We start from the raw sequence: 47,929 nt of genomic DNA on the forward strand, positions 1-47,929 counted from the left end.
GCGCAGCTCGGCCAGCTCCGGCACCAGGCCCGCGAAGATCCGCGGGGTCGCGGAGACCATGTCGATGCGTTCCGCCGCGATGGCCTCGGCCATGCCGCAGCTGTCCCGGGCGAGCACGACCGTGCCACCGACCGCGAAGGTCGGCAAAAGCTGATCGACACAGCCGCTGGCGTGCGCCAACGGCAGCAGCACCAGATTGCGCAGGCCGTCGGTGGGCAGATCCAGCGCGGCGACCATGGAGCGCACCGCGGAGAGCAGGTTCTCGTTGGTCAGTTCCACGCCCTTGGGCGTGCAGGAGCCGCTCGTGTAACACAGCAGCGCCAGATCACTCAGCGACGCACCGTCATCGATGTACGCTGCGCCGTCGGGCAGCTCTGTCTCGCCCCCTGGACGGCCGAGCACGAAATCCGCACGGCTGTCGATGATCACCCGCTCGGCCACCGCCTCCGGCAAACCGTCGTGCACCAGCACCGGCACCGCACCGCTGAGCAGGGCGCCGAGGAAGGCTTGCACCCAGCGCGCACCCGAGGGCAGGTAGATGGCGACCCGATCGCCGTAGCCGATCCCGTGCTCCTGCAAACCGCCGGCGATCCGGGACGCGGCGTGCCACAGCTCCCGATAGGTCAGGCGCGGGCCGCCGACCTCCACCACCGCCTCACGGGTGGAAAACGCGTGCACCTGCAGATCCAGTAGCTCGGTCAGCGCTGGTGTGAGGTTTCCGTAGCGCAGTACGCCGTCGGCGCCTCGGGCTAGCGGGTTATCCCAGACATGCGGGCCGGTCAGGGGGTATTCGACGAGAAACTGCGACATTCGTCCTCCGCGTGCCTCGAGTGAGCAGGCACCTGCGACTATATGACTCGGGTCACAATCTCGCTGGGATAGGCGACGAACGTGTCCGACCTGTCACCGGCCGGTGTAGCTGGCCTTGCCCGGACCCACCTCGAGAAAACTGCGCACGGCCCCCCGGAGATCGTCGGTCGCGAACAGGGCGCCGGACACCTCCGGTGTCGCCGAATCCGCATGTGCCACACCGCCGGAACGCCACGCCTCGATGATCCGCTTGGTTGCCGCGTGCGCCTTCGTCGGGCCGTCGGCCAGCCGGTGGGTCAGCGCCCTCGCCGCCGCGTCGAGGTCGTCGTGCACCGCGTTCACCACACCCCACTCGGCCATCGTCGCCGCGTCGTAGAGGTCGCCGGTCATCACGAACTCGCGAGCCCGTCCCGACCCGGCGCGCTCGGCCAGACGCTGCGGGCCGCCCATCGACGGGGTCAGCCCGACCACGGTCTCCACCAACCCGAACTTCGCCTTCGGCGCGGCCAGCAGGATGTCGCAGGCGAGTGCGATCTCGAAGGCCGCGGTCAGCGTCAGCCCGTGCGCGGCGAACACCACCGGGCACGGCAGCGCCTCCAGCGGATGGATGATCTGCGCGAACAGCGTCTGCCACAACTCGGCGCCCTGCTCGACGGTCAGGCCGTCGAACACGTGCACGTCCACACCGCCGGACACCACCTTGCCTTCGGCGCGCAGCAGCAGTGCGCGCGGCGGTCGCGCGGACAGCTCGGCGACGTCGGCGATCACCGCGTCCAGCATCGCCCGATCGAACAGGTTGAGCGGCGGATGGGCGAACGTGAGGGTCGCCACCTCGGCGCCGGCGTCGGTGCAGTCGCGTTCCAGGCGGGTGGCCTTCGTTTCACTCATCCGGTCAGCCTAGGCGTACCTCCGCCTCCGCTCCGGCCGTGCGCGGGGCTGAGGACGCACTGCGTCCGACAAGGCCAACGTGCGTACCTCCTGCCTCCGCTCCGGCCCTGCGCGGGGCTGAGGACGCACTGCGTCGACAAGGCCAACGTGCGTAACTCCTGCCTCCGCCGCGGGCACGCGCTTGCTGAAGACCGACTACGTCCGACAGCGCCCATCGGCCCTTCGATCTGCGAAACTGTCCAGGTGACCAAGTCGGCTAGCGAAAGCGGTTCCTACGTCGAGCCCGGCGAGTTCAAGAGGGACACGAACTACATCACCACCCGGATCACGGCCGACGGCCGCGACGGCTATCCGGTCGAGCCGGGGCGCTACCGGCTCGTCGCGGCGCGGGCCTGCCCGTGGGCCAACCGCACCTTGATCGTGCGGCGTCTGCTCGGCCTCGAGCAGGTGCTCTCGCTCGGCCTGTGCGGTCCCACGCACGACAAGCTCAGCTGGACCTTCGACCTGGATCCCGGCGGCGTCGACCCGGTGCTCGGCATCCCCCGGCTGCGCGACGCGTACCTGGCACGATTCCCGGACTATCCGCGCGGCATCACGGTGCCCGCCATCGTGGACGTGCCGAGCGGGCAGGTTGTCACCAACGACTACGCCCAGATCACGGTGGACTTCTCCACCGAGTGGAACGACTATCACCGGCCCGGCGCGCCGCGGCTGTACCCCGAATCGCTGCGCGCGGAGATCGATGAGGTGAACCTCGCGGTGTTCCGCGACGTCAACAACGGCGTCTACCGGTGCGGGTTCGCCGGCGCGCAGGACGCCTACGACGCCGCCTACAACCGGCTCTTCAACCGGCTGGATTGGCTGTCGGAACGCCTTGCCGCACAACGCTATCTGGTCGGCGACACGATAACCGAAGCGGACATACGGCTCTTTACGACACTGGTGCGCTTCGACGCCGTCTATCACGGGCACTTCAAGTGCAACCGGTCCAAACTCACCGAGATGCCGGTGCTGTGGGCGTACGCGCGCGATCTGTACCAGACCCCCGGCTTCGGCGACACCATCGACTTCGGGCAGATCAAGGCGCACTACTACTTGGTGCACCGGGACATCAACCCGACCGGAATCGTCCCGAAGGGTCCCGACCTGGCGAACTGGTTGACCCCGCACGGCAGAGAAGCCCTCGGCGGCAGCCCGTTCGGCGACGGAACCCCGCCGCCCCCGCCACCATTGGCCGAACGCGCACCCGCGGTGCAGGGCCCCGCATAACGTTGCCCGGCCGAGTTCGAGCGAAGGCGAGGCAGCCTGATGGAACCGATCCGCCTGGGTACTTCGTTGTCATGACGAGCTGACGGCAACCGGTGCCATACAGTTCAACCCAGGAGACCGGAAGAGGAGGATGCCGCCGATGCTCAAAGGCGCGTTCGAGAAGACGGTGGTCGAGCTGCTCGATACCGGGTCCCGCCTGCAGGCGCCCGCGGTCGCCAAGTATGTGGACCGGATCCGGCGCTCCCACCCCGACGAAACCCCCGCACAGATCATCGAGCGGTTGGAGAAGCAATACCTGCTCGCGGTGACCGGCAGCGGTGGCGCGGTGGGCGCGACCGCCGCGCTCCCCGGCGTCGGCACCATCGCCGCGGTCGCCGCGGTGAGCGCGGAAACCACCTTCTTCATGGAGGCATCGGCGGTCTTCACCCTCGCGGTGGCCGCGGTGCACGGCATTTCGCCGCAGGATCAAGAGCAGCGCAGGGCGTTGGTGCTGGCCGTTGTGCTGGGCGAGAGCGGCATGGAGATCGTGCAGAAAACCGTCGGCACCTCCGCGAAGAACTGGGGCACGGTATTCGCCAACCGGATTCCCGGGCTGTCGAGCATGAATGATTCGCTGCTGAAGCGGTTCATCATCCGGTTCATCACCAAGCGCGCCGCGCTGATGGCGGGCAAGGTGCTGCCCGCAGGCATCGGCGCCGTGATCGGCGGCGCGGGCAACCGCGCGCTCGGCAAGGCCACGGTCACCAACGCGCGCAACGCATTCGGGCCGCCACCGGTCGTCTGGCCGGCCGACCGGTACCTGATCGTCGACGCCGATCCGCTCACCGCGATCGACCCGTCGAAGCCGCAACCTCCGGCCACGCCACGATGAGCGTGCGCCGCGCGCCCACCGGAGCGCGCCCGGTCGCGTTCGCGGTCCGGGGATTGACCAAGCGGTACGACCTGGCGACCGCCGTGACGGACGTCAGCTTCACCGTGCCCTCCGGCACCACCGCGGCGCTGGTGGGTCCGCGGGGTGCGGGCAAGACCACGATCCTGCGGGCGCTCCTCGGGCTCGTCGCCCCTAGTTCCGGTACCGCCTCCGTGGTCGGACCGGGCTCGGCGCGACCCGACGCCGGCGCTTCGGCTCGGGTGGTCGGCGGCGTGCTCGCGCCCCGCGGACTGCATCCGGCTCGGACAGCGCGACAGCACCTGCTGATCTACGCGGCTGCGGCGGGCCTTCCGGACGCACGGGCGGGCGAGGTGCTCGAGCTCGTAGGACTGGAAGAGCACACCGCGACCAAGATCGGCAACCTGTCGATCGGGCAGCAGACCAGACTCGCGCTGGCCACCGCGCTGCTCGGCGATCCTCCGCTGCTGGTGCTCGACGATCCGATGGACGGACTCGACGGCGCCGAACGCGGCTGGCTGCAGGAGTTCCTGCGCAGGCACACCCGCCGCGGCGGCAGCGCCCTGCTGTCCAGCGAGAGCCTCGCCGCGGTGCTTCCGGGCGCGGACCACCTGATCGTGCTGAACGAGGGCGCGGTGGTGTACCAGGGCAGCCCGGCCCGGCTGCGGCGCGGACATCCGGACCGGCTGGTCGTCGCGGCGTCCCCGCCCATCGCGCTGGCGACCGTGCTCGCCGCACAAGGGTTTACCGACGCGGTGATCCGCCCGGATGGCCGCCTCGCCGTCGCCGAGGCCGACGAGGCGCAGATCCGAGCGGCGGCCACCACGGCCAAAGTGCGGATCGACAGCATCGTCTCCGACCCCATCCACCCCGACCGGGTGCTCGCGTCGCTGACCAAACCCACGGCCGCGCCCGCGCCGCACTATCCCGGCCTCGCCGCGCCCGGCACCCAGCAACCGTCGCCGCTGCCCTACGGAATCCCACGATGATCGCTATCCTCCCCGCGGACTTGGTGCCGACCGTCAACTCCGAGATCCGCAAGGTCGTCACGATGCCGCGCGGCCAGCTGGTCGCGGGCGCCGTACTCGCGATCGCGCTGATCGCGAGCATCGCCTCGGCGGGCCTGGCCGGGCCGCCGGACCCGCGCGGCGAGCCTGCCACCGGCGCGGCGACGATCGGCCTCTATGTCGGTCTCGGCGTGGTCGCGCTCGCGGCCGCCGTCTTCGGCGCGGTGAGCACCGGCGCGGAGTATCGGTACCACACGGTGCCGGTCAGCGTGCTGTTCACCGCCGACCGCGATCGGCTGGCCGCCGCGAAGTTCCTGGTCATCGGTTGTTGCGCGGTGGCGGCGGCCGCGGCCGTCGAACTGGTCTCGCTCGGCGGCCTGCTCGCCGCGGGTCGCGACAAGATCGCCATAACCGCGGAGCTGTTCGCCGTGCTCGGCGGCGGCCTGCTCGCCGCGGTGTGCTGGTCGCTGATCGGCGCGAGCGCGGGCATCCTGGTGCGCTCCTCGTCCAGGGCGGTGGCGCTGCTGCTCGGCTGGATCGGGCTCGCCGAGCCACTGCTGTGGCTGGTCAGCCGCTTTCTCGGCATCCCGGGCGTGGTGACCCTGCTGCCCGTTTCCGCCACCGTCGGCACCGTAGCCGTCGGCTCCTATCCGGAAAGCGATTTCCTCGCCCCCACCCCGGCCGCCATCGTGGTGCTGCTGCTGTGGACCATCGGCCTAGGTGCCGCGAGCTGGTGGAGCCTGCGCACCCGCGACCTGTGACCCCACGCCGGGAACAACGGCCTGTCGGTGGGCGTCGGTACCGTCGATGAAGAACGCGGTACGACGAAGGGGGCGAGCTGGCGTGGTGGACGGGGGCGGCCAACCAGGATGGATACGCAGGCTGTGGGCCGAATGCCGGCCGCACCGCGCGGTGCTTGCCGGGATCACGGCGGCGATTCTCGGCGGCGCGGTCATCGAGACGGCCGGGCCGCTGCTGACCAAAAAGGCCATCGACGCGGCCGGTGTCGGTGATACCGCTGCCATCAGCGCGGTCGCTGGCCTCTTCCTGGTACTGGCCGTCAGCCGCTCCGCGGCCGGATTCGGGCGGAGGTTGCTGGCCGGACGACTGTCACTGGACGTGCAGCACGCGCTGCGCGTGAATCTCCTCGGTTCACTGCAGCGGTTGGACGGCATCGGCCAGGACACCCTGCGCACCGGGCAGGTGGTGTCGCGGTCGATCACCGATCTCCAGCTGGTCCAGGGTCTGATGGCGATGGTGCCGCTGTCGGGTATGGCGCTGCTGGAATTCGTGCTCGCCGCTGTGGTCATGATCTGGCTGTCGCCGCCCCTGGCCGCCGTCGCGCTGCTGGTGGTGCCCGCGATCGGACTGGTGGTCTACCGAATGCGCCCCCGGCTGCACGCGGCGACCTGGTCCGCGCAGCAGCGCGCCGCCGACCTCGCCCAGCACGTCGAGGAGACGGTCACCGGGGTGCGGGTGGTGAAGGGCTTCGGTCAGGAAGCGCGGATGGTCGATCTGCTGGAACGCCACGGCCGCAGACTGTTCGCGGAGCGGATGCGCGCCGCGAAGATCGACGCCCGCTTCGCGCCGACGGTGGCGACGATTCCACAATTCGGCATGGTCGCGGTCATCGCGCTCGGTGGACTGCTGGCCCTGCACGGCAGCATAGGGATCGGCACCTTCGTCGCGTTCGCCGCGTACGTCGCCGTCATGACCGGCACCGCGCGCATCCTGTCGTCGGTGATCGTCATGGCTCAGCTGACCAGGGCGGCGGCCGAACGGGTGTTCCAGGTGATCGACGCCGCGCCGGTCATCGCCGACCCGGATCGTCCGCTGGAGCTGCCGGACGGGCCGCTCGGCATCGAAATCGACGCGCTCACCTTCGGATTCGATCCCGATCAGCCCGTTCTGCGCGAGCTGGACCTGCGCATCCGTCCCGGTGAGACGGTGGCCGTCATAGGCCCGGCGGGGTCGGGCAAGTCCACGCTCGCCCTGCTGCTCCCCCGGTTCTACGCGCCGGACTCCGGCAATATCCGGCTGTTCGCCGAAGCCGCGCCGCTGCGCGCCGACCCGGCCGACGCGTCGGCTGCCGGGCAGAGCGGGCCGAGCATCGACCCCGCGGATGCGTTCACCGTCACCGGGAATGGTGCGCACACCGCGACGCTCACCGCGGAAACCATCGGTGTCGACATCGCCGACCTGCGCGCCGCCGACCTGCGTGCGGCCATCGGCGTCGTCTTCGACGATCCCTTCCTGTTCTCCGACACGATCGCCGCGAATATCGCGCTCGGCCGGCCAGAGGCCACCGACGAGGAGATCAGGCAAGCCGCCGCGCAGGCCGCCGCCGACGAATTCATCGCCGAGCTTCCGGACGGCTACGACACCGTGGTCGGCGAGCGCGGCCTGACCCTCTCCGGCGGCCAGCGGCAGCGGATCGCGCTGGCGAGAGCACTGCTGGCGCGCCCGCGCATCCTGGTGCTCGACGACGCCACCTCGGCCGTGGACGCGGTGACCGAGGCGGCGATCTTCGACGCGCTGCCCGACCGCGGCGGCCGGACCACGCTGATCCTGGCGCATCGGGAATCGACGCTCGCCCATGCCGATCGCGTGATCAGGCTGCCCGCACCCGCCGGGCACGCCGCCCCGGCGCCGGACATCACCCCGTCCGGGGCGGGGAACAGACAGGCACCGAGTCGTTCCGAAGGTGGCCGGTTCGCGGGCGCCGCGGCCGACGTGAGCGAGACCCCCGAACTGCGCCGCACCATCGAGCGCCTGCCACCCGCCATCGAGCAGCCCGGCCTGGACGTAGAGCGTTTCCGCGAGCCCGATCCGCGGTTCGGATTGCGCCGCATGTTGCGCCCCGTGCGCTGGCTCGTGCTGACGGTGATGGCGCTGCTGGCCGCCGACGCGGCGATCGGCGTCGCGTTCCCGCCGCTGGTGCGCTACGCGATCGATGGTGGCGTGCTGGGTGATGATGCCGCGGCGCTGGTTCGCGCGACGCTGTTCGGCGCGGTGCTCGCCGCCGCGGGCTGGGCGGTCGGCGCTGCGACCACCGTGCTGACGGCGCGCACCGGGGAACGGGTGCTGTTCGGCTTGCGGATCCGCAGCTTCGCGCATCTACAGCGGCTCGGACTACTACGAACGCGAACTGTCCGGTCGGATCATGACCCGGATGACCACCGACGTCGACGCACTGTCGACGTTTCTGCAGACCGGGGTGGCCACCACCCTGGTCGGCCTGCTGACGCTGGTCGGCATCACGGTCGCGTTGCTGGTGATCGATGTCTCGCTGGCGCTGGTCGTGCTGGCGACGGTGCCTGCATTGGTGCTGGCGACGGTGCTGTTCCGGCGGGTGTCGTCCGTCGCGTACACCGTGTCACGAGAACATGTGTCGGCGGTCAACGCCGATTTCCAAGAAAACGTGACGGGGTTGCGCGCGGTGCAGGCGAACCGGAACGAGCCGCGTGCGGCCCGTCGTTTCGCGGAGTATTCGCAGCGCTACCGCGACAGCCGCTTGCGAGCCCAGCGGGCGATCGCGCTGTACTTCGCGTTCGTCGTCGGATGGGCCGACGTGGCGCTGGCCGCGGTGGTGTTCTTCGGCGCGCGGGAGGTCGCCTCCGGTTCGACCAGCGCAGGGACGCTGGTCGCGTTCGTGCTGTATCTCCAACTGCTGTTCGGACCGATCCTGCAGCTGTCCCAAGTCTTCGACGGCTACCAGCAGGCCAGGGTCGGGCTGCGGCGGATCGGGGATCTGCTGCGCACGCCGTCCTCGATCACCGCCGATCCGGCCGATCCCGTGCCGATAGCGCGGGGGTTGCGCGGCGATGTCGCCTTCGACAATGTCCGGTTCCGGTACGCGGGCAGCCGGGTTCCGGCCCTGGACGGCGTTTCCCTGCGCATCCCGGAGGGTTCCACCCTGGCGCTGGTCGGGCCGACCGGCGCGGGCAAGTCGACCGTCGTCAAGCTGCTGGCGCGTCTGTACGACCTGTCTCGGGACGAGTCGAACCATTCCGGCGGCGATCCGACGCACGAGAACGGTAACCGCGCCTCTGAACCCGGCTCGATCCGTGTCGACGACGCCGACGTCCGCGATTACCGCTTGGCCGATTACCGCTCGCGGCTCGGCATCGTTCCGCAGGAAGCTCACCTGTTCACCGGCGATGTGGCGAGCAACATTGCATTCGGGAAACCATCCGCGACCGCCGAGGAGATCGCAGCGGCGGTCGCTGCGGTGGGCGCGAGCGACATGATCGCCGCCCTCCCGCTCGGTATGCGCCAGCCGGTCGGCGAACGAGGTCGCGGCCTGTCGTCGGGCCAGCGTCAGCTGATCGCGCTCGCCCGCGCCGAACTGGTCGGTCCGGACTTGCTGCTGCTCGACGAGGCCACCGCGACGCTGGACCCGGACACCGAGGCATCGGTGCTGGCAGCGAGCCGATCGCTGAGCCGCGACCGGACCACGGTGATCGTCGCGCACCGGCTGGGCACGGCCGCGCGCGCCGATCGAATCGCCGTGGTCGACCACGGCCGGATCGTGGAATTCGGCCCCCATTCGGAGCTGCTCGCCGCGGGCGGGCCGTATGCCCGACTGTGGGCAGCGGCCCACGAGTCCGGGGGAATATTCTCGAGTACTGACGAGTCGTCACCTATGAGGTCGGGGGTGTCGGGTGGTCAGTGAATCCGCCGATTTGCTGCTGGGCCTATCCTCAGATAGGGCGCATCGGCGCGCATCCGCTGATCCCCGTGCCGGGCACGTCACAAACGTCGCAGCGCGAAGAACGAAATGAGGCGAACACCTGCTGTGAGCAGCTCAACTTCCCAGTTCGGTCAGAACCAATGGCTGGTCGACGAGATGTATCAGAAGTTCAAGCAAGATCCATCTTCCGTCGACGAGAGCTGGCATGAGTTCCTGGCCGACTACACGCCTGAAGCGAGTGGTGATTCCGGCAACAGCCAGACCGCCCCCGCGCCCGCGCAGGCCGCCGCTCCGGCTCCGGCTCCGGTCACCCCGGCTCCCGCCCCCGCTGCCGCCAAGCCTGCTCCTGCCCCCGCCCCCGCGGCCCCGAAAGCTCCTGCCCCAGCTGCTCCGAAGCCGGCGACGGTGACCGCCCGCACTCCGCAGACCACTCCGGCGCCCACATCGAACGCCGCGCCCACCTCCGGCCCGAAGCAGGCCGACACCGCCACCGACGAGGCCAAGGTGCTGCGCGGCGCCGCCGCGGCGGTGGCGAAGAACATGGCCGCCTCGCTGAGCATCCCCACCGCGACCAGCGTGCGCGCCATCCCGGCCAAGCTGATGATCGACAACCGTCTGGTCATCAACAACCATCTCGCCCGCACCCGGGGCGGCAAGATCTCCTTCACCCACCTGCTCGGCTACGCCATCGTGCAGGCGGTCAAGGCGTTCCCCAACATGAACCGGCACTACGCCGAGGTCGACGGCAAGCCGAATGCGGTCACCCCCGCGCACACCAACCTCGGCCTCGCCATCGACCTGCCGGGCAAGGACGGCAACCGCTCGCTGGTCGTCGCGGCCATCAAGGGTTGCGAGGCAATGACTTTCGGGCAGTTCCACACCGCCTACGAGGACATCGTCCGCCGCGCCCGCGACGGCAAGCTGACCGCCGAGGACTTCTCCGGCGTCACCATCTCGCTGACCAACCCGGGCACCATCGGCACCGTGCATTCGGTGCCCCGCCTGATGCACGGTCAGGGCGCGATCATCGGCGCCGGCGCCATGGAGTACCCCGCCGAATTCCAGGGGATGAGCGATGAGCGCATCGCCGAGCTGGGCGTCGGCAAGCTGATGACGCTGACCTCCACCTACGACCACCGCATCATCCAGGGCGCGGAGTCCGGCGACTTCCTGCGCACCATCCACCAGCTGCTGATCTCCGACGAGTTCTACGACGAGATCTTCCACGGCCTCGGCGTGCCCTACGAGCCGGTCCGCTGGCGCAAGGACATGCGCGAGCGCGGCGTCGACAAGAGCGCCCGCGTGCTGGAGATGATCGCGGCCTACCGCAACCGCGGCCACCTGATGGCCGACACCGACCCGCTGCGGCTGGTCAAGGACAAGTTCCGCAGCCACCCGGACCTGGACGTCACCCAGCACGGCCTGACCTTGTGGGACCTGGACCGCACGTTCAACGTGGCGGGGTTCCACGGCCAGGAGCGGATGAAGCTGCGCGACGTGCTGTCCATCCTGCGCGACGCCTACTGCCGCCACGTCGGCGTCGAGTACACCCACATCCTCGATCCCGCGCAGCTCGAGTGGATCCAGGAGCGCGTCGAGCAGAAGCACGCGAAGCCGAGTGTCGCGCAACAGAAGTACATCCTGAACCGGCTGAACGCGGCGGAGGCCTTCGAGACCTTCCTGCAGACCAAGTACGTCGGGCAGAAGCGCTTCTCGCTGGAGGGCGCCGAGGCGGTCATCCCGATGATGGACGCGGTGATCGACCAGTGCGCCGAGCACAGCCTCGATGAGGTCGTCATCGGCATGCCGCACCGCGGTCGTCTCAACGTGCTCGCCAACATCGTCGGCAAGCCGTACTCGAAGATCTTCACCGAGTTCGAGGGCAACATGAACCCGGCGGGGGCGCACGGCTCCGGCGACGTGAAGTACCACCTCGGCGCGCAGGGCACCTACCTGCAGATGTTCGGCGACAACGAGATCGAGGTCTCGCTCACCGCCAACCCCTCGCACCTGGAGGCGGTCGACCCGGTCCTGGAGGGCTTGGTCCGCGCCAAGCAAGACCTGCTGGACAAGGGCGACGGGCCGGAGGGCTACTCCGTCGTGCCGCTGATGCTGCACGGTGACGCCGCGTTCGCGGGTCAGGGCGTGGTCGCCGAGACGCTGAACCTCTCGGGTCTGCGCGGCTACCGGGTCGGCGGCACCATTCACATCGTGGTGAACAACCAGATCGGCTTCACCACGGCGCCGGAGAACAGCCGCTCCACCGAGTACTCCACCGACATCGCGAAGTTCATCGGCGCGCCGATCTTCCACGTCAACGGCGACGACCCGGAGGCGTGCGACTGGGTCGCGCGCCTGGCGGTCGACTTCAAGCAGAAGTTCCGCAAGGACGTCGTGATCGACATGATCTGCTACCGCCGCCGTGGCCACAACGAGGGCGACGACCCGTCGATGACCCAGCCGTACATGTACGACGTCATCGACACCAAGCGCTCGGTCCGCAAGGCGTACACCGAGAGCCTGATCGGCCGTGGCGACATCTCGCTGAAAGAGGCCGAGGACGCGCTGCGCGACTACCAGGGCCAGCTGGAGCGGGTATTCAACGAGGTCCGCGAGCTGGAGAAGTACTCGCCGGAGCCGAGCGAGTCGGTCGAGGGCGACCAGCCGGTGCCCGCGTCTGTCGTGACGGCCGTGGACAAGGCCGTCCTGCAGCGGATCGGCGACGCGTTCCTCAACGTGCCCGACGGCTTCAACGTGCACCCGCGCGTCAAGCCGGTGCTGGAGAAGCGCCGCGAAATGGCTTACGAGGGCAAGGTCGACTGGGCCTTCGCCGAGCTGCTCGCGTTCGGCACGCTGATCGACGAGGGCCGCGCGGTGCGCCTGACCGGTCAGGACTCCCGCCGCGGCACGTTCACCCAGCGGCACGCGGTGATCATCGACCGCAAGACCGCCGACGAGTACACCCCGCTGCACAACATCGGCAGCGAGAACCCGGGCTGGTTCGCGGTGCACGACTCGGCGCTGAGCGAATTCGCCGCCGTCGGTTTCGAATACGGCTACTCGCTGGGCAACCCCAACGCGCTGGTGCTGTGGGAGGCGCAGTTCGGTGACTTCGTCAACGGCGCGCAGTCGATCATCGACGAGTTCATCTCCTCCGGTGAGGCCAAGTGGGGCCAGCTGTCCGACGTCGTGCTGCTGCTGCCGCACGGCCACGAGGGCCAGGGCCCGGACCACACCTCCGGCCGCATCGAGCGCTTCCTGCAGCTGTGCGCGGAGGGCTCGATGACCGTCGCGGTGCCGTCCACTCCGGCGAACTACTTCCACCTGCTGCGCCGCCACGCACTGGACGGCATCCGCCGCCCGCTGATCGTCTTCACCCCGAAGTCGATGCTGCGCAACAAGGCCGTGGTCTCCGACCTGAAGGACTTCACCGAGTCCAAGTTCCGCTCGGTCTTCGACGAGCCGGCCTACGAGCAGGGCATCGGCGACCGCGGCAAGGTCAAGCGCATCCTGATGACCAGCGGCAAGCTCTACTACGAGCTGGCCGCCGAAAAGGCCAAGCAGAAGCGCGAAGACGTCGCGATCGTCCGCATCGAGCAGCTCTACCCGCTGCCCACCCGCCGCCTGAACGAGGCCCTCGAGGGCTACCCCAACGCCACCGACCTGGCGTGGGTCCAGGAGGAACCGGCCAACCAGGGCGCCTGGCCCTTCTTCGGCCTCAACCTCCCCGAAACCCTCCCGACCCGCTTCACCAAACTCCGCCGCATCTCCCGCCGCGCCATGTCGGCCCCCTCCTCGGGGTCCAGCAAGGTCCACGCGGTGGAACAGGCGGAGATCATCGCGGAGGCGTTCGAGCCGACGGCGTAGTTCCCTGACCCCGAACCGGGCCGAATCGCTTCTTATCCAAGCGATTCGGCCCGGTTCGCGTTTTTCGGAACCCCGGTTCAGCGCGCCGGAACCAAGCCTCGCTGTCATGGCGGATGAGTGCTGTCCATGGCCATTGCCTCGCAAGATTTTACAAAGATCAGGTAGCGCGGGATCTGCTCGCCGGTTCGATGGGGCCGAAACGCGGCGCTTACCAGGCTGCCGACGTCTGCGATCACCACGGCGTCGGGATCGAGCTGCCGGACTCCGGCGGCAAAGCGAGGGGCCGGGCTATACCCTGCCCGGCCCCTCCTGTTAACGAGCGGGATTCGAACCCGCACCCGTCGGATTAACAGTCCGATGCTCTGCCGATTGAGCTATCGCTGCACCATCTGTGACCACTGCGCCCGCGAGTGCGGTTCAGCATGATGTACCCCGCGCGTTGCCATTACGCTACAGCGCCGCGTAGAGGCGCTGCCCGGACTCGAACCGGGATTTCGGGGGTGCGTCGCGTCCACACCCATGAGCTCGAGGTCGATGGTGTTGTTGAGCTTGGAGCAAGAGCTTGAGTCTCATCGGCTGGGCACTGCCCCGCCGTCAGTTTGAGTTTCAATTTCAGCTTGTGCTCCATCCCCCCGAAGGGGGAGTCTTTGGCCCCGGTTACCCGAAGAGATAGCCGAGGATCGCCTCGCCCGGCTCGACGTCGGTCACCGCGGTCGAATTCGCTGCCTCCCGAGCGTACTTCACCGCATCGGTCAGCTTCGCGAGCCGAGCACGCATCTCACCGACCTCCTTGGCCGGCAGCGCCCCCGAGAACTTCGTGGTCGTCCAGCGTCCGACCACCACGTCCTCGTGATAGACCTGCACCTGGGCCGGGTGCTTGTCGGTGGCGGCCGCCAGCACATGGTTGCGCGGCACCTTCTTGGTCCGCACCGTCTGGCTCGGCTCGGTCGCGAAGCAGTCTGCGACCTCGTCGAACGACCACGCCTCAGCCGGGTCGAGCGTCGGCAGCTTGGCGATGAACGACTTCAGTTCACCCAGCTGCTTCTCCAGGAACAGCAGATAGGTCACGGGCAGATCCGTGGCGATGGTGTTTCCGTCCACCACCAGGTCGGCCTTCGCCGAGCAGTTGGCTACGTCCTTCGTGGCGGTGACGTTCAACAGCCTGGTCAGGGTTGCCGTGACATCTGCGATCACCTCACTGACCCGGACCTGCACCCGCTTCGACTCCGGCGGAAGTGCCTCACCTTCGTCGTCCAACGGCCGGTAGGTACGGGAAATGCCAGCCAGCAGCTCGGTCTTGCCCACCCGCTGATACGCGGTGGCCAGGTCGGCGTTCGCCTGAGACTTCACACCCTTCTCGACGGCGATGAGCTGGTTCAGCTTGGTGGTCACGATATTCCTCTCCGTTGCCCGATCCGACAACGGTGCTACCGTAGAACAGCCGACATCGCGTCCGCCAGCGAATTTCCGGTTCTTCTAACACTATTGGGCAGTAACCAGTCGCCGACGACCTCTCGGATATCTACGGTGCGATGGAGTCCGAGGCGGAGGAGGGCGGCGGCACTTCGCTGATCGAATCACGCTCTCTCATACAGTGATTCGGCCAAATTACCGGTTTATCAGGACGCAGCTCCACACTGGAGAGTCGGCGGTGGACACCCTCGAGACTTCCCCGGTACGCTTCGGCATATGAGCGACGGGGGGAATCCGGGACCGGGCCCAAGCTTGTCCGTTGTGCCGGAGAAGGTTCGCGAGGTAGGCCAGTACGTCTACGACGTGGCAGATGCCCTGCGGTCCGCGCTGGATTCCGCGGCCAAAGATGTGGATTCGCTCATCACCGGCTCCTGGACCGGCGACCTGGCAGCCGAATTCGGCCAAGGCTGGACCGAAGTCCGTGACGGCGGCATCCAGATCATCACTGCGCTGACCGCCATGGCCGAAAAACTCGGTGTCACCGCCGACACCTACCAGGCCCGCGACGAGAACACCGCCGCCGCCCTGAACACCTCCAGCCTGGACCTGCCATGAGCTCGGAATTTTCGGTCGACCTCGAACACCTCGATCAAATCGTCGCCCGCCTGTCCGGCCTGGCCGGGTTCATCGCCGACCATCTCGACGAAATCGACGACAAGGTCGCAACCCTGCAGGGCAGTGGCTGGGAAAGCGTTGCCGCCCAAGCCTATGCCGACGCCCATCGCCAGTGGTCGGTCGGCGCAAGAGAATTCGCCGAAGGCATTCGGGACATGAGCGACTCGGCCCGCAAGGCGCACGAAGGTTACACGCACGCCATCGAGCTCAACCGCAAGATGCTGCGAGGCGGCCAACCGTGATCGTCGACTGGCAGGTCTATTACGACGCCGCCAAGAAGTGCCACGATCTTGCCGCCGACCTCCGACGAGCCGACAAACCACTGCATGACGCCGTGAAAGGCGAATGCGCAGGTATGGCCGGTGACGCACCCGGCTGCAAGCAATGGGGCGAAAAATACGATCAGATCGCACGCAGCACGATGCAGACGTGCACGAACCTGGCCGATGCGCTCACCAACTACGGCTACGTCCTCGCCGCAAACGGCTACAACCACGGGATCAGGAACAAGAGCAACCCGCCACCGCCACGCCCGGATGTGCGTGCGATGACCGAATACACGGTCACGATCCCGACATCGGTGCGCGACAACGGAACCGGCGTGAAGCACAGCGGCGGTGTCGATGAATTCTTTGCCATACTCGTAACGAAGATCCTGGAAGAATTCGGCAAACTCCCCAACGGAGACGTGGACAAACTTGCCAAGGCGGCTACCACCTGGGATAACTTCGCCAAGAACGACACCATCACCAGCGCCGCGGGCCGCATCAGCGCGATCGCCGCCATGTTCGACGGTATGGACGACCCGCTGAATCGGCAAATGATCCAGGACCAGTTCAACGTCTTGCGCACCGGCGCCGACCAGATCGCCACGGCATCACTCAACGTCGCCGCACCTGTCACGAGCTACCACACCGGGACACTCGACGTCAGCCGCGGCATCCAATCCGCGATCACCACCGCCGAGTGGGCGATAGGACTCATCGTGGTAGCTGCCGCCGCCACTGCACTGCTCAGCTTCGGCGGCAGCCTCGCCGCAGGCGGAGGAGGCGTCGCCGCCGCCGTCGCCGAAACCATCGCGACCATCCGCAGCCTCTATCAGGCCAGCAACCTCATCAGAGTCGTCGGCCTCACCGCCGCCGCAGCCGGCGCCGTCGGCGTCATCAGCGCCTTCGACAAGGTCCCCGACCTCACCTCGATCTCCACCTCCCTCGCCACCATCATCGCCATGCGGGTGCTGATCGATGGCGATGACGAGGAACGAGCAGTCGGCGGACCCGATGTATCGTCGCAGATCCACAACCCGTCTCTGACCGACAAGGCCGAAGAATACGTCCGATCAAAGCACTTCCCAGGCGGAAGCCAGGTGACCGACAAGAAGAGTATCTTCTACCCCGAAGAGGATATAGATGCACTGGTCGAAGCAGCCGACAACCAACCTGCAACAGGCCCGAACAAGAACGGAAATTACGAGCGGATAGTGGAAGCCGACCACACTATCGGCAACCTGTCGAAGTCAGCCGGTGGTGCGCCGACCAGACGCTACGTGGTTGTCCAGGACAAGTATGGCGGCGTGATCACCATGTACCCGATACCGTAGAAAGAGAATCGTGGCAATCGACATCATTCTTCAGGCGCAAGACCATTCACCCATCGCCAGCGCCGACCCCGACCCCGCCGGGATTCTCGGTGATCTATGTGGCGAAGCTCCCCAAGGTACCTTGCTGCAGGCGATACATCCGCATGCGGACACCATGTTCAATGCATATCAGCTGAAGACGCTGGTCACCGAAATCGATACCATGCTTGCGCGCTCCGAATCCCATCGGCCGGTATGGGAGGGCTTGCGCTCCCTGGCGATCGAAGCGATCCAGTGCCGTGGATATCTCTGGTTCAGCGGCGACTGAACCTCGCTCCCTTCACATTCAGCCATTTCTGGAAACTTTTGGCTGTCTGAAGAATTATCTGGGACTGAACCTCGCACTGACGCTTACGGCTTCCCATCAGGGAATGACTGTCGGGAAACTACCCAGCCGCATAGCCTGTACGAGCCACAACCTGCGGCCCGCCTGTACCGGATGTTCTCACGACACTGCCGTCCACCGCACCTTGCGATCGCCGCTGCGCAGGGACGAGATCCGTACCCTCAGTTGTTGAGCCGCTGCGGGCTTGTCAGATGCCAGCCGGATATACGCGCCAACAAAGTTCAGCTCGGCGATATCACGGAGAAGATGCCAATGCGGCCAAGTCATAAGGTCGTATCCGTAGGCGTCGAGGAACCGGCGCCGGACGTTCTTCGGCTCGTGAAAATGATCTGGTAGGCCACTGACGAGATCCAGTTCCCATGGACCGATGCAGCACTGGTCCCAGTCGATCAGGACGAACCCGTGGTCGGTGTGGACGGTGTTCTCGGAGTGGGCGTCGGCATGGATGAGGCCGCATCCGAAGGGGAATTCGGCGGCGTGATAGGCGTCGACCAGTTCGTCGGCACGCTTGGCGATCCATAGATGGTCATCGACGTTGAGCGTACTCATCGAAGAAGCCGAGAATCGGTTACGCCGCGCCGCCGACGAACATTTCGACCTCCAGGATCTGAAGGACTCGGTAGCCAACCATCAGAAATCCCGGATCAAGGACGCGTATCACCTCACCTTCGGCAACTACGTCTACCTCCTGCGAGACGCCGACCGCTGGCACAAGCTCGGCTGGCGACTCGACCAGGACCAAGTCGTCGATCTAGTGGAGAGAGTCAAGAATGTGCGCAACGACTTGATGCACTTCGCGACCGATCCATTGTCGGAAGACAAGTTCGCCGCGGTCACCGGACTTCTGCAATTGCTGCGCACGGCCGAGCCGAACCCGTAACGGCCAGCCTCCGCACGCCACCGAAGCGATGCCATCGCCGGATGTCGCGGAACTTGAAGTTGGACCATGCGGGGAACAGCGGCGTCTCGTACAGCCCACACCGCTGAAGCCTGCCGACGCGCCAGGCGATTCAACAATCGGAACGGAACGGGAGGCACAGCGGCAGCAGATCGAATCGAGCCGGAGTTTCGGTGAGGGTCGGGGGTGGTGGGACCACCTCGGTGGTCGGCGAGGGCTCGGTGGTCGACAGGGGCAATGGGGTCTGCTGTACTGCGTCGCCGTGTGGGGTGGAGCAGGCGGCGGCCAGCAGCCAGATAGTGCCGATGACGAGCGCTATCAAGGCCACGGCCGCGATCTGCTGGGGACGATGGCGGATCGGACGCGGTTGGTCGGGCGTGCGGGTGCGTGGAGGCACGGTGATCATTTGGCGGAGATCGGGGATGCGCGGTCGGCGTTCGACGAGGCGCGGTGGGGTTGGCCGTCGCGGTGGACGCGCTTCGGTCTCCTCGTCGGACAACCATTGCGGTCGGTTCGGCAGAGGTGGCGGTGTGGGGCGGGGGCGCAATGGCTGGGCGTCGGACTCGATCCACGACGACCACCGGTCCGTGAAAGGTGACGACAATGGGGTTGCTGATTGCGCTGTGAAATCCGGCGTCGCGTCCGACGGCGGGGGTTCCGGTGTTACTGGTCCCGATGCAAAGGGCTCCGGCGCATAGGGGTCCGATTCGGCGCGTTGAGTCTGTGCGTACCTACGGGCGAGCAGGCCGTCGAAGTGATGTGGTCTCGATATCGGCTCTGCCTCATCGTCTTCCGGTTCGTCCAGGGTATCGAACGACTGCCTATCTGCGATCGACGGCGAGTACTGCGTGTGTTGGCGGTCTTGCAGACCGGGATCGCCTGCCGCATCTGACGCCACAAGTCTCGAAGTGTCGGCCCGCGCTCGCATGTGTGTTGCGGTGAGCTGCGATGTTGGCAGGTCCGACGCGACCGCCGCCTCGTTTCCCAGGTCGTCTCTCGCCGATTGCATCGCGCCGGATGCATTGAGTGCCGGTGCTATTGGCACCGTGTCCAGCTGGTCGAGTATGGAATGTGACGACGGCGCGTCCACATCAGTAGCCACGCTGACCGCGTCCGAGTCCTCCACAGAAGACGTGCCCCCGACCGCTGCTGGCACCACGTCCGGCCGGTCGAGCGTGGAATGCGACGACGGCACGTCCACATCAGTAACCACGCCGACCGCGTCCGAGTCCTCCACAGAAGACGTGCCCCCGACCGCTGTCGGCACCACGTCCGGCCGGTCGAGCGTGGAATGCGACGACGGCACGTCCACATCAGTAACCACGCCGACCGCGTCCGAGTCCTCCACAGAAGACGTGCCCCCGACCGCTGTCGGCACCACGTCCGGCTGGTCGAGTGCGGAATGCGACGACCGCGCGTCCGCATCAGTAGGCGCACCTACCGCGTCCGAATTGCCCGCGGACGGCAGCCCCTCGACCGCCGCTGCGTCTTCGAGCACCACCGCACCCGTCTCACCGGGCAGCGTCCGCTCCAGCGGAAAACCGTCCGCCACAAGCTCTTCGATACTGACCTGATCGGCAAGGTTCAAATCGCCGAGCAGGGCATGCACGCGTTCGGCGGTCCAGATGAGCTTCCGGCTCGCCGTGCGATGGAACCACGCACGCAGCTCGACAGGAGTGTTCCCGAGCACCACACCGCAACCCTTGCGCCGCGATTCGATGTTCAGCGTGACGGTCGATTCCCGGGGCGGCACCACGACGATCAGGCCGTCCACGTACGCCTCGGAGTGGTGCTTGCGCACCAGTTCCTTCAGGTTGAAGACATTGTTGGTGACCTGGTCGAACGGGCTGCTGTCGTGGTCGCGGACGTGGACCGGGTCGCCCTCGAATCCGGACAGCCGCCAGCGGCCGTTGGCCTGGACCGAGAGCACGCCGGTCATGGCGTCCGGCACGGTGCCTTTCACCTCGATCACGACCGCGGCCCTGGGCGTGATCACGACCAGATCAGCTTCCTGTGCTTCGCCGGTGCGACAGCGGATGGGTAAGTAGCAGCCCGAGATGGCCAGTCCGACAATGACGTACTGTCCGGTCCAGCTCCGCATCCAGTCGAGCACGCGTTGCTCGGATCGCGGTGCCGTCGTTCGTTCGTTGATGACCAGCATCGGCGGCCACCTCCATCGCGTCGCACACAATCGGCCAACCAACGGTATTCGCCGACACGCTCAGAAAGAAAATCGAAAGGCACTGCAAGAGCACGGCATTGGCGGTAGAAGGGCATGTTCTGTCGGGCGTGTGGGCAGCGGCACACCAAGGCACCCGCCCGGATAGATCACGGGCTGGGCGATGCATCTCGCCCGCAGCCGGCACTCGAGTCCTTGGTGGCCGTGCTCGCCGCGGTCCGACCGGCCGTCCCGCTGGCGGCGGTGAACCTCAGAACTCTGGCGGATCAAAGCTTGGCGCGGGCATGCGCGGATATGCAGCGCACGCATAGCACGGGATGCGGGTCGCTGGACGAGATCGATACATTGCGCGCGAACATCGAACTGGGAAGTATCTGGCCAGAAGCGTTCAGCGATGTCCACGTCTCCATCGCGGCGGAGCGATCGAACTCGCCGCCGACCCCGTCGAGAAGGCCCCTCTCTGGGGTTCCTCAGCTGCGCAACGCATCCGCCAAGGCCGGGTCAACGGAAGACGCTATGGCGATCAGGGATTCGACCAGCAGGTCGATGTGCTGCTCCCGGGAAATCGGTTCCGTCCGCAGCCAAGTGAGGGTGGTTTCCTCGACAAACGCGATCCACCCGCGCATGGCGAGCATCAGTCGCGGGTGGTCGGCGTCTGAGATCGGGACCGGGACTTCGGCGAGGATGATGCCGACTATGGCGTCGCGGGTCAGGTCGACCAGGGCTGCCAGGTCGGGGCTGACGCTGGTGGGGCCGCGCAGCAACGCCAGGTATGCGGTGCGGTTCTCGCTGACGTAGTCGATGTAGCGCTCCATCGAGTCATGCAGCATCGCGGAAACGCCCAGCGTGCGATCGGGGGCGACGCGCTCGAGCAGTTCGGCGTTGGCGTGGCGCACGATCGCCAGCAGGAAGTCGTGCTTGGTCGGGAAGTAGTGGAACAGCAGGCCGCGGGAGATACCGGCCCGCGCGGCGATCTCGCTGATGGAGATGTCCTCGATGGCGCGTTCGCCGAGCATCTTCACACCCAGGGTGAGCAATTGCTCGCGCCGTTCGTCCGGGCTGAGCCGGGTGCGCTTGGCGGTCTCGTCTCGGCTTATGGTCACACCGATCATCCTACTGAACGATGGTCAATACTCTATTGACTCGCGCTCAATAGCACCGTAGTCTGGATTACATGAGTCGCAAGGTCACAGACAAAGCTGTCGCCGACCGGCCCACGCGCCACGCTAGGACGATCATCATCGGCAGCGGGTTCTCGGGTCTGGGTCTGGCCATCCGGCTGACCCAAGAGGGTCGTAACGATTTCCTCGTGTTGGAGCGCGGCAGCGATGTCGGCGGTACTTGGCGGGATAACACCTACCCCGGCGCGGCCTGCGACGTCCCCTCGCACCTGTACTCGTACTCGTTCGCGCTGAATCCGAACTGGTCGCGGTCGTACTCCCGCCAGCGGGAGATCCAGGAGTACATCGTGGGCGTCTCCAGGCGCTACGACGTGCGCGACAAGCACATCTTCGATTGCGACGTGACCAGCGCCCGCTGGAACGACGACACCGCGCTCTGGGAGATCGAGTCGACCAAGGGCAAGTTCACCGCGAACACCGTGGTCTCGGCGGTCGGTGCGCTCTGCGAACCCGCGCTGCCGGACATCAAAGGCATCAGCCAGTTCGAAGGCGAAGTCTTCCACTCCGCACGGTGGAACCACGACGTCGACCTCACCGGCAAGCGGGTCGCCATCATCGGCACCGGCGCGTCGGCCATCCAGATCGTGCCCGCGATCGCTCCGAAAGTCGGCCGCCTGGACGTCTACCAGCGCACCGCACCGTGGCTGCTGCCGCGCTTCGACCGTCCCTACACCAAGGCCGAGCGGTTCGCCTTCAAGCACGTGCCGGGTTTCCAGCGGCTGTCCCGCGCGGCCATCTACGCCTCCCGCGAGACCCAGGTGGTCGGCCTGGCCAAGGCTCCCGCGCTGATGCAGCTGTTCGAGATGATCGCGAAAGCGAAGTTGCGCTATGAGATTCGCGATCCGCGGCTGCGCGCCAAGGTCACCCCGAACTTCCGGATCGGCTGCAAGCGCATGCTGATCTCCAACGACTACTACCCGGCGCTGTCGCGCCCCAACGTCGACGTGATCACCGACGGCATCGCCGAGGTGCGCCGCAACTCGATCGTCACCAAGGACGGCACCGAGCGCGAGGTCGACGCGCTGATCGTCGCGACCGGCTTCCACGTCACCGACTCGCCGACCTACGAGACGATCGCGGGCCGCGATGGCCGCACGCTGTCGGAAGTGTTCGACGAGATCGGCCAGCAGGGCTACAAGGGCGCCTCGGTCGCCAACTTCCCCAATATGTTCTTCCTGCTCGGCCCGAACGTCGGCCTCGGGCACACCTCGATGGTGTACATGATCGAATCGCAGATCAACTACATCGCCGACGCGCTGGCCACCATCGATCGCCTGGACCTGCGTACCGTGGAAGTGCGCCGCGACGTCCAGGATGCCTACAACGCCGACCTGCAGGCCAAGCTCGCCGGCAGCGTCTGGCTGACCGGCGGGTGCTCGAGCTGGTACCTGGACAAGCACGGCAACAACACCACGTTGTGGCCGGACTTCACCTTCGAATTCCGTCGGCAGACCAGGACATTCGACGTATCGGCGTACGACATCTCCATTTCTCGATCCGATCTGAAAGCAGTGGCACGGTGAGCAAGGACGCTTACTTCAAGAACAAGGTGTGTGTGATCACGGGGGCGGGCTCCGGGATCGGCCGCGCATTGGCCGAGAATCTGGCCCGGCGCGGCGCCAAACTGGCGCTGTCCGATATCGACGTCGAAGGGCTGGCCGAGACCGTGCGCCGCTGTGAACAGCTGGGCGCCGAGGTCAAGTCCGACCGGCTGAACGTGGTGGAACGCGAGGCGGTGCTGCTTTACGCCGACGCGGTCAAGGCGCACTTCGGCACGGTGCACCAGGTCTACAACAACGCGGGCATCGCCCACCACGGCGAGGTGATCCGCTCGGAGTTCAAGGACTTCGAGCGCGTCATGGACGTCGATTTCTGGGGCGTGGTCAACGGAACCAAGGCGTTCCTGCCGATGGTCATCGAGTCCGGCGACGGTCACATCGTCAACGTGTCCAGCCTGTTCGGCCTGATCGCGATCCCCGGCCAGAGCGCATACAACGCGGCGAAGTTCGCGGTGCGCGGCTTCACCGAGTCGCTGCGCCAGGAGATGCTGGTCGCGCGGCATCCGGTCAAGGTCACCTGTGTGCATCCCGGCGGCATCAAGACCGCCGTGGCGCGTAACGCCACCTATGCCGAGGGCATCGACAGCAAGTCGGCCGCGTCGATGTTCGACAAGAAGCTGGCCATCCACACCGCCGAGATGGCCGCGCAGACCATCACCGAAGGCGTGCGCAAGGGCCACGGCCGCGTGCTGATCGGCTGGGAGGCCAAGCTGCTGGACCTGTTCGTCCGGGTGACCGCGTCGGGCTACCAGCGCATCGCGGCCAACGTCGAACGCCGCTTCCTGCCCTGATCCGGATTCGAGGAACAATCGTGCGGGACATCAATCTTCCGCTGCCCGTCGCGCGGGCGCTGCTGAATCCCATCTTCCGGGTCACGCTCAACAAACGGCTGCCGTTTCCGGTGCAGCGCAGGCTGCTCGACATAGGTTCGCGGGCGCAGTTGATGCCCGCGGGCAGCATCGTGCAACGGCTCCGCCTGGGTGGCAGGCCCGCCGAGCGGATCAGCTTCGCGGACACCTCCGACCACGGTGCCGTCCTCTACTTGCACGGCGGCGGATACGCGGTCGGCTCCATGGCGACGCATCGCTCGCTGGCGGCCCGGCTGGCACGCGACACCGGCTGCGCGGCCTACGTTCTGGACTACCGCCTGGCGCCGGAACATCCGTACCCGGCGGGCCTGGACGACGCCGAGGCCGCGTTTCTGGAGCTGATGGCGAGCGCGGGCTACCACGCGGGCCAGATCGCGATCTCCGGTGATTCCGCGGGCGGCGGTCTCTCGCTGGCGCTCGCACAACGCCTGATCGCGCGGCACGGCTGCACTCCGGCCGCGCTCGGCTTGATCGCGCCGTGGTCGGATCCTAATCAGATCCCGGATCGCGAGCGCGACTTGGTGATCAGCAAGCCCTGGTCGCGCGCCTGCGCGGCCGCGTATCTCGGCGACGGCGACCCGGCCGACCCCGGATACGCGCCGCTGACCGGCGAGCTGCGCGGTCTGCCGCCGACCTATGTCCAGGTCGACGTCAGCGAGCTGCTGCACAGGCAATGCGTGGATCTGGTCGCCGCGCTGCGTACGGCGGGCGTGCACGTCGAGTTCACCGAGAGCAAGGGCTTGTGGCACGTCGCACAGCTGCAGGCCGCGCTTGCGGCGCCCGCGGCGGCCGCGTTGGGCGAACTCGCCGGATTCCTGCGCGAAGCCATTCAACCGGCGGACCTGCGCGAACTAGGATGAGCAGCGGAGCGGGGTCCGTACCGGGCGGTAATGTGCGGAACCCATTTCGGTGGTCGACCTCACGGCCCTGGCACAGGTGTCGTAGATTACTGGCGAGTAAACCCACGTGGAAGGGCACTGATGCGAGAGTTCGAAGTCCCGGCTTCCTACACCATCCCGGATGACGCGAACAATTCCGACAACGTCTTCCGCCATGCCGAGCAGACGCCGAACGCGGTGCTGTTCAACGTCCCGAACGGCAGTGGCGGCTGGCGGGACGTCACGGCCGCGGAATTCGCGACGACCGTGACCGGCGTGGCGAAAGGCCTGATCGCCTCGGGCATCGACTTCGGCGATCGCGTCGCCATCATGGCCCCCACCCGGTATGAATGGGCCGTCCTCGATTTCGCGATCTGGGCCGCGGGCGGCTGCACCGTCGCGATCTACGACAGCTCCGCCGCCGAGCAGGCCAAGTGGATCCTGCAGGACTCGGCCACCAAACTGCTGATCGTGGACAGCGACAAGCACCGGAAGGTGATCGAGGAGATCGAGGCCGGTTCGCTGCCGGATCTGCGCGAGACCCTGCAGATCGACAAGGGCGCGCTGGACGAGCTGATCACCCGCGGCGCCGGCCTGGAGGACCAAGCCGTGCACGACCGTCGCGCCCAGGTCGGCGCGCAGTCCCCGGCCACCCTGATCTACACCTCGGGCACCACGGGCCGCCCCAAGGGCGTCATGCTCACCCACGCGAACCTCTACGCGGAGTCCAAGTCCGACCGGATCGCGCTGCACAAGTACGTCACCGAGGGCAAGAAGACCCTCATGTTCCTGCCGCTGGCGCACGTCTTCGCCCGCGCCGTCGCGCTGGCCGCGTTCGACGCGAAGGTGATCGTCGCGCACACCGCCGACTGGTCCACCCTGGTCGAGCAGTTCGGCAGCTACCGGCCGCACTTCATCCTCTCGGTGCCCCGTGTGTTCGAGAAGGTGTTCAACAGCGCCAAGCAGAAGGCGCACGACGGGGGCAAGGGCAAGATCTTCGACGCCGCCGCGGCCACCGCGATCGCGTGGAGCGAGGCGATCGACAACGGCGGACCGGGCGTGGTGCTCAAGCTGAAGCACGCGCTGTTCGACAAGCTGGTCTACGCGAAGCTGCGGGCAGCGCTCGGCGGGCAGTGCGAGGCGGCGGTCTCCGGCGGCGGCCCGCTCGGCGCGCGGCTCGGCCACTTCTTCCGCGGCGTCGGCGTGACCATCTACGAGGGCTACGGCCTCACCGAGACCACCGCCGCGATCTCGGTGAACACCCCGGAACAGATCCGGGTCGGCTCGGTCGGACGGCCGATCGAGGGCCACGCCGCCAAGATCGCCGAGGACGGCGAGCTGCTGCTGCGCGGCTCGGTCGTGTTCAGCGGTTACTGGGGCAACGCCGAGGCCACCGAGGATGCCTTCGAGGACGGCTGGTTCAAGACCGGAGACCTCGGCGCCATCGACGCGGACGGCTTCATCACCATCACCGGCCGCAAGAAGGAGATCATCGTCACCGCCGGTGGCAAGAACGTCTCCCCCGCGCTGCTGGAGGACTCGCTGCGGGCGCATCCGCTGATCAGCCAGGTGATGGTGGTCGGCGACGGCCAGCCGTTCATCGGCGCGCTGATCACGCTGGACCCGGAGACGCTGCCCGGCTGGAAGGACCGCCACGACCTGCCCGCCGACACCTCGATCGAGAAGCTCATCGAACACCCGGAGCTGATCGCCGAGGTGGACGCCGCGGTGGCCGAGACCAACAAGAAGGTCTCGCACGCCGAGCAGATCAAGAAGATCCGGCTGCTGACCATCGATTGGACCCAGGAGACCGGCGAGCTCACCCCGAAGATGTCGCTCAAGCGCGCGGTCGTGATGAAGCAGCACGCCGAGGACGTGGCGAAGATCTACCACTGAGCTGGTTCCGGAGAGGCGCTGTTCGCGACCATTGTTCGCGGACAGCGCCTTTCGCGTTTTTCACCAGGGAATGCTCGTCGACCCCGATCGGAGCCGACATCATCGAGGACACCGGAGGTTTGCGATGACGAGATCGGAACGGACACAGCCCGCACGTGCACTGCTCGACCGGATACAGGCAGAGCTGGCGCCATACGACGACGACAACCGGCTCGTCCCCCGAATCGCGGCAGGCACGGCGCCCCGGGCGGTGTTCGCGGCCATCGCGGCCGAGGAACTACGCATCACCGACAGCGACTGGCGCAGCGTCCATACGCTGGCCGCGCGGGCCGACGAGCTACACGCACGCGCTTTCTTCAGCGCACTCGCGCCGGGAGAGCAACAGGCGCACCAATTGCTGGACGGGCTGGTGGCGGCCGCCGGTCCAGACACCGGCGCCGAGCGACCGCGGCCAGGTTGCCAGGCGTATCCGGCCTTCATGGCGTGGTTGGCGCTCAACGGCGCCGCCGCCGCGGTCATCGTCGCGTTGTATTCGAATCTCGCCGCCTTCGGCCGGTATTGCGAGGCGGTCGCCGCCGGGATGCGCAGCCACTATGGCTTCGGCGACGCCGCGTGCGCGTTCTTCGACTTCTATACCGCTGACGTTCCGGAGATCGAAAAGAAAGCCCTCACCGCAGTGCAGGCCGGGCTCGATTCCGGACGGCTCGACCCCGAGGAAGCCCGCACCTTCGCGCGGCTGTTCCAGAGCTACGAGCTGATGTTCTGGAACACCCTCGCCGATGAATTCGCCGGATAGCGACGGACGGTACCCACGTCATCGAATGGTCACCACCGCGCGAACGGTTCGGCAGTAGCCTCGATGCCATGGCCGAGGTGCGATTGCGGGTGGTGGCCGGGATCGTCTCGGCGGGACTGACGCTGGGCGTCGCCGAACTGCTCGCGGCGTTCTTGGGCGCCGGTAGCGCACCGCTCGATGCCCTCGGCTCGGCCGTGGTCGATCACACGCCAGACGGTCTGCGCGAGTGGGCCATCGCCACGTTCGGCACGAACGACAAGGCCGTGCTGTACCTGATCATGTGCGTCTTCGCCTTGGTCGTCGCGGGGCTGGCGGGAGCGCTCGAGCGCGGCACACGCACCGCGGGATCGTGGTTGTTCGCCGGCTTCGGAGTGATCGCCGCGGGCGTAGCCATGGCGCAGACCGGAGTCGGCGGGGCACTGCCGACTGTGATCGGCGTTGCCGTCGGCATCTACACGCTGCGCGTGCTGACCCACCGGATCGACCGAGCGGCGGAACAGCCATCCGCCGACGGGCAGGCCGGTGCGCCGGACTCCGCAACCACATCCGCTTCGCTCCACGAAATCAGCCAGGAAAGAACCGAAGCGCGCACCGAGGAACGTCGCCCGGAGCGGCGGCAGGTCTTGCAAGGGCTGCTGGTTGCCGGCGGGCTGGCCGCGGTGACCGGGATCGGCGGGCGGCTGCTCGGCCTGCGGCGGCGGGACGTGTCGGGTGAGCGAGCGGCGGTGCGATTGCCGGAGCCGACCGCACCCGCTGCGCCCGTGGCGCCCGGGGCGGATCTGCGGATACCCGGACTGACGCCGTACTTGACCTCGAACGACGACTTCTACCGGATCGACACCGCGTTGATCGTCCCGCAAGTGTCCAAGGACGATTGGTCGCTGCGCATCCACGGCATGGTCGATCGCGAAATCCGGCTCGACTGGGCGGATTTGGCCCGTCGGCCGGTGGAGGAACGCCTGATCACCCTGGCCTGCGTGTCGAATCCGGTCGGCGGCGATTTGATCGGCAACGCGCGCTGGCTCGGCTATCGCCTGGACCAGTTGCTCGCCGAGGCGGGCCCGCACCCGGACGCCGACATGGTGCTGTCGCACAGCTCAGATGGCTGGACCGCGGGCACTCCGCTCGCGGTACTCACGGACGGACGCGACGCCCTGCTGGCGGTCGGCATGAACGGCGAACCGCTTCCCGTGCAACACGGTTATCCGGCCCGGCTGGTCGTGCCCGGCCTCTACGGCTACGTCTCGGCCACCAAATGGGTGACCGAACTCGAAGTCACCCGCTTCGACCGCGCCACCGCCTACTGGACCCGTCGCGGCTGGTCGGCGCTCGGCCCGATAAAAACCGGCACCCGCATCGACACCCCGCACGGCCGCAAGCGCCTCGCGCCGGGTCGCATTCCCATCGCGGGAGTCGCATGGGCACAACATCGCGGCATCCGGGCCGTGGAGGTCCAGATAGACGACGGCCCATGGCAACAGGCCCGCCTGTCCGACGAACAATCCATCGACACATGGCGCCAGTGGGTCTTCGGCTGGGACGCCACCGCGGGCCCGCACACCATCCGCGCCCGCGCCACCGACGGCACCGGCGAAACCCAGACCGCCGAACGCCGCGACGTGATCCCCGACGGCGCCACCGGCTACCCCTCGGTCACCGTCAGCGTGGGTTGAGTTGCATTTCAGATGGTCGCGTAGTGGCAGGCAATGAACGCTTTGTCGACCGGATAGGATCGAGCGAGCCCGGTAGTCGTCGGCCGTTCGAGGAGGGGGCCATGTCCGAAGTCTTGGATTGGGCGCGGGAAGAGAACCTGCAGCCGGCGCCGATCACATTGGAGATCTGGAAGAAGCTTCCCGAGGATTTCTGCCGCCTGGTGGAAGTGGTGAATGGGGAAGCCGTTCGGGCGGAGTCGCCTACAAGGCCGCATCAGAAGTCTGCTCGCCGGATAGCCGACTTTGTCGAAACCGCTGCCGAAGCACACGTCAGTCGATACCGCAATGGCTGCTTGGACGTCGATATGGATTTCGATGTGCTGCTCTGGGAGCTACCGCGGGTGACAATTCGGCGGCCGGATATCGCACTGTTCGAATGCGCGCCGCCCGAACTTCGGCCGTTGCCCGCTTCCATGGTCAAGCTAGTGGTCGAAGTCGTCTCACCGGGCACCGAGCGGGTAGATACAGCCGACAAGCTCGCGGAGTATGCGCTGGCCGGGATCCCGTGGTACTGGATTGTCTGGGTGTCTGATAATCGCGTGGATTCGATCGAGGTCTACGTACTCGACCATGTGCTCGGCCACTATCGACCGCATTTGAAGCTGGAGCCGAACGATTCACAGACTGTGGTCGACGTACCTATCGAGATCAAGATCGACTGGACTCGGCTCGGTGTGCTGACACGCTGACGCCCGCCCGGAAAACATTCTCTGGACGGGCATCACCGACGGTTCAACTGCTGAGATCGGCCTTGGTCGTTTCCGGCGGGGCCGGTGCGACGGCGGGCGCGGGCTTGCCGTGGCGGATGAACAGCGCCGAGGCAATGACGCCGATCAAGAGGATGCCCGCGGGGAGCAAGGTGGACTGGCTCAGCGCGGTGCTGAAGGCGTCCTTCACGAACGCCGGGATCGGGCCCTGGCCCGCGCCGCCCTCGGCGACCGGACCGCCGCCCAGGCCGTTCGCCGTCATCCTGGCCGCGACCAGAGCGCTGATCGCGGCACTGCCGAGCACCGAACCCACTTGGCGAGTGGTGTTGTAGACGCCCGCGCCCGCACCGGCCTGCTGCACCGGCAAGTTGTGCGTCGCGGTCGCCGCCAGCGGCGCCCAGATGCAGGCGTTGGCGAACCCGCCCAATGCGGCGGCGGCGAAAAACCAGAACAGCGACGAGTCGGGCTCCATCAGCACAGAGAAGCAGAACACCGACACCGCGAACAGAGCGAAGCCGACCGTGGGTACCGCCCGCGGGTGCAGCTTGTCGGCGAACCTGCCGATCAGCGGAGCCGCGACGCCGGTCACGATCGCCATGGGCGCGAAGACCAAAGCGGACTCGGTCGGCGACATCTCCCGCACGGCTTGCAGATAGAAGTACGCCGGGACCATCAGCGAGGTCACCGCCGCGCCCATCGCGGCGATGGCGATATTGGACAGGGCGAAGTTGCGGTCGCGGAACAGGCTCAGCGGTAGCAGCGGCTCACCGGTGTTGCGCGCCTGATTGACCACGAAGGCCGCGAGCACCAGCAGGCCGGCGCCGATCATCAGCCAGATCCGCGGCGACCAGTCGTAGCTGTTGCCCTCCTGGATGCCGAACACCAGCAGGAACATGCCGACGCCGCTGAGCAGGACGCCGGGAATGTCGAACTTGTGCTCATGCGTCGGCAGCGCGGGAACCAGCCACACCGCCAGCGCGAAGGCGACCACACCGACCGGGACGTTCACGATGAATATCCACTCCCAGCCGAGACCGTCCACCAGCACGCCGCCGAGGATCGGGCCGACCAGCGTGGCCAGTCCCGCGACGCCGCCCCACAGGCCCATGGCCGCGCCGCGCCGGTCCGGCGGGAACGTCCTGGTGATCACGGCCATGGTCTGCGGCGTCATCAGCGCGGCGCCGACGCCCTGCGCGGCGCGGGCCGCGATCAGCATCCCGACGCTGCCGGACAGCCCGCACCACAGCGACGCGGCGGTGAACACCGCGAGACCGATCAGATAGATGTTCTTGGGGCCGAAGCGATCACCCAACCTGCCGGTGACCAGCAGCGGCACCGCGTAGGTGAGCAGGTAGGCGCTGGTCACCCAGATCACCTGGGAGATGTCGGCGTTCAGGTCGCTCATGATCGCGGGATTGGCGACCGCGACGATCGTCATGTCCAGCAGGATCATGAAGAAGCCGACGACCAGCGCGAGCAGCGCCGGCCACGGATTGCGTTGGGTGGACATTATTCAGTTCCTAACTCGGATTATTCGAAAAACTCGGGGCGGAATTGGCCACCGCACCGCCCGGGACGGGTGGCCGCGCGACACCCGCCGACCATGCGTCGCCGGCCTCGTAGCGCACGCCGGTCGCGGGGTCGAAGTCGTCCCATTCGAGTGCGCCGCTGTCCAATTCGGCGACGAACTCTTCGACCCAGGCCGCTTCGGCGGCCAGCGTGGCCCGCAGGAATGGCAGGGCGATCCAATAGCGGCGGGGGACCTCGTGCTCTTCGGCCCACGCGATCAGCATGTCGGCGTCGGCCAGTTCGGTTTCCAGCTCACCGATCCGTTCGCGCAGCAGCGCGAGCACGTCCGGCTTGGGCAGGTTGTGCAGTTCTCCCAGGGCCACGGGGAAGACCGGATACTCCGGGACGGGTCGCCGCACGATCTCGGCGATCCGGTTGCGCAGCGCGTCCCTGCCGCGCGCGGTGATCCGGTAGGTGGTGCGCTCGGGCCGGTTGCCGGCCCGGTCGACACCCTCGGCACGGACCAATTCCTGGTCGGCCAGCCGGGACACGGTGTGGTACAGGGAGCCCGGCCGCACTTTGACCAGCTTGTCTTCCCGCCGGGAGATCAGCGTCTGATACATCTCGTACGGATGCATGGGCCGCTCCTCTAGCAGCGCGAGCACGGCGATCGCCAACGGCGTCACCGGTGGATGCGCCTGCCCCATGCTTCGTTACCTCCTGGTCGTTCGTCCCGACCGCAGCCGAGTCCGCGTCTCGCACGCTAGCTCGGGGAACCGACATGCTCCACGCTAAATATTCCACGTGGAATATACGGCGCGGAACAGTCGGCTAGCAAGATCGGAAGCCGAGTGATCGGCCACACATTTTCCGCCCGACACGACGAGAGGCCACCGAGAACTGTTCTCGATGACCTCTCGATTCGGCCCCGTCGACTCGGCCGACGTCGTTGGCGACCTCTCCAGCGCCTTTGCTGGAGGCGGGACTGCTCATAGTCGTATGCGTCGGGCGGCCCACTGGCCCCCAGATAAGAAGACTAGGTAGAGCGCCCCTGCAGCGGCAGTGTCGGAGGCGACATCTTTCGTCCGATTTCCGACATCTATCTTCAGTCGCGCGGGAGAGGACGGTCGCAAGCGACATCGGAGCGCGGACGTCCCGTCGCCACTACAGCGCGTGCTCGTCCAACCAGCCACGGGCCACGTCGCCCGGCGCAGCGCCCTCGTCCCGGACCCGCCGGATCATGGCGGCCAGCTCGTCGGTCGTCAGTTCACCCGCGACGTAATTCAGCTTCTTGATCTGCCGCTGGTCGAGCAGCCCCTTGCGGAACAGTGGCAGCACGTTCTCGGCGCGCACGGCGTAGTCGTCGTCGGACAGCACGGTCAGCCCATCGGTCGCGCCCGGCGCGAGTTCGGGCGGGCCGGTCAGCAGACCGGCATCGATCTGCCCGTCCAGCAATGCTTTTCGCAACGCACCCGGATCGGAGAAGGGCACGGTGGACGCGAACTCGCACCCGGTGACCCGATCGACCGCGGCCGGGCGCTGCAGCAAGCCCGGCGCCGACGCCACGCCCACGGTCAGCCGCCCGCAACGGGGCGTGAGATCGCCGACGGACTGCAGCTCGTCGCGAGCCGCCGCCTCCGCGTCGACCACCACCCGCGGCCGCAGATCGGCGCCGTCGGCGATGTCGGACACCACCAGCCCCTCGGGCAGCGCGGCGCTCAACGCGTCCGCCACCTTTTTCGGCGGGCGAGCGGTGGCGTGCTCGTCGAGATGGGCCAGTAGCGCGCCGGTGTGCTCACCGACCACTTGGACCCGATCGGCGTCGAGCGCGGCCAGGTAGTCGGCGCGACCGCCAAGACCAGCCGCCACCGTGGTACGTATGCCGGTACGCGCCAGCGCGCCCGCATAAATTTCCGCGAGAACCACCGACTCCGCCGAATCGCCCGCCCCGACGGTGATCGACGGCCCCGATTGGTCGTCCCCGCAGGACACGACCAGTGCGGCGGACGCGAGGACCAGGAATCCAGCCAGCATCCGCTGTGACGCGGCCACCACCATCCGGCGACACCAACTCTCCGACAATTCGACGCAGGCTACGGAAAAACCTGGAAGCGGGCAGTATGGACATCCAGAATGTACCGGCGGCCGCTCGGCACCGAGATCGCGCACCGCCGTCATGCCGGAAGGACTCCCGTGAAAACCACCCGCACCCTCGATGCCGCCGGGCAGCGGCGCCGCGCGTTGCGCGTCGCGCTGCGTGCCACTCGCGTCCTCGCCGCCGCCGCGGCCCTCGCCGCCGCGATGGTGCTGTCCGCGTGTGGCAATTCCGATCCGCTCGCCGCTAGCGGCAGCTGTTCGGGGGACGGGCTGATCGTGGGCTCGGCCAACTTCCCGGAGTCCGAAACTGTCGCCAACGTGTACGCGGAGGTGTTGCGCGTCAACGGCTTTGCCGTCGACACCAAGTTCAACATCGGCAGTCGCGAAGCCTACATCCCGGCGGTACGCCAGTGCGCTATTTCGGTGATTCCCGAGTACACCGGCAATCTGCTGCAGTACCTGGACAAGAACGCCACCGCAACGAGCGCCGCCGACATCGACAGCGCGCTCGGCGCGGCACTCGGCGACGGCCTGGCCATCGGCACGCCCGCGCCCGCGGAGGATTCCGACGCCGTCGTGGTCACCCGTGCCACCGCCGAACGCTGGAACCTGCGCACCATCGGCGATCTGGCCGCGCACTCGGCCGAGGTGAAGTTCGGCGCGCCCGCCGAATTCCAGGAGCGTCCCGGCGGCCTGCCCGGCCTGAAGAAGAACTACAACCTCGACATCGCCGCGAACAACTTCGTGCCGATCGCCGACGGCGGCGGCCCGGCCACGGTGCGCGCGCTGGTCGAGGGGCAGGTGACCGCGGCCAACGTCTTCACCACCTCGCCCGCCATCGCGCAGCACAACCTCGTGGTGCTGGAAGACCCGAAGCACAACTTCCCCGCGCAGAATGTCGTCCCGCTGTTCAACGCGGCGAAGAAGTCGGACAAGGCGCTGGCCGCGCTGAACGCGGTGTCGGCCCAGCTCACCACCGCGGAGCTGCTCGCGCTGAACGAGGCCGTCTCCGGCAGCAGCAAGACCGAGCCGAAGGCCGCCGCCGCGGCCTGGGTCGCCGCCCACGGGCTGAACAAGCCGGTGGGCTAATGGACGCAGCCGGAAGTAGTCCGTCTTCAGCCCGCGCACGGCCGGAGCGAAGGCGGAGGTATCGCCTAGGGAGGGAACACCTGTTGTCCGATATCGAGTTCTCCGGTATCAGCAAGACCTATCCGGACGGCACGCACGCGGTCGCCGACCTCGACCTGCGCATCGAATCCGGTTCGTTCACCGTGTTCGTCGGCCCTTCCGGCTGCGGCAAGACCACCTCGATGCGGATGATCAATCGCATGATCGTGCCCAGCTCCGGCACGATCAGCATTGCCGGAGAGGATATTTCGGCGGTCGACCCGGTGCGTCTGCGCCTCGGCATCGGGTACGTCATCCAGAGCGGCGGCCTGCTGCCGCACCGGACGGTCGTCGACAACGTGGCGACCGTCCCGGTGCTGCGCGGCGACTCGCGCCGCGCCGCCCGCGCCGCCGCGCTCGAGGTGCTGGACCGGGTCGGCCTGGACCGGTCGCTGGCCGGCCGCTACCCGGCGCAGCTGTCCGGCGGGCAGCAGCAGCGCGTCGGGGTGGCCCGCGCGCTGGCCGCGGACCCGCCGATTCTGCTGATGGACGAGCCGTTCAGCGCCGTCGACCCGGTGGTGCGCGCCGAATTGCAGGTCGAAATGCAACGGCTACAGGCCGAATTGCACAAGACCATCGTGTTCGTCACACACGACATCGACGAAGCGATCACGCTCGGCGACAAGGTGGCGGTATTCGGCCGCGGCGGCGTGCTGCAGCAATACGACCCGCCGCGGCATCTGCTCGCCCAGCCCGCCACCGATTTCGTCGCCGATTTCGTCGGCCGCGACCGCGGCTATCGCGGCCTGTCCTTCCGCACCGCGAACGACGTGCCGCTGCAGGAGATCCGGACGGCCGTCGCGGACGAGGTGACCGCGCTGCGGCTGGACGCGGGCGAGTGGGTGCTGGTGGTCGACGCGGCGGGTAAACCGCTCGGCTGGGTGGACGTGACCGGCGTCGAGGGCGTACGCGCCGGACGCGCGCTGACCGACAGCATGTCGGCGGGCGGTTCGCTGTTCACCCCGACCGGTGACCTGCGCCAGGCACTGGACGCAGCGATCTCCTCGCCTTCCGGAGTCGGTGTCGCCGTGGACGATTCCGGCGCCGTGCGCGGCGGCGTGCTGGCCATCGAGGTCCTCGGGCAGCTGGCCGGTCAGCGTGCGCAGGAGGACGCCGAACGCAACCGGCACTTCTTCGAACAGCAGGTGCCGTAAGGGAGCGCGAGCGACATGAAATATCTCGTGGAGAACTTCTCGGAGATCATGGGATTCACCGCGACCCATCTCTACCTCGCGCTGGTGCCGCTGCTGCTGGCGCTGGTAATCGCGGTCCCGGTCGGCGCGCTGGTGCGGCGGGTGTCGTGGCTGCGCCGGGTCACGGTGACCGCCGCGAGCCTGGCCTACACCATTCCGTCGCTGGCGTTGTTCGTGATCATTCCTCCGCTGGTGGGGATTTCGGCCATCGATCCGCTGAACGTGATCATCGCGCTCACCGTGTATTCCACCGCGCTGCTGGTGATCGCGGTTCCCGCGGCCCTGGATTCGGTGCCCGCCACCGTGCTCGACGCGGCCGACGCGGTCGGCTACAGCCCGCTGCGCCGCACGCTCACCGTGGATATGCCGCTGGCCGTCCCGGTCTTCGTGTCCAGCCTGCGCGTGGTGGTGGTGACCAATATCGCGATGGTGTCGGTCGGCGCGCTGATCGGCGTTGGCGGGCTCGGCAAGCTGTTCACCCAGGGCTATCAGCGTGACTATCCGGACGAGATCATCGCAGGCATCATCGTGACGCTGGCTCTCGCACTGGTCGCCGACCGCGTGGTGTACGCACTCGGCCGTTGGTCGACACCGTGGATGCGCGCGGACGCCAGGATCGGCAAAGCGAAAGTCGGTGCCGCGTGAACCTGTTCATCGACGCCTGGCATTACTTCAGCAACAGCGCCAACTGGGGCGGACCATCGGGCATCGAAACCCGCATCCTCCAGCATCTGTGGTACAGCGTTCTGACCATCGCCGTCTCGGCGGCGATCGCGGTGCCGCTCGGCCTGGTCATCGGCCACACCCGGCGCGGGGCGGCGGTGCTGGTCGGCTTCGCCAACGCGATGCGGGCGCTGCCGACACTGGGCCTGCTGACGTTCGTGGTGCTGCTGCTCGGACTCGGGCTGATCCCGCCGCTGCTGGCGCTGGTCACCGTCGGCATCCCGCCCCTGCTGGCGGGCGCGTACGCCGGAATCGCCAACGTCCCGGCCGATGTCGTGGACGCCTCGCGCGCCATGGGCATGACCGAGCGGCAGATCCTGTTCCGGGTGGAAGTGCCCAACGCGCTGCCCATCCTGCTCACCGGGCTGCGCGGAGCCACGCTCCAAGTGGTGGCCACGGCCACCATCGCCGCCTACGTCAACCTCGGCGGACTGGGCCGCTACATCTTCGACGGCATCAGCCTCTACCGCTACGACCGGGTATTGGTTGGTGCACTACTGGTCGCCGTCCTCGCGATGGTGCTGGACGGCCTGCTCGCGTTCACGGTGTGGGCCAGCGCGCCGGGAACCGGTCGTCTGCGCCGATCGCCGCGGCTGGCAATCGCTCCCGCCACGGAATTGCGGGCTGCGGACTGAGTACAAGCCGCTCCGACGACAAGGGCGCCCCGTTCGATACGAACGGGGCCGCCCTCGGTCTGTGTGCGGAATACTCGCCTTACGCGACACCCTCGGCGCGAGCCGCGGCCGCGACCGCCTCAGCGACGGCCGGGGCGACCCGCGGGTCCAGCGGACTGGGGACGATCTTCTCCGGGCCCAGCTCGTCGAGGACGACGCTGAGGATGGCGTCGGCCGCGGCGATCTTCATGCCCTCGGTGATCCGGCGCGCGCCCGCGTCCAGCGCGCCCTTGAAGACGCCGGGGAAGGCCAGCACGTTGTTGATCTGGTTCGGGAAGTCGCTGCGGCCGGTGGCCACGATCGAGGCGTACTTGCGCGCCACCTCGGGGTGGATCTCCGGGTCCGGGTTCGACATGGCGAACACGATCGACTCCGGCGCCATCGACGCGATGAGCTCCTCGGCGATCAAACCCGCGGACAGGCCCAGGAACACGTCGGCGCCCGTCAGCGCGTCGGCCGCGCCGCCGGTGAGGCCGCGCGGGTTGGTGCGGGTGGCCAGCTCGGCCTTCACCTCGTTGAGATCGCCGCGGTCGCGGCTCACGATGCCCTTGGAGTCGAGCACGGTCACGTCCCGGACACCCGCGGCGAGCAGGATGTTCGTGCACGCGACCCCCGCGGCGCCCGCGCCGGACACCACGACCTTCAGGTTCTCGATGCCGCGACCCTGCACCTTGGCCGCGCCGTTGAGGGCGGCGAGCACCACGATCGCGGTGCCGTGCTGGTCGTCGTGCATGACCGGGCAGTCCAGCGCCTCGATGACCCGCTTCTCGATCTCGAAGCAGCGGGGCGCGGAGATGTCTTCCAGGTTCACCGCGCCGAAGCTCGGGCGCAGGCGGATGAGCGTCTCGACGATCTCGTCGACGTCCTTGGTGTCCAGCACGATCGGGATCGAGTCCAGCCCGGCGAACTTCTTGAACAGCGCGGCCTTGCCCTCCATCACCGGCAGCGAGGCGCGCGGGCCGATGTCACCGAGGCCGAGCACGGCGGTGCCGTCGCTCACCACGACCACGAGCCGATCGGTCCAGGTGTAGCGCTTGGCCAGCGTCACGTCCTCCGCGATCGCCCGGCTCACCTGGGCGACGCCCGGCGTGTAGGCGATGGAGAGGTCACGCTGGGTCTCCAACGGCGCGCTGAGTTCGACCGAGAGCTTGCCGCCGAGATGTCCCGCGAAAATTTCGTCGTTGGTGATTTCGGAAAGGCTTGCGGTGGCATTCGGTGCGTCAGTCACAGGTGACACGATTTCACTCCTGCGTGGGTCGGGCTAAACCGGGGGACGGTTACCACCGGGTAATGGGTATAAGACGTTTCACTACGCTCATCGAGTGCGCTGACCGGGATGTTTCGAGGCGGCTGCGAGCGAGCGAACACGGCTTGCCGATAGGCGGCTGCCTCGCCTTCGCTCGGCCCGGCGCGGCTGAGGACGGACTTCGTCCGGCCGCGCCCTTTCCAGCGGCTGGCGCGGCACTGATCCGCGGAGCAAGAACCGGACGGGTGGGTCCGGACAGAACATGCGGTGTGATCCCTCGGGCCGCGACGGTACGTCGCGAGGCGCGAGACCTCCGTAACTCCTCGACCCGGCGGTGGCGTGGGTAAGGAATCCGACACATTCTGCCAGTCCGGTAGGCGACTTGCCAAACCGGTTCCCCCTGGGCTGTGTCGCGCGTCATCATTTCACGGTAGGGTGCGGGAATTACCGTGAGGTAAGCGGAAACTCGCACCTCAGGGCCATGACGCGGTGAGTTGTCGCACGGAGCGACACTTTGCGCGTGTGAGACGCCGGCAGCTGCCCAGCCTGCCCTCGGCACGACACGGATTGCGCGGCGACTCCGCCCGGCCGTCGCCATTATGCGACTGCCTCAGCCCTCGCGCGACCCCGACGCGCACTTCGGACAGACTTTGTCCGACTGGGCGCATTGTGCCGCTGCCTCAGCCTTCGCTCGACAGGACCCGGACTATAAGCGGATCTCGGCCGACTGCGCCGACTGTGCGGCCGCCTCGGCCCGCTCGGCCTCACATGGACTGCCTGGCTTCTAGGCGACGATGTCGCGGGTCTCCTCCGCCGTCGTCCTCGCCGCGTCCGGACGCACCCACACGCTGCGCGTCCCGCCCGACATCAGCCGTACCCGCCAATGATCGGTGGCTCCAGGATGATCGGTGCGGCGGTGCATGCCCCGGCTCTCGGTGCGCATCAGCGCGCTGTATTTCGTCCACCGGGCCACCGCGAGCAGCGCGGCGGCCTGCCGCGCACGCAGGCGATCCACACCGCTTCCGCCGAGATCGAACTCCGCGCCGGGCCACATCGCGTCCAGTTCGCGGATGCTGTCGCGCAGGCTGCCCGCGCTGCGCCAGTAGCTGCGCCGCAGCGGCAGGGTGTGCTCCTGCACCAGCCCGACCACCGCCCTGGGGTCGATCCGCGCCACGGCGCCCAGCCCGGCTCCCGGCATCTCCTGCGCCGGGGCGCGCCGGTCGGCGGAACGGGAGAACTTCGCCGCTCCCGCGCCGGCCCACACGCCGGAGGCGATCGCCCACGCGCCACTCAGCCCGCTGAGCCCGCTGACAGCACCGGTGATCGACTCGCGGCTGGCGACATCCCCCGCGGCGAACAGGCCCGCGACTGTAGTAGCGCAGTCCGCTCCGGTGACGCGCAGTCCCCCGGTGCCGCGCACCGTGCCCCCCAGAACGGCACGCAGCGGCACCCGCCGCGCCTGGTCGGGCATGCCCTCGTGGGTGGCCCGAGCGCGCACGTCGACCGGCACCTCGTCGAGCGCGGCGAATACCCGGCGACCGTCGGCGATGACCGCGAGCGCAGCCGCACCGTGCCCGGTCAGCTCATTGCCGGACTCGTCGTAGAGGGTGGCGAAGTGCAGCGCGAGATTCGGCTGCGCCGCCGGGTCGGTGCGCCCTACCGGTGTCAGCCCATAGGCGCTGGAAAACTCCATCCCGGACAGCTCCGCGCCCGCCTCCGCGGCGAACAGCAATCCATCGCCGGTGTCCACGTCGGTGCCCGCACCGCCGGACAGGAACGCGCAGCCACCGGTGGCGACCACGACGGCACCCGCGCGCACGGTCCAGCGCCGGAAGCCGTTGTGGTGCTGGAGCCCGGTGGCACCCGCCACCACCCCGTCCCGGTCGACCAGCAACTGCAGCGCCGGATGGTGATCGAGAACGCGCACGCCCGCTTCGCGCACGACGCGACGCATCCGGCGCAGATAACCGGCGCCGTCGAGATATACCCGCCGCGTCGGCGCGCCCGTCGTTTCGGCGCGGATCCGGTGGCCCCACCGTGCCACCTGCTCGACCCGCTGGTGTGTCTCTTCGAGCACGCGATGCATCCAGTCCGGATCGCCGAGCCCGCCGCCGTGCGCGTACCCGTGCCGCACCGCCTCGTCCCGAGCAGGGCCGGGCGGAACGTGCCAGACCGAGATCGCGCCGTAGGCGGTCGGCCCGCTCGATCCGCATCTCGCCTTGTCGACGAGCACGACGGTCGCGCCCGCCGCGGCGGCCGAGACGGCCGCCCAGGTACCGGCAGGACCGCCGCCGATAACCAGTACATCCGTCTCGAGTTCACTCACAATGAAAAATGTTCGGGCACAATTCACCGGCCCGCAACCAAAACAGGTTGCTCAGCTCCACCACTGCGTCCACAGCAATAGTCCAGCAGCGAGGAAGACCACCGCCGACCCGGTCAAGGCGGCCACCCCCCGATGCCGGTCCGCGTAGACCTGCGCCGCGAGTACCACGACGGCGGCCGCCACATGCCAGCCGATCGACTCACCGCCGGGCCCGGGAAACCCGCGCCGATCCGCGATGACGGCGGTGCCGACCACGACGAGCATGCCCGCGAATGTGCCCGCGGCGACGAGGCCGCTGAGCCCACGCACCAGTCTCACGAGGCGATCACCGGCACTCCGGTGGCCTTGCTCGCCAGCTTCTCGAATTGGACTGGGTCGGTGGTGAATTCGCCGAGCCGGATGGACTTGTTCGCGCCGTGGTAATCGGACGAACCGGTCGTGAGCAGACCGAGTTCGGCGGCCAGGCCGGTCAGCAGGGCGCGGTCGGCCGCGGAGTGGTCGGGGTGCGCGATCTCCACGCCGCCGAGTCCGAGTCCGGCCAGCTCGCGGATGTCGTCGAGCGCCAGCAGCCTGCCCCGTTTACGCGCCCTGGTGTGCGCGAGGACGCTGACCCCGCCCGCGGACGCGATCATCTCGACCGCACGATGCAGCGGGGTGTCGGCCTTCTCCGCGTAGTAGCGGCCGTGCGGGGCGAGCAGCTCGGTGAACGCCGCATCCACGCTCGGCACCACACCCGCTTCCACCAGCGCTCGCGCCAGATGCGGGCGCCCCGCCGACGGACCGGCCGCGGCGAGCACGGCATCCGGATCGATGGGCAGTCCATCGAAGGCCATCCGCTCGGCCATGGCACGCAGCCGTTCTACCCGCTCGGCGCGCAGGCGCTCGCGCTCGTCGGCGAAGCTGCGATCGGACGGGTCGAACAGATATGCCAGCAAATGCACCGGAACCGGCCAGCCGTCCTCGCCCAAACCCACGCAGGACATCTCCATGCCGCGGACCAGCGTGATCCCCTTCGGTAGCGCGTCGACGGCCTCCGCCCAGCCCGCCGTGGTGTCGTGATCGGTGATCGCGACGATGTCCAGGCCCGCCGCGGCGGCGTTGCGCACCAGTTCGGCCGGAGTGTCGGTACCGTCGGACGCGGTCGAATGGGTATGCAGGTCGATACGCACGCCCTCAGTCTTACCGTGCGTGGACATCGTCCCGCACGCGCAGGCGGGCTTTCGGCGCACTCGTGAGCGAGCGTCAGCGAGCGAACCGGAGACACAGCGCGCCCTCGCGCACGACGCAGCCGAGCGCCAGCGAGGCGGAGTCGTGAGCGAGCGTCAGCGAGCGAACCGGGGACACAGCGCGCGACGTAGCATCGTCAGCGTGCCGTCGTTTTCCCCGCTCTCGTCGTTTCGCGGCTCCGGCCGGACACCGCAACCGCGGTTCATCCCGGTGCCGACCGAACGGGCGATCGTCGACTGCGCGGTCTACGTGGACGGCAAGCGTCTGCCCGGCCGCTTCACCCACAAGCAGGCGCTGGCGCGAGTGCGCGACGAGGCCACTGGATTCGTCTGGGTAGGCCTGCACGATCCGGACCCGACGCAGATGGCCGATATCGCGGCCACGTTCGGGCTGCACCAATTGGCTGTGGACAACGCGCTGCAAAAACACCAGCGTCCCAAGCTGGAGCGTTACGACGACCTGCTGATGCTGGTGCTGCGCACGGTCACTTATGTCGAGCACGAAATGGACACCGTCAGCGAGATCGTGGAGACCGGTGAGATCGTCGTGTGCACCGGCCGCGACTTCGTGGTCGCGGTGCGGCACGGCGAGCACTCCGGGCTCGCCGAGGTACGCAAGGCGTTGGAGGAAGACCCCGCGCAGCTGGCACTCGGGCCCGGCGCTGTGCTGCACGCGATCATCGACCGGATAGTCGGCTCCTACATCGAGGTGGCCCAGTCGGTCGAGAACGACATCGACGAGATGGAAGAGCAGACCTTCACCCCGCGCAGCAAGGTCACCGTCGAATCCATCTACCAGCTCAAGCGCGAGGTGGTGGAACTGCGGCGCGCGGTGAATCCGCTGGCCGCGCCGCTGGAGCTGCTCAGCCACAATCCGGACCTGCCGGTGCCCAAGGAGGTTCGGCGCTATCTGCGCGATGTCAGCGAGCGCCACACCGGGGTCGCGGAGCGGATCAACGACTTCGACGAGGCGCTCAGCGCGCTGATCAGCGCCGCGCTGGCCAAGGTCACCGTGCAGCAGAACACCGACATGCGCAAGATCTCGGCGTGGGTCGCGATCGCGGCGGTGCCGACGATGATCGCCGGCATCTACGGCATGAACTTCGAGCACATGCCGGAGTTGAAGCAGGTCTGGGGTTATCCGGCGGTGTGGCTGGTCATCCTCGTCATCTGCACGGGTTTGCTCATCACCTTCCGCCGCAACAAGTGGTTGTAGCGGCGGTTCACAGGCTCGCCGCGCCACGTCCCGGATCACGCACGTCGATCCCCGCTTCCTGCCATGCATCCCGCAACGCCTGCGCGCCGCGCACCCGCACCCACGCCGCCTCGGTGGCCGTCACCGGCGCCACCGCGAAGTACCGCACCGGTTCGGCCGGCTCGGGCAGCACGATGTCGGGAATCTCGCTGTCGCCGAGCAGAACCGCGGTGAACGGCGAGTCCCGCCACATCGGCTCACCCAGGTCCATCAGCGCATCCGCTTGCAGTACAACGCCTTCCACGGCGGGCGCGGCGGCGAGCACGCCGAGCGACTTGGCCAGCCCCGAGCTCGCGCCAACGCCGGACCGCAGCGTCAGCACCAGCTCCGCGCGCGGCCCGCGCAACGGATCCGCGTGCAGCGCGGTGGGATCGCCCATCGGGTGCCTGGACCCGCCGAGCGTCGCGTAGTGCACCAGATCGCCGTCGACGATGCGCAGGATCTCGATCGGCTCCAGGCCGAGAAAGGTCACCGATGCTGCGTCGACGTCGGCGGCATCCACGCCGAAATGGCCCAGCACCGCGGTGCGGACCGTCTCCAGTACCTCCATGCGTCAGATGGCCAGCCGCGCGAGCATGTCGCGCGCCTGCTCGGCCGACTTCGGGTCGCACAGCACGTCGTAGCGGCCCGCCACCAACTGCATGGTGGACGCGAAATCGCGCTGGCCCCTGGTCGCCGCGTACGGGATCGTGGTCGAGATGACGCCGAAGATGATGCCGCCGACCAGGCCGACGAGCAGCGGGCCGAACGCGCCGCTGGTGGTGAACAGGCTCAGCAGCAGACCGAGGAACAGGCCGAGCCAGGCGCCCGACACCACGCCGCCACCGATCACCTTTCCCCAGGTCAGCCGATAGAGGACCCGCTCGACCTGCATCAGGTCGACGCCGACGATGGTTACGTCCTGCACCGGGAACTGGCTGTCGGCCAGATAGTCGACCGCCTTCTGCGCCTCGGCGTAGGTCGGGTAGGAGCCGACCGGCCAGCCCGACGGGGGCGTCGGAAGGCCCTGCCGCGCGCGGTTCGAGTTCCCCAAGGGATTCGTCATGTCTCTATTCTGCTATCGCTAGCGACCCGGCGTCGGGGTGAAACGCGTGGTGCGCGTCATTCCGGCGGCCCGCCCCTTCTCCGCGATCACCTGCGCCATCTTGGCGCTCGCCTCGTCGATCATCTCGTCGCCGAGCATGACCGCGCCGCGGGCGCCACCGGCGGCAGAAGTGTGGAAGGCGTAGGCGTCCAGGATCTCCTCGGCACGGTCGTAGTCGGACTGGCGTGGGCTGAAGATCTCGTTCGCCGGCTCGATCTGGCCGGGGTGCAGCACCCACTTGCCGTCGAACCCGAGCGCCGCGGTGCGCGCGGCCGCCCGCCGGAAGCCTTCGACATCCCGGATCTGCAGGTACGGACCGTCGATCGCCTGGAGCCCGTGCGCGCGGGCGGCGAGCAGGATGGTCATCAGGATGTGGTGGTAGGCGTCGCCGGTGTCGTAGCCCTCCGGCTGTTCGCCGACCACCAGCGTGCGCATGTTGATACTGGCCATGAAATCGGCCGGACCGAACACCAGGGTCTGCACCCGGGGGCTCGCGGTGGCGATCGCATCGATATTGCGCAGTCCCAGCGCGTTCTCGATCTGCGGCTCGATGCCGATCCGGCCGACGTCCAGGCCGCAGGTCTTCTCCAGCTGGGTCAGCAGCAGGTCGAGGGCGCGCACCTGACCGGCGTCGGTCACCTTGGGCAGCAGAATCGCGTCCAGCGCCGCGCCGGCGCCTTCGACCACAGAAATGACATCGGTATACGTCCATTCGGTGGTCCAGTCGTTCACCCGCACCACGCGCAGCTGCGATCCCCAGCCGGAGTCGTTCAGCGCCGCCACGATATTCGCCCGCGCCTCGGCCTTGGCCACCGGCGCGACCGCGTCCTCCAGATCGAGGAACACCTCGTCGACGGGCAGCGTCTTGGCTTTCTCGATCATCTTCGTGTTGCTGCCCGGGCAGGCGAGCACCGAACGGCGCGGCTTCATGATGACTCCCGTCGATCGTGGCGCGGGGGCGGACACCCGCTCGCGAACCTCTAGCCTGGCAGCATGGCAGCAACCAGGGTGTACGTCGCCAGGCTGGCCGGCCTGGTGGTGCTGGGACCGGACGGCGAGTCTATCGGCCGGATCCGTGACGTCGTCGTGGCCATCCGCTACGACCGCCAGCAACCACGCGTGCACGGACTCGTCGTCGAACTGCCCACCCGGCGGCGCATATTCGTGCCGATCCTGCGAGTCACCGCGATCGAGCCGGGTATGGTCACGCTGAACACCGGGACGGTCAGCCTGCGGCGCTTCACCCAGCGACCCGGCGAGATGCTCGCCTTGGCGCAGATCGTCGATTCGGCGGTCCGGGTGCAGGACCCGGACCTGCCGGATCTGACCGGCGTGGACGTGCACGTGGCGGATCTCGGCATCGAACAGGCCCGCAGCAGGGACTGGCTGGTCAGCCGGGTGGCCGTGCGCGGGCACCGCAGGCTGGGCCGCAGGCGCGCCGTGCACGTGGTCGACTGGACCAGGGTGTCCGGCCTGACTCCCTACGAGATCGACAGGCGCGGACAGGACGTCACTCAGCTGCTGGAACAGTTCGAGGGGATGCGCGCGGCCGACGTCGCACATCTGCTGCGCGAGCTGCCGGAGAAGCGGCGCGTCGAAGTGGCCGTCGCGCTGGACGACGAACGCCTCGCCGACGTGGTGCAGGAACTGCCCGACGACGAGCAGGTCGAGCTGCTCAGCCACCTGGAGACGCGCAGGGCCGCCGACCTGCTCGAGGCGATGGACCCCGACGACGCCGCCGACCTGCTGGGCGAACTGCCCGAGGGGGAGGCCGAATCGCTGCTGGCCCTGATGGATCCACAGGAGTCCGAGCCGGTCCGCAGGCTGCTCGAGCACTCCCCCTACAGCGCCGGCGGTTTGATGACGCCGAAGCCGGTCATCCTGACGCCGTCCACGACGGTGGCCGAGGCGCTGGCGCGGGTGCGCAATCCCGACCTGACCCCGGCACTGGCCTCCATGGTGTTCGTGGTCCGTCCGCCCACCGCGACGCCGACCGGCCGCTACCTCGGTTCGGTGCACATCCAGCAATTGCTACGCGAGCCGCCCGCCCATCTGGTCGGCGGCATTCTCGACACCGACCTCTCGCCGCTGCACCCCGAACTCCCGCTGGCCGCGGTGACTCGCTACTTCGCGACCTACAACCTGGTCTGCGGGCCGGTGGTGGACGAGGAGAATCACCTGCTCGGCGCGGTCAGCGTCGACGACGTGCTCGACCATCTCCTGCCCGAGGACTGGCGCGATCAGGAGACGAACGACGAAAGAGGTGGAGCATGAGGGAGCGACAGCGAGGGGGCGGTATGAGCGAACGGCAGCGAGGGGGCGGCGTGAGCGAGCGGCAGCGAGCGAAGCATCAACACAGCCGAGCACTCGCTCGTGACGACGCCGAGCGACAGCGAGGGGGCGGCATGAGCGAGGTGGAGGCATGACCGAGAGCGACACCGGCGTGCGGATCGGCCACAGCAGGGCACGCCAACGCCTGGAGACGCCGCTGGAAAGCCGGTTCCGGCTGGAGTGGGACGCCGAAGCGATGGCCCGCAGCAGCGAGCGGGTGGCGCGGTTCCTCGGGACCGGACGGTATCTGGCGGTTCAGACGATCGTGGTGGTGGTGTGGATCCTGTTGAACGTGTTCGCGGTCAGGCTGCGGTGGGATCCGTATCCGTTTATTTTGCTGAATCTGGCCTTCTCCACCCAGGCCGCGTACGCCGCGCCGCTGATCCTGCTCGCGCAGAACCGGCAGGACAACCGGGACCGGGTCGCCTTGGAGGAGGACCGGATGCGGGCCGCTCAGACCAAGGCGGACACCGAGTTTCTGGCCCGGGAACTCGCCGCGTTGCGCCTCGCCGTCGGCGAGGTGGTCACCCGTGATTACGTGCGCCGCGAATTAGAGGAAATAAAAGGAATTCTGGACCGGATCGAATCCGCGGAATCCGTGGAACGCGAGATTCGCGCGGAAGGAACGGGAAAGGCGGGGCGCAAGAAAAGCTCCGGCCGAAAGTCCGCTCCGACACCGGTTTCACCGCCGATAAGCGAAGATTGACCGGAAATACCCGACAACCACCTGACTGGTGGGTAACCTGGACACGTTGTCCTGAGCGACCCGGGCAGGGGATGTCCCGGACAACCGCTCCCGTGACGTCGAGGGATTGGGTGTGGCCGTATGCGTGTTTCTGCTCCGGTGACGGTCTCGGCTTTGGTGGTTGCTGGTGTGGTGGTGAGTGGTTCGGGGGTGGTGTCGGGGCCGGTGGTGTCGGGGTCGGG

Annotated in this window: 40 protein-coding genes, 1 tRNA gene and 1 pseudogene (1 of these 42 only partly in view); 25 read left to right on the forward strand and 17 right to left on the reverse strand. The window is 67.8% G+C overall.

Annotation, left to right across the window (positions count from 1 at the left end):
• Both IU459_RS17940 and IU459_RS17945 read right to left on the reverse strand, forming a co-directional pair.
• Nucleotides 1-810: the 5' portion of a class I adenylate-forming enzyme family protein gene (locus IU459_RS17940; protein WP_195130680.1), read on the reverse strand. Its footprint begins 447 nt before the window's first position; only the first 810 of its 1,257 coding nucleotides appear in the window; it begins with the start codon at nucleotides 808-810; the stop codon falls past the left edge of the window.
• 93 nt (nucleotides 811-903) lie between these two features.
• Nucleotides 904-1,698 (reverse strand): enoyl-CoA hydratase/isomerase family protein, encoded by a 795-nt coding sequence (locus IU459_RS17945; protein WP_195130681.1) that lies wholly within the window; start codon nucleotides 1,696-1,698, stop codon nucleotides 904-906.
• A gap of 243 nt (nucleotides 1,699-1,941) precedes the next feature.
• Between IU459_RS17945 and IU459_RS17950 the strand changes: the two genes are divergently transcribed.
• The 6 genes and pseudogenes from IU459_RS17950 (at nucleotide 1,942) to IU459_RS17975 (ending at nucleotide 13,423) form a co-directional block, all read left to right on the forward strand.
• The gene (locus tag IU459_RS17950; RefSeq protein WP_195130682.1) at nucleotides 1,942-2,967 is read left to right on the forward strand and encodes a glutathione S-transferase family protein; all 1,026 of its coding nucleotides are present in this window, start codon (nucleotides 1,942-1,944) and stop codon (nucleotides 2,965-2,967) included.
• Between the two features lie 139 nt (nucleotides 2,968-3,106).
• The gene (locus IU459_RS17955; RefSeq protein WP_195130683.1) at nucleotides 3,107-3,838 is read left to right on the forward strand and encodes a hypothetical protein; all 732 of its coding nucleotides are present in this window, start codon (nucleotides 3,107-3,109) and stop codon (nucleotides 3,836-3,838) included.
• The gene (locus IU459_RS17960) at nucleotides 3,835-4,845 is read left to right on the forward strand and encodes an ABC transporter ATP-binding protein (protein ID WP_195130684.1); all 1,011 of its coding nucleotides are present in this window, start codon (nucleotides 3,835-3,837) and stop codon (nucleotides 4,843-4,845) included. Before IU459_RS17955 ends, IU459_RS17960 begins: the two co-directional genes overlap by 4 nt.
• A complete protein-coding gene (locus tag IU459_RS17965) occupies nucleotides 4,842-5,624 on the forward strand; it encodes an ABC transporter permease (protein WP_195130685.1) in 783 nt (260 codons plus the stop codon). Before IU459_RS17960 ends, IU459_RS17965 begins: the two co-directional genes overlap by 4 nt.
• 46 nt (nucleotides 5,625-5,670) lie before the next feature.
• A pseudogene (locus IU459_RS17970) lies at nucleotides 5,671-9,538 on the forward strand (ABC transporter ATP-binding protein).
• A 105-nt stretch (nucleotides 9,539-9,643) separates the two neighbouring features.
• Nucleotides 9,644-13,423: a multifunctional oxoglutarate decarboxylase/oxoglutarate dehydrogenase thiamine pyrophosphate-binding subunit/dihydrolipoyllysine-residue succinyltransferase subunit gene (locus IU459_RS17975; RefSeq protein WP_195130686.1), complete on the forward strand. Its 3,780-nt coding sequence runs from the start codon at nucleotides 9,644-9,646 to the stop codon at nucleotides 13,421-13,423.
• 310 nt (nucleotides 13,424-13,733) lie between these two features.
• Here IU459_RS17975 and IU459_RS17980 read toward each other — a convergent pair.
• Nucleotides 13,734-13,807, reverse strand: a tRNA-Asn gene (locus IU459_RS17980).
• A 273-nt stretch (nucleotides 13,808-14,080) separates the two neighbouring features.
• Nucleotides 14,081-14,815 carry a DUF7873 family protein gene (locus tag IU459_RS17985; protein ID WP_195130687.1) on the reverse strand — a complete coding sequence of 245 codons (735 nt, stop codon included), beginning with the start codon at nucleotides 14,813-14,815 and terminating at the stop codon, nucleotides 14,081-14,083.
• Nucleotides 14,816-15,112: 297 nt separating this feature from the next.
• Here IU459_RS17985 and IU459_RS17990 point away from each other — a divergent pair, with 297 nt between their 5' ends.
• The 4 genes from IU459_RS17990 to IU459_RS18005 are packed head-to-tail and all read left to right on the forward strand — an operon-like array spanning nucleotide 15,113 to nucleotide 17,418.
• Entirely contained in the window at nucleotides 15,113-15,451 is a 339-nt protein-coding gene (locus IU459_RS17990; RefSeq protein ID WP_195130688.1) for a type VII secretion target, read from the forward strand.
• Complete coding sequence (locus tag IU459_RS17995; RefSeq protein ID WP_195130689.1) at nucleotides 15,448-15,753, forward strand: WXG100 family type VII secretion target; 306 nt, start codon at nucleotides 15,448-15,450, stop codon at nucleotides 15,751-15,753. Before IU459_RS17990 ends, IU459_RS17995 begins: the two co-directional genes overlap by 4 nt.
• Complete coding sequence (locus IU459_RS18000) at nucleotides 15,750-17,111, forward strand: hypothetical protein (protein WP_195130690.1); 1,362 nt, start codon at nucleotides 15,750-15,752, stop codon at nucleotides 17,109-17,111. The genes IU459_RS17995 and IU459_RS18000 overlap by 4 nt, the downstream gene beginning before the upstream one ends.
• A gap of 10 nt (nucleotides 17,112-17,121) precedes the next feature.
• Entirely contained in the window at nucleotides 17,122-17,418 is a 297-nt protein-coding gene (locus IU459_RS18005) for a hypothetical protein (RefSeq protein ID WP_195130691.1), read from the forward strand.
• Between the two features lie 177 nt (nucleotides 17,419-17,595).
• On the opposite strand, the gene IU459_RS18010 is transcribed toward IU459_RS18005, so the two are convergent.
• On the reverse strand, nucleotides 17,596-18,045 hold the full coding sequence (locus IU459_RS18010) for a phosphotransferase family protein (protein ID WP_195130692.1): 450 nt from the start codon (nucleotides 18,043-18,045) through the stop codon (nucleotides 17,596-17,598).
• On the opposite strand from IU459_RS18010, the gene IU459_RS18015 reads away from it, so the two are divergent.
• A complete protein-coding gene (locus tag IU459_RS18015; RefSeq protein ID WP_195130693.1) occupies nucleotides 18,032-18,376 on the forward strand; it encodes a hypothetical protein in 345 nt (114 codons plus the stop codon). The genes IU459_RS18010 and IU459_RS18015 overlap by 14 nt on opposite strands.
• A gap of 130 nt (nucleotides 18,377-18,506) precedes the next feature.
• Here IU459_RS18015 and IU459_RS18020 read toward each other — a convergent pair whose 3' ends face one another.
• Both IU459_RS18020 and IU459_RS18025 read right to left on the reverse strand, forming a co-directional pair.
• Entirely contained in the window at nucleotides 18,507-20,555 is a 2,049-nt protein-coding gene (locus IU459_RS18020; RefSeq protein ID WP_195130694.1) for a nuclease-related domain-containing protein, read from the reverse strand.
• A 488-nt stretch (nucleotides 20,556-21,043) separates the two neighbouring features.
• Nucleotides 21,044-21,685 (reverse strand): TetR/AcrR family transcriptional regulator, encoded by a 642-nt coding sequence (locus IU459_RS18025; protein ID WP_195130695.1) that lies wholly within the window; start codon nucleotides 21,683-21,685, stop codon nucleotides 21,044-21,046.
• Nucleotides 21,686-21,747: 62 nt separating this feature from the next.
• Here IU459_RS18025 and IU459_RS18030 point away from each other — a divergent pair, with 62 nt between their 5' ends.
• From IU459_RS18030 to IU459_RS18060, 7 genes are all read left to right on the forward strand, one after another.
• Nucleotides 21,748-23,277 (forward strand): flavin-containing monooxygenase, encoded by a 1,530-nt coding sequence (locus tag IU459_RS18030; RefSeq protein WP_195130696.1) that lies wholly within the window; start codon nucleotides 21,748-21,750, stop codon nucleotides 23,275-23,277.
• A complete protein-coding gene (locus tag IU459_RS18035; protein ID WP_195130697.1) occupies nucleotides 23,274-24,104 on the forward strand; it encodes an SDR family NAD(P)-dependent oxidoreductase in 831 nt (276 codons plus the stop codon). The genes IU459_RS18030 and IU459_RS18035 overlap by 4 nt, the downstream gene beginning before the upstream one ends.
• A gap of 20 nt (nucleotides 24,105-24,124) precedes the next feature.
• A complete protein-coding gene (locus tag IU459_RS18040; protein ID WP_195130698.1) occupies nucleotides 24,125-25,042 on the forward strand; it encodes an alpha/beta hydrolase in 918 nt (305 codons plus the stop codon).
• A 120-nt stretch (nucleotides 25,043-25,162) separates the two neighbouring features.
• Nucleotides 25,163-26,956 (forward strand): AMP-dependent synthetase/ligase, encoded by a 1,794-nt coding sequence (locus IU459_RS18045; RefSeq protein WP_195130699.1) that lies wholly within the window; start codon nucleotides 25,163-25,165, stop codon nucleotides 26,954-26,956.
• Between the two features lie 124 nt (nucleotides 26,957-27,080).
• Nucleotides 27,081-27,752 carry a transcriptional regulator gene (locus IU459_RS18050; RefSeq protein ID WP_195130700.1) on the forward strand — a complete coding sequence of 224 codons (672 nt, stop codon included), beginning with the start codon at nucleotides 27,081-27,083 and terminating at the stop codon, nucleotides 27,750-27,752.
• 68 nt (nucleotides 27,753-27,820) lie between these two features.
• Nucleotides 27,821-29,425: a sulfite oxidase gene (locus IU459_RS18055; protein ID WP_195130701.1), complete on the forward strand. Its 1,605-nt coding sequence runs from the start codon at nucleotides 27,821-27,823 to the stop codon at nucleotides 29,423-29,425.
• A gap of 101 nt (nucleotides 29,426-29,526) precedes the next feature.
• Nucleotides 29,527-30,153, forward strand: coding sequence for a Uma2 family endonuclease (locus IU459_RS18060; protein ID WP_195130702.1), 627 nt, complete (start codon nucleotides 29,527-29,529; stop codon nucleotides 30,151-30,153).
• 43 nt (nucleotides 30,154-30,196) lie between these two features.
• Here IU459_RS18060 and IU459_RS18065 read toward each other — a convergent pair whose 3' ends face one another.
• The 3 genes from IU459_RS18065 to IU459_RS18075 form a co-directional block, all read right to left on the reverse strand.
• Nucleotides 30,197-31,681, reverse strand: a complete 1,485-nt coding sequence (locus tag IU459_RS18065; protein WP_195130703.1) for a DHA2 family efflux MFS transporter permease subunit — start codon at nucleotides 31,679-31,681, stop codon at nucleotides 30,197-30,199.
• Nucleotides 31,682-31,691: 10 nt separating this feature from the next.
• A complete protein-coding gene (locus IU459_RS18070; RefSeq protein ID WP_195130704.1) occupies nucleotides 31,692-32,387 on the reverse strand; it encodes a PadR family transcriptional regulator in 696 nt (231 codons plus the stop codon).
• A 457-nt stretch (nucleotides 32,388-32,844) separates the two neighbouring features.
• A complete protein-coding gene (locus tag IU459_RS18075) occupies nucleotides 32,845-33,738 on the reverse strand; it encodes an ABC transporter substrate-binding protein (protein WP_195130705.1) in 894 nt (297 codons plus the stop codon).
• Nucleotides 33,739-33,933: 195 nt separating this feature from the next.
• Between IU459_RS18075 and IU459_RS18080 the strand changes: the two genes are divergently transcribed.
• From IU459_RS18080 to IU459_RS18095, 4 genes are all read left to right on the forward strand, one after another.
• Nucleotides 33,934-34,866 (forward strand): ABC transporter substrate-binding protein, encoded by a 933-nt coding sequence (locus tag IU459_RS18080; RefSeq protein ID WP_440446504.1) that lies wholly within the window; start codon nucleotides 33,934-33,936, stop codon nucleotides 34,864-34,866.
• Between the two features lie 83 nt (nucleotides 34,867-34,949).
• Nucleotides 34,950-36,098 carry an ABC transporter ATP-binding protein gene (locus IU459_RS18085; RefSeq protein ID WP_228838074.1) on the forward strand — a complete coding sequence of 383 codons (1,149 nt, stop codon included), beginning with the start codon at nucleotides 34,950-34,952 and terminating at the stop codon, nucleotides 36,096-36,098.
• 15 nt (nucleotides 36,099-36,113) lie between these two features.
• Entirely contained in the window at nucleotides 36,114-36,782 is a 669-nt protein-coding gene (locus tag IU459_RS18090; protein WP_195130708.1) for an ABC transporter permease, read from the forward strand.
• Nucleotides 36,779-37,495 (forward strand): ABC transporter permease, encoded by a 717-nt coding sequence (locus IU459_RS18095; RefSeq protein WP_195130709.1) that lies wholly within the window; start codon nucleotides 36,779-36,781, stop codon nucleotides 37,493-37,495. The genes IU459_RS18090 and IU459_RS18095 overlap by 4 nt, the downstream gene beginning before the upstream one ends.
• Before the next feature lie 79 nt (nucleotides 37,496-37,574).
• On the opposite strand, the gene IU459_RS18100 is transcribed toward IU459_RS18095, so the two are convergent.
• From IU459_RS18100 to IU459_RS18115, 4 genes are all read right to left on the reverse strand, one after another.
• A complete protein-coding gene (locus IU459_RS18100; RefSeq protein ID WP_440446502.1) occupies nucleotides 37,575-38,771 on the reverse strand; it encodes an NAD(P)-dependent malic enzyme in 1,197 nt (398 codons plus the stop codon).
• A gap of 793 nt (nucleotides 38,772-39,564) precedes the next feature.
• Nucleotides 39,565-41,106 carry an FAD-binding protein gene (locus IU459_RS18105; protein ID WP_195130710.1) on the reverse strand — a complete coding sequence of 514 codons (1,542 nt, stop codon included), beginning with the start codon at nucleotides 41,104-41,106 and terminating at the stop codon, nucleotides 39,565-39,567.
• A gap of 51 nt (nucleotides 41,107-41,157) precedes the next feature.
• A complete protein-coding gene (locus tag IU459_RS18110; protein WP_195130711.1) occupies nucleotides 41,158-41,424 on the reverse strand; it encodes a hypothetical protein in 267 nt (88 codons plus the stop codon).
• Nucleotides 41,421-42,275 carry a PHP domain-containing protein gene (locus IU459_RS18115; protein WP_195130712.1) on the reverse strand — a complete coding sequence of 285 codons (855 nt, stop codon included), beginning with the start codon at nucleotides 42,273-42,275 and terminating at the stop codon, nucleotides 41,421-41,423. Before IU459_RS18115 ends, IU459_RS18110 begins: the two co-directional genes overlap by 4 nt.
• A gap of 190 nt (nucleotides 42,276-42,465) precedes the next feature.
• Here IU459_RS18115 and IU459_RS18120 point away from each other — a divergent pair, with 190 nt between their 5' ends.
• Entirely contained in the window at nucleotides 42,466-43,548 is a 1,083-nt protein-coding gene (locus IU459_RS18120) for a magnesium and cobalt transport protein CorA (protein WP_440446505.1), read from the forward strand.
• 7 nt (nucleotides 43,549-43,555) lie between these two features.
• Here IU459_RS18120 and IU459_RS18125 read toward each other — a convergent pair whose 3' ends face one another.
• Genes IU459_RS18125 through IU459_RS18135 form a run of 3 tightly spaced genes read right to left on the reverse strand, consistent with a single transcriptional unit; the run spans nucleotide 43,556 to nucleotide 45,601 of the window.
• On the reverse strand, nucleotides 43,556-44,137 hold the full coding sequence (locus IU459_RS18125; protein WP_195130714.1) for a suppressor of fused domain protein: 582 nt from the start codon (nucleotides 44,135-44,137) through the stop codon (nucleotides 43,556-43,558).
• 3 nt (nucleotides 44,138-44,140) lie between these two features.
• Nucleotides 44,141-44,632 (reverse strand): general stress protein, encoded by a 492-nt coding sequence (locus IU459_RS18130; RefSeq protein ID WP_195130715.1) that lies wholly within the window; start codon nucleotides 44,630-44,632, stop codon nucleotides 44,141-44,143.
• A gap of 18 nt (nucleotides 44,633-44,650) precedes the next feature.
• A complete protein-coding gene (locus IU459_RS18135; RefSeq protein WP_195130716.1) occupies nucleotides 44,651-45,601 on the reverse strand; it encodes an HpcH/HpaI aldolase/citrate lyase family protein in 951 nt (316 codons plus the stop codon).
• Nucleotides 45,602-45,664: 63 nt separating this feature from the next.
• Between IU459_RS18135 and IU459_RS18140 the strand changes: the two genes are divergently transcribed.
• Nucleotides 45,665-46,945 (forward strand): magnesium transporter MgtE N-terminal domain-containing protein, encoded by a 1,281-nt coding sequence (locus tag IU459_RS18140; RefSeq protein WP_195130717.1) that lies wholly within the window; start codon nucleotides 45,665-45,667, stop codon nucleotides 46,943-46,945.
• 148 nt (nucleotides 46,946-47,093) lie between these two features.
• Nucleotides 47,094-47,708, forward strand: coding sequence for a DUF1003 domain-containing protein (locus IU459_RS18145; RefSeq protein ID WP_195130718.1), 615 nt, complete (start codon nucleotides 47,094-47,096; stop codon nucleotides 47,706-47,708).
• Nucleotides 47,709-47,929 lie beyond the last annotated feature (221 nt).

The organism is Nocardia amamiensis, from assembly GCF_015477605.1.
Classification (GTDB): domain Bacteria; phylum Actinomycetota; class Actinomycetes; order Mycobacteriales; family Mycobacteriaceae; genus Nocardia; species Nocardia amamiensis_A.

Excerpts from the sequence above, each read along its gene's own strand:
- IU459_RS18010 (WP_195130692.1), bottom strand. The coding sequence starts at position 18,045 with ATGAGTACGCTCAACGTCGATGACCATCTATGGATCGCCAAGCGTGCC.
- IU459_RS17995 (WP_195130689.1), top strand. The coding sequence starts at position 15,448 with ATGAGCTCGGAATTTTCGGTCGACCTCGAACACCTCGATCAAATCGTC.
- IU459_RS18025 (WP_195130695.1), bottom strand. The coding sequence starts at position 21,685 with ATGATCGGTGTGACCATAAGCCGAGACGAGACCGCCAAGCGCACCCGG.
- IU459_RS17960 (WP_195130684.1), top strand. The coding sequence starts at position 3,835 with ATGAGCGTGCGCCGCGCGCCCACCGGAGCGCGCCCGGTCGCGTTCGCG.
- IU459_RS18130 (WP_195130715.1), bottom strand. The coding sequence starts at position 44,632 with ATGACGAATCCCTTGGGGAACTCGAACCGCGCGCGGCAGGGCCTTCCG.
- IU459_RS18090 (WP_195130708.1), top strand. The coding sequence starts at position 36,114 with ATGAAATATCTCGTGGAGAACTTCTCGGAGATCATGGGATTCACCGCG.
- IU459_RS18135 (WP_195130716.1), bottom strand. The coding sequence starts at position 45,601 with ATGAAGCCGCGCCGTTCGGTGCTCGCCTGCCCGGGCAGCAACACGAAG.
- IU459_RS18070 (WP_195130704.1), bottom strand. The coding sequence starts at position 32,387 with ATGGGGCAGGCGCATCCACCGGTGACGCCGTTGGCGATCGCCGTGCTC.
- IU459_RS18050 (WP_195130700.1), top strand. The coding sequence starts at position 27,081 with ATGACGAGATCGGAACGGACACAGCCCGCACGTGCACTGCTCGACCGG.
- IU459_RS18045 (WP_195130699.1), top strand. The coding sequence starts at position 25,163 with ATGCGAGAGTTCGAAGTCCCGGCTTCCTACACCATCCCGGATGACGCG.
- IU459_RS17975 (WP_195130686.1), top strand. The coding sequence starts at position 9,644 with ATGAGGCGAACACCTGCTGTGAGCAGCTCAACTTCCCAGTTCGGTCAG.
- IU459_RS17990 (WP_195130688.1), top strand. The coding sequence starts at position 15,113 with ATGAGCGACGGGGGGAATCCGGGACCGGGCCCAAGCTTGTCCGTTGTG.
- IU459_RS17965 (WP_195130685.1), top strand. The coding sequence starts at position 4,842 with ATGATCGCTATCCTCCCCGCGGACTTGGTGCCGACCGTCAACTCCGAG.
- IU459_RS18055 (WP_195130701.1), top strand. The coding sequence starts at position 27,821 with ATGGCCGAGGTGCGATTGCGGGTGGTGGCCGGGATCGTCTCGGCGGGA.
- IU459_RS18140 (WP_195130717.1), top strand. The coding sequence starts at position 45,665 with ATGGCAGCAACCAGGGTGTACGTCGCCAGGCTGGCCGGCCTGGTGGTG.
- IU459_RS18145 (WP_195130718.1), top strand. The coding sequence starts at position 47,094 with ATGACCGAGAGCGACACCGGCGTGCGGATCGGCCACAGCAGGGCACGC.
- IU459_RS18065 (WP_195130703.1), bottom strand. The coding sequence starts at position 31,681 with ATGTCCACCCAACGCAATCCGTGGCCGGCGCTGCTCGCGCTGGTCGTC.
- IU459_RS18030 (WP_195130696.1), top strand. The coding sequence starts at position 21,748 with ATGAGTCGCAAGGTCACAGACAAAGCTGTCGCCGACCGGCCCACGCGC.
- IU459_RS17955 (WP_195130683.1), top strand. The coding sequence starts at position 3,107 with ATGCTCAAAGGCGCGTTCGAGAAGACGGTGGTCGAGCTGCTCGATACC.
- IU459_RS18020 (WP_195130694.1), bottom strand. The coding sequence starts at position 20,555 with ATGCTGGTCATCAACGAACGAACGACGGCACCGCGATCCGAGCAACGC.
- IU459_RS18060 (WP_195130702.1), top strand. The coding sequence starts at position 29,527 with ATGTCCGAAGTCTTGGATTGGGCGCGGGAAGAGAACCTGCAGCCGGCG.
- IU459_RS18125 (WP_195130714.1), bottom strand. The coding sequence starts at position 44,137 with ATGGAGGTACTGGAGACGGTCCGCACCGCGGTGCTGGGCCATTTCGGC.
- IU459_RS18075 (WP_195130705.1), bottom strand. The coding sequence starts at position 33,738 with ATGGTGGTGGCCGCGTCACAGCGGATGCTGGCTGGATTCCTGGTCCTC.
- IU459_RS17945 (WP_195130681.1), bottom strand. The coding sequence starts at position 1,698 with ATGAGTGAAACGAAGGCCACCCGCCTGGAACGCGACTGCACCGACGCC.